This is a genomic window from Pseudomonas graminis (assembly GCF_004364335.1).
GTDB classification, from domain to species: domain Bacteria; phylum Pseudomonadota; class Gammaproteobacteria; order Pseudomonadales; family Pseudomonadaceae; genus Aquipseudomonas; species Aquipseudomonas graminis_D.
On record NZ_SOCR01000002.1, the window covers coordinates 346,029 to 403,347 of the forward strand.

At 62.7% G+C, this 57,319-nt stretch carries 51 protein-coding genes (1 of these 51 running past the window's edge); 20 read left to right on the plus strand and 31 right to left on the minus strand.

The features are described from left to right. The 4 genes in view from adhP to EC919_RS04025 are tightly spaced (at most 59 nt apart) and all read right to left on the minus strand, a layout consistent with a single transcriptional unit that may run on beyond the window. Positions 1-571: the 5' portion of an alcohol dehydrogenase AdhP gene (gene adhP, locus EC919_RS04010; protein WP_133771435.1), read on the minus strand. 461 nt of this gene lie to the left of the window's left edge; the window shows 571 of its 1,032 coding nt (coding positions 1-571); it begins with the start codon at positions 569-571; the stop codon falls past the left edge of the window. Positions 572-625: 54 nt separating this feature from the next. Next, positions 626-2,809, minus strand: coding sequence for an ornithine decarboxylase (locus tag EC919_RS04015; RefSeq protein WP_133771437.1), 2,184 nt, complete (start codon positions 2,807-2,809; stop codon positions 626-628). Between the two features lie 37 nt (positions 2,810-2,846). After that, positions 2,847-5,351, minus strand: coding sequence for a phosphoketolase family protein (locus EC919_RS04020; protein ID WP_133771439.1), 2,505 nt, complete (start codon positions 5,349-5,351; stop codon positions 2,847-2,849). Positions 5,352-5,410: 59 nt separating this feature from the next. Further along, complete coding sequence (locus EC919_RS04025; protein WP_133771441.1) at positions 5,411-6,613, minus strand: acetate/propionate family kinase; 1,203 nt, start codon at positions 6,611-6,613, stop codon at positions 5,411-5,413. Positions 6,614-6,822: 209 nt separating this feature from the next. On the opposite strand from EC919_RS04025, the gene EC919_RS27075 reads away from it, so the two are divergent. After that, positions 6,823-6,984: a hypothetical protein gene (locus EC919_RS27075; protein ID WP_166650483.1), complete on the plus strand. Its 162-nt coding sequence runs from the start codon at positions 6,823-6,825 to the stop codon at positions 6,982-6,984. 13 nt (positions 6,985-6,997) lie between these two features. Next, complete coding sequence (locus tag EC919_RS04030) at positions 6,998-7,429, plus strand: potassium channel family protein (protein WP_133771443.1); 432 nt, start codon at positions 6,998-7,000, stop codon at positions 7,427-7,429. A gap of 179 nt (positions 7,430-7,608) precedes the next feature. Here EC919_RS04030 and EC919_RS04035 read toward each other — a convergent pair whose 3' ends face one another. The 3 genes from EC919_RS04035 to EC919_RS04045 all read right to left on the minus strand — a co-directional run bounded on the left by EC919_RS04035 (position 7,609) and on the right by EC919_RS04045 (position 10,325). Further along, positions 7,609-8,394, minus strand: a complete 786-nt coding sequence (locus EC919_RS04035) for a sulfite exporter TauE/SafE family protein (protein WP_133771445.1) — start codon at positions 8,392-8,394, stop codon at positions 7,609-7,611. Between the two features lie 146 nt (positions 8,395-8,540). Further along, positions 8,541-9,044, minus strand: a complete 504-nt coding sequence (locus EC919_RS04040; protein ID WP_133771446.1) for a cupin domain-containing protein — start codon at positions 9,042-9,044, stop codon at positions 8,541-8,543. A gap of 195 nt (positions 9,045-9,239) precedes the next feature. Then, positions 9,240-10,325, minus strand: coding sequence for a glycoside hydrolase family 3 N-terminal domain-containing protein (locus EC919_RS04045; protein WP_133771448.1), 1,086 nt, complete (start codon positions 10,323-10,325; stop codon positions 9,240-9,242). 299 nt (positions 10,326-10,624) lie between these two features. Here EC919_RS04045 and EC919_RS04050 point away from each other — a divergent pair, with 299 nt between their 5' ends. From EC919_RS04050 to EC919_RS04065, 4 genes are all read left to right on the plus strand, one after another. Next, complete coding sequence (locus EC919_RS04050; protein WP_133771450.1) at positions 10,625-10,972, plus strand: hypothetical protein; 348 nt, start codon at positions 10,625-10,627, stop codon at positions 10,970-10,972. Positions 10,973-11,191: 219 nt separating this feature from the next. Beyond that, positions 11,192-11,755: a type 1 glutamine amidotransferase domain-containing protein gene (locus tag EC919_RS04055; protein WP_133771452.1), complete on the plus strand. Its 564-nt coding sequence runs from the start codon at positions 11,192-11,194 to the stop codon at positions 11,753-11,755. A gap of 199 nt (positions 11,756-11,954) precedes the next feature. Next, a complete protein-coding gene (locus tag EC919_RS04060; protein ID WP_133771454.1) occupies positions 11,955-12,620 on the plus strand; it encodes a glycosyltransferase in 666 nt (221 codons plus the stop codon). A 150-nt stretch (positions 12,621-12,770) separates the two neighbouring features. Further along, entirely contained in the window at positions 12,771-14,045 is a 1,275-nt protein-coding gene (locus EC919_RS04065; RefSeq protein ID WP_208294946.1) for an Nramp family divalent metal transporter, read from the plus strand. Between the two features lie 431 nt (positions 14,046-14,476). Here the strand turns inward: EC919_RS04065 and EC919_RS04070 are convergent, their stop codons facing one another. Together EC919_RS04070 and EC919_RS04075 are read right to left on the minus strand one after the other, a co-directional pair. After that, complete coding sequence (locus EC919_RS04070) at positions 14,477-14,977, minus strand: copper chaperone PCu(A)C (RefSeq protein ID WP_133771458.1); 501 nt, start codon at positions 14,975-14,977, stop codon at positions 14,477-14,479. Next, entirely contained in the window at positions 14,977-15,585 is a 609-nt protein-coding gene (locus EC919_RS04075) for an SCO family protein (protein ID WP_133771459.1), read from the minus strand. The genes EC919_RS04070 and EC919_RS04075 overlap by 1 nt, the downstream gene beginning before the upstream one ends. Before the next feature lie 441 nt (positions 15,586-16,026). Between EC919_RS04075 and EC919_RS04080 the strand changes: the two genes are divergently transcribed. Genes EC919_RS04080 through EC919_RS04090 form a run of 3 tightly spaced genes read left to right on the plus strand, consistent with a single transcriptional unit; the run spans position 16,027 to position 18,412 of the window. Further along, positions 16,027-17,058, plus strand: a complete 1,032-nt coding sequence (locus tag EC919_RS04080) for an acyl-CoA dehydrogenase family protein (RefSeq protein ID WP_133771461.1) — start codon at positions 16,027-16,029, stop codon at positions 17,056-17,058. Beyond that, positions 17,055-17,816, plus strand: coding sequence for a PIG-L deacetylase family protein (locus EC919_RS04085; protein ID WP_133771463.1), 762 nt, complete (start codon positions 17,055-17,057; stop codon positions 17,814-17,816). Before EC919_RS04080 ends, EC919_RS04085 begins: the two co-directional genes overlap by 4 nt. After that, on the plus strand, positions 17,813-18,412 hold the full coding sequence (locus tag EC919_RS04090; protein WP_133771465.1) for a class I SAM-dependent methyltransferase: 600 nt from the start codon (positions 17,813-17,815) through the stop codon (positions 18,410-18,412). The genes EC919_RS04085 and EC919_RS04090 overlap by 4 nt, the downstream gene beginning before the upstream one ends. 8 nt (positions 18,413-18,420) lie before the next feature. Here the strand turns inward: EC919_RS04090 and EC919_RS04095 are convergent, their stop codons facing one another. Together EC919_RS04095 and EC919_RS04100 are read right to left on the minus strand one after the other, a co-directional pair. Then, a complete protein-coding gene (locus EC919_RS04095) occupies positions 18,421-19,152 on the minus strand; it encodes a GNAT family N-acetyltransferase (protein WP_133771467.1) in 732 nt (243 codons plus the stop codon). 82 nt (positions 19,153-19,234) lie between these two features. Continuing rightward, entirely contained in the window at positions 19,235-19,582 is a 348-nt protein-coding gene (locus EC919_RS04100) for a hypothetical protein (protein ID WP_133771469.1), read from the minus strand. Between the two features lie 549 nt (positions 19,583-20,131). Here EC919_RS04100 and EC919_RS04105 point away from each other — a divergent pair. Next, on the plus strand, positions 20,132-22,540 hold the full coding sequence (locus EC919_RS04105) for a glucose/quinate/shikimate family membrane-bound PQQ-dependent dehydrogenase (protein WP_133771471.1): 2,409 nt from the start codon (positions 20,132-20,134) through the stop codon (positions 22,538-22,540). 140 nt (positions 22,541-22,680) lie between these two features. Further along, positions 22,681-23,424 carry an SDR family NAD(P)-dependent oxidoreductase gene (locus tag EC919_RS04110; RefSeq protein WP_347876977.1) on the plus strand — a complete coding sequence of 248 codons (744 nt, stop codon included), beginning with the start codon at positions 22,681-22,683 and terminating at the stop codon, positions 23,422-23,424. A gap of 169 nt (positions 23,425-23,593) precedes the next feature. Here EC919_RS04110 and EC919_RS04115 read toward each other — a convergent pair whose 3' ends face one another. Further along, positions 23,594-23,842: a hypothetical protein gene (locus EC919_RS04115; RefSeq protein WP_133771475.1), complete on the minus strand. Its 249-nt coding sequence runs from the start codon at positions 23,840-23,842 to the stop codon at positions 23,594-23,596. A gap of 103 nt (positions 23,843-23,945) precedes the next feature. Next, the gene (locus EC919_RS04120; protein ID WP_133771477.1) at positions 23,946-24,767 is read right to left on the minus strand and encodes a hypothetical protein; all 822 of its coding nucleotides are present in this window, start codon (positions 24,765-24,767) and stop codon (positions 23,946-23,948) included. Between the two features lie 394 nt (positions 24,768-25,161). On the opposite strand from EC919_RS04120, the gene EC919_RS04125 reads away from it, so the two are divergent. After that, positions 25,162-25,707 carry a sterol desaturase family protein gene (locus EC919_RS04125; RefSeq protein ID WP_133771479.1) on the plus strand — a complete coding sequence of 182 codons (546 nt, stop codon included), beginning with the start codon at positions 25,162-25,164 and terminating at the stop codon, positions 25,705-25,707. Here EC919_RS04125 and crtB read toward each other — a convergent pair. From crtB to fni, 5 genes are read right to left on the minus strand one after another with little or no spacing between them, the layout of a single operon-like run. Further along, the gene (crtB, locus tag EC919_RS04130) at positions 25,589-26,578 is read right to left on the minus strand and encodes a 15-cis-phytoene synthase CrtB (protein ID WP_133771481.1); all 990 of its coding nucleotides are present in this window, start codon (positions 26,576-26,578) and stop codon (positions 25,589-25,591) included. The genes EC919_RS04125 and crtB overlap by 119 nt on opposite strands. Beyond that, positions 26,575-28,065 carry a phytoene desaturase gene (locus EC919_RS04135; RefSeq protein ID WP_133771483.1) on the minus strand — a complete coding sequence of 497 codons (1,491 nt, stop codon included), beginning with the start codon at positions 28,063-28,065 and terminating at the stop codon, positions 26,575-26,577. The genes crtB and EC919_RS04135 overlap by 4 nt, the downstream gene beginning before the upstream one ends. 1 nt (position 28,066) lies before the next feature. After that, on the minus strand, positions 28,067-29,257 hold the full coding sequence (gene crtY / locus EC919_RS04140) for a lycopene beta-cyclase CrtY (protein ID WP_133771485.1): 1,191 nt from the start codon (positions 29,255-29,257) through the stop codon (positions 28,067-28,069). Next, positions 29,254-30,528: a glycosyltransferase gene (locus tag EC919_RS04145; RefSeq protein WP_133771487.1), complete on the minus strand. Its 1,275-nt coding sequence runs from the start codon at positions 30,526-30,528 to the stop codon at positions 29,254-29,256. Before EC919_RS04145 ends, crtY begins: the two co-directional genes overlap by 4 nt. After that, positions 30,525-31,580, minus strand: coding sequence for a type 2 isopentenyl-diphosphate Delta-isomerase (gene fni / locus EC919_RS04150; protein WP_133771489.1), 1,056 nt, complete (start codon positions 31,578-31,580; stop codon positions 30,525-30,527). The genes EC919_RS04145 and fni overlap by 4 nt, the downstream gene beginning before the upstream one ends. Before the next feature lie 199 nt (positions 31,581-31,779). Here fni and EC919_RS04155 point away from each other — a divergent pair, with 199 nt between their 5' ends. Beyond that, positions 31,780-32,709 (plus strand): polyprenyl synthetase family protein, encoded by a 930-nt coding sequence (locus EC919_RS04155; protein ID WP_133771491.1) that lies wholly within the window; start codon positions 31,780-31,782, stop codon positions 32,707-32,709. On the opposite strand, the gene EC919_RS04160 is transcribed toward EC919_RS04155, so the two are convergent. Further along, entirely contained in the window at positions 32,699-33,175 is a 477-nt protein-coding gene (locus EC919_RS04160) for a hypothetical protein (protein ID WP_133771493.1), read from the minus strand. The genes EC919_RS04155 and EC919_RS04160 overlap by 11 nt on opposite strands. 238 nt (positions 33,176-33,413) lie before the next feature. Here EC919_RS04160 and EC919_RS04165 point away from each other — a divergent pair, with 238 nt between their 5' ends. Together EC919_RS04165 and EC919_RS04170 are read left to right on the plus strand one after the other, a co-directional pair. Next, positions 33,414-34,229: an alpha/beta fold hydrolase gene (locus EC919_RS04165; protein ID WP_133771495.1), complete on the plus strand. Its 816-nt coding sequence runs from the start codon at positions 33,414-33,416 to the stop codon at positions 34,227-34,229. Then, positions 34,219-35,415: a PAS domain-containing sensor histidine kinase gene (locus EC919_RS04170; protein WP_133771497.1), complete on the plus strand. Its 1,197-nt coding sequence runs from the start codon at positions 34,219-34,221 to the stop codon at positions 35,413-35,415. Before EC919_RS04165 ends, EC919_RS04170 begins: the two co-directional genes overlap by 11 nt. A 224-nt stretch (positions 35,416-35,639) precedes the next feature. Here EC919_RS04170 and EC919_RS04175 read toward each other — a convergent pair whose 3' ends face one another. The 3 genes from EC919_RS04175 to EC919_RS04185 form a co-directional block, all read right to left on the minus strand. Further along, positions 35,640-36,068: a RidA family protein gene (locus tag EC919_RS04175; RefSeq protein ID WP_133771499.1), complete on the minus strand. Its 429-nt coding sequence runs from the start codon at positions 36,066-36,068 to the stop codon at positions 35,640-35,642. 78 nt (positions 36,069-36,146) lie between these two features. Continuing rightward, a complete protein-coding gene (locus EC919_RS04180; RefSeq protein WP_133771501.1) occupies positions 36,147-37,331 on the minus strand; it encodes a DUF2252 domain-containing protein in 1,185 nt (394 codons plus the stop codon). 117 nt (positions 37,332-37,448) lie between these two features. Then, a complete protein-coding gene (locus EC919_RS04185) occupies positions 37,449-40,334 on the minus strand; it encodes a sensor domain-containing phosphodiesterase (protein ID WP_133771503.1) in 2,886 nt (961 codons plus the stop codon). A gap of 322 nt (positions 40,335-40,656) precedes the next feature. Between EC919_RS04185 and EC919_RS04190 the strand changes: the two genes are divergently transcribed. From EC919_RS04190 to EC919_RS04205, 4 genes are all read left to right on the plus strand, one after another. Next, positions 40,657-41,721, plus strand: a complete 1,065-nt coding sequence (locus EC919_RS04190; protein WP_133771504.1) for an NAD(P)-dependent alcohol dehydrogenase — start codon at positions 40,657-40,659, stop codon at positions 41,719-41,721. Positions 41,722-42,110: 389 nt separating this feature from the next. Next, on the plus strand, positions 42,111-42,782 hold the full coding sequence (locus tag EC919_RS04195; protein ID WP_133771506.1) for a (2Fe-2S)-binding protein: 672 nt from the start codon (positions 42,111-42,113) through the stop codon (positions 42,780-42,782). Then, positions 42,782-43,765 carry an FAD binding domain-containing protein gene (locus EC919_RS04200; protein WP_133771508.1) on the plus strand — a complete coding sequence of 328 codons (984 nt, stop codon included), beginning with the start codon at positions 42,782-42,784 and terminating at the stop codon, positions 43,763-43,765. The genes EC919_RS04195 and EC919_RS04200 overlap by 1 nt, the downstream gene beginning before the upstream one ends. Positions 43,766-43,779: 14 nt before the next feature. Then, complete coding sequence (locus EC919_RS04205; RefSeq protein ID WP_133771510.1) at positions 43,780-46,011, plus strand: xanthine dehydrogenase family protein molybdopterin-binding subunit; 2,232 nt, start codon at positions 43,780-43,782, stop codon at positions 46,009-46,011. Between the two features lie 317 nt (positions 46,012-46,328). Here the strand turns inward: EC919_RS04205 and xylB are convergent, their stop codons facing one another. The 7 genes from xylB to EC919_RS04240 form a co-directional block, all read right to left on the minus strand. Next, on the minus strand, positions 46,329-47,813 hold the full coding sequence (xylB, locus tag EC919_RS04210) for a xylulokinase (RefSeq protein WP_133771513.1): 1,485 nt from the start codon (positions 47,811-47,813) through the stop codon (positions 46,329-46,331). A gap of 101 nt (positions 47,814-47,914) precedes the next feature. Continuing rightward, positions 47,915-48,913, minus strand: a complete 999-nt coding sequence (locus EC919_RS04215) for a LacI family DNA-binding transcriptional regulator (RefSeq protein WP_133771515.1) — start codon at positions 48,911-48,913, stop codon at positions 47,915-47,917. A gap of 26 nt (positions 48,914-48,939) precedes the next feature. Beyond that, a complete protein-coding gene (locus EC919_RS04220) occupies positions 48,940-49,881 on the minus strand; it encodes an ABC transporter substrate-binding protein (protein WP_133771517.1) in 942 nt (313 codons plus the stop codon). Positions 49,882-49,945: 64 nt separating this feature from the next. Then, entirely contained in the window at positions 49,946-50,938 is a 993-nt protein-coding gene (locus EC919_RS04225) for an ABC transporter permease subunit (RefSeq protein WP_108121758.1), read from the minus strand. A 159-nt stretch (positions 50,939-51,097) separates the two neighbouring features. Then, a complete protein-coding gene (locus EC919_RS04230) occupies positions 51,098-52,648 on the minus strand; it encodes a sugar ABC transporter ATP-binding protein (RefSeq protein WP_243842201.1) in 1,551 nt (516 codons plus the stop codon). Positions 52,649-53,007: 359 nt separating this feature from the next. Then, positions 53,008-53,328, minus strand: a complete 321-nt coding sequence (locus EC919_RS04235; protein ID WP_133771519.1) for a helix-turn-helix domain-containing protein — start codon at positions 53,326-53,328, stop codon at positions 53,008-53,010. After that, positions 53,312-53,677, minus strand: a complete 366-nt coding sequence (locus EC919_RS04240; RefSeq protein ID WP_133771521.1) for a type II toxin-antitoxin system RelE/ParE family toxin — start codon at positions 53,675-53,677, stop codon at positions 53,312-53,314. Before EC919_RS04240 ends, EC919_RS04235 begins: the two co-directional genes overlap by 17 nt. A gap of 239 nt (positions 53,678-53,916) precedes the next feature. Here EC919_RS04240 and EC919_RS04245 point away from each other — a divergent pair, with 239 nt between their 5' ends. Beyond that, a complete protein-coding gene (locus EC919_RS04245; RefSeq protein ID WP_065986037.1) occupies positions 53,917-54,786 on the plus strand; it encodes an isocitrate lyase/PEP mutase family protein in 870 nt (289 codons plus the stop codon). 43 nt (positions 54,787-54,829) lie between these two features. Here the strand turns inward: EC919_RS04245 and EC919_RS04250 are convergent, their stop codons facing one another. Beyond that, positions 54,830-56,020 carry an MFS transporter gene (locus EC919_RS04250; RefSeq protein ID WP_133771523.1) on the minus strand — a complete coding sequence of 397 codons (1,191 nt, stop codon included), beginning with the start codon at positions 56,018-56,020 and terminating at the stop codon, positions 54,830-54,832. Between the two features lie 145 nt (positions 56,021-56,165). After that, the gene (locus EC919_RS04255; protein ID WP_133771525.1) at positions 56,166-57,194 is read right to left on the minus strand and encodes an alpha/beta hydrolase; all 1,029 of its coding nucleotides are present in this window, start codon (positions 57,192-57,194) and stop codon (positions 56,166-56,168) included. Positions 57,195-57,319: the final 125 nt, after the last annotated feature.

Genomic DNA, 57,319 nt, shown 5'->3' on the forward strand with positions numbered 1-57,319 from the left:
TGGCCCTGGCGTACTGCACCGCCAAGTGCCCTAGCCCGCCAATTCCCCAAATCACGATCCACTGACCCGGCCTGACATCGGCCTCCTTGATGCCCTTATAGGTGGTCACCCCGGCGCAGATGATCGGCGCCGCTTCATGGGGGGCAAGCCCGGCGGGAATGTGCGCGACGTATTCCGGGTCGGCGAGGATGTATTCGGCGAAACCGCCATTGCGGGTGTAACCACCGAACTCGGCGCTGGCGCACACCGTTTCCCACGCGCTCAGGCAATACTCGCAGTGGCCGCAGGCTGAAAACAGCCACGGCACGCCCACCCGATCCCCCTCGACCACACTGGTCACGCCGGCACCCAATGCGACGACGATGCCAATGCCTTCATGGCCCGGAATAAACGGCAGCGTCGGCTTGACCGGCCAGTCTCCCCTCGCCGCGTGCAAATCGGTATGACAGACCCCGCACGCTTCGGTCTTGATGAGTATCTGGCCGGGGCCGGGCGTGGGAATGTCCCACTCGCGAACCGCCAGCGGGCTGCCGAATGCTTCGACCACTGCCGCTTTCATTTTGCCTTTCATGGCGTTTTCCTTTAGTTGGACAGGTTAAGTTCGGGTGACGGGGACTCGCAGCGCTCACTGCTGGAGCACATGACCATAAGCGCGGATACGACCGTCGTCTTCGGTACGCAGGTACACACCTTGAAGCTCCGGGTTGAACCCGGGGAACTGGTTGATCGCGTCCTGCAACGCGAGAAAATACGCCAGCACCGCGCCGTCCCAGATTTCGCCGGGCACCACACACAAGACCCCCGGTGGATACGGCAACGCGCCTTCGGCTGCCACACGCCCGCGAGCCTCCTCCAGCGCAATCAGCTCGACCTTGCCCCGTACGAACTCCAGATTGGCTTCGCGGGGGTCCATCGCCACGACGGGCATGCTCGCCTTGCGGAACATGGCCTTCTGCAGCTGCTTCACGTCGTGCCGGGCGTAGAGGGAATGCATTTCCTGGCACAGCTGGCGGATGCTGTAGTCGCGGTAGCGCACCTGATGGGCGTTGTAGACGGCCGGCAGCACGTCGGCCAGTGGCGCATCGTCTTTGATGAAACGTTCAAAGCGACCGATTTGCGCGACCAGATGCTCCATCTTGGCCTTGCCCTCGGCTGGGGTGAGCAGGAACAGGATGGTGTTGAGGTCGTTCTTTTCAGGGACGATCTCAAACTGGCGCAGAAACGTCGCCAGCACCCCGGCATGGATGCCGAAGTCGGTGTATTGGCCGCTCATGGCATCAATCCCGGGGGTGGTGAACAACAGTTTGCAGGGGTCGATGAAGTACTGGTTTTCCGTGTAACCCTCGAACGCGTGCCAGCGTTCGTCCGGGTGAAAACGGAAGAACCGAAGGTCGCGGGCGATCTCATCGGTGGGATAGTCCTGCCAATAGCGACCGTCGACGGTCGGCGGCACGAAAGGTTTGATCAGCGTGCAGTTGTCCATCATCAGTTTGCGCGCCTCGATGCCGGCCCGCACGCATTCGTCCCACAGCCGATGGCCGCTGCATCCGCTGTGCATGCGCGCGTTGACATCCAGGCAGGCAAACAGCGGATAGAAGGGGCTGGTCGAGGCCTGGGCCATGAACGAATTATTCAGGCGCAGGTGGTTGCAGTAGCGCGCCTGCCCCTTGATGTGGCGGTCTTTCTTGTGGATCTGCGAGGCCTGGGAAAAACCGGCCTGCTGCTTGTGGATGGACTGCGTGACGAAGATTCCCGGATCGTCGGGGCCCAGCTCCAGCAACAAGGGCGAGCAGTCTTTCATCATCGGGATGAATTGCTCGTACCCCAGCCACGCCGAATCGAACAGGATGTAATCGCACAAGTGACCAATGCGATCGACGATCTGCCGCGCATTGCACACCGTGCCGTCGTAGGTGCCCAGCTGAATGATCGCCAGGCGGAACGGCCTCGCCTGATCGGCCTTGGCCGGCGCAACCAGGCTCAGTTGCTCGCGCAAGTAGCGCTCTTCAAAACAGTGCGAATCAATGCCGCCGATCAAGCCGTAGGGGTTGCGCGCCGTTTCGAGGTACAGCGGCGTCGCGCCGGCCTGAAACAACGCGCCCTGATGGATGGATTTGTGATTGTTGCGATCGAACAGCACCACATCGCCGGGCGTGAGCAACGCCTGGGTCACTACCTTGTTGGAGGTCGAGGTGCCGTTGAGGACGAAGTAGGTCTTGTCGGCGTTGTAGACTTTTGCCGCGCGCTTCTGTGCTTCCAGGGGCGCGCCCTCGTGAATCAGCAGGTCACCCATCTCGATATCGGCGTTGCAGCGATCCGCGCGAAACAGCGTCTCCCCGAAGAAATCGAAAAACTGCCGGCCTGACGGGTGTTTGCGAAAGAATTGCCCGCCCTGATGACCGGGACAGGCGAAGGTCGAGTTGCCCCGCTCGACATAGTGTTTGAGCGCGCCGAAAAACGGCGGCAACAAGGCCTCCTCGTACTGCGTGGCCGCTCGCTCCAGTTTGTGACCGTAGAACTCGGCGTTGTCGGCCCCCAAGTCAAAGACGCCGCTGATCTGCAGGAGCACCTTCTCCACATCGAGAATAGCCTCGCGGGTCAGCTCGTCGTCTTTGTCCACGGCAAAAAACACCGGTATATCGAAGCCGGACCGGCAGACATCGTCGACCCGTCCCTCACGCCAATCCTGGGCGGTGAGAACCACAGCGGCAATGTCGGTGAGGTCGGTCGCGCCGAAATCCACCACCTCGCGGGACGTGTTGAAGCAACGGCGGGCGTCGGGGCTGGCGACGACTTTGAGTCTGTTCATGTATGCGGCCTTCCGTTGCAGTTAAAAGGTTGATTGATCACGCGTCCGTGAAGGTCTGCCCGCGGACATGCCCTTTGGCCAACGGCGGCGGCGTTTCGGACTCGCTGAAATCCGCTGTCCAGCGCCAGTTTCTAATTTCCGGCATGTCCTCGAAGTGTTCACGAATCCATGTGTGGTGTTTGCGCAACTGGCTCTCGAAGAAGTGCACGGCGTCCAGGCTGTGAGCGCGCAAATGCGGAAGGTGGCTCAAGGCGTCGATCGCCAGGTGATAACGGCTCATGCGATTGAGCACCACCATGTCAAAAGGCGTGGTGGTGGTGCCTCGGTCGCTGAAGCCGCGCACGTGAAAACGTGCCTCGTTGGCGCGCCCGTGAACCATCGAGTGAATGACCCAGGTCGAGCCGTGAAAGGCGAACATCACCGGTGCGTCGCGGGTGAACAGCGCTTCGAACGACACGTGATCCATGCCATGGGGCCGATCTTCGGGGGCACTCAGAATGCCGAGATCAACCACGTTCACCAGCCTCACCCGGATGCCGGGCACGTACTTTTGCAGCAACCAGGCGGCGGCCACTGCTTCGGTGGTGGGCACATCCCCGGCACAGCCGAGGACCACGTCCGGCGCGTCGTCATCATCGCTGCCGGCAAACGACCAGATCGATGCGCCCCGCGAGCAGTGCCGAAGGGCCGCATCGAAGTCCAGCCATTGAAACTCCGGCTGCTTGCCACAGGTCACGACGTTTACGTAGTTGCGACTGCGCAGGCAGTGGTCAAAGACATTGACCAGGCAGTTGGAATCGGGCGGGTAGTACACGCGAACCACATCCGAACGACGCTGCAGCACGTTGTCGACAAACCCGGTGGACTGATGGCTGAAGCCATTGTGGTCGTTGCGCCAGGCGTGACTGCTGATCAGGATGTTCAGCGAGGCCAGAGGCCGGCGCCACGGGAGCTCACGGCTTTGCTGCAGCCACTTGGCGTGTTGCGTGACCATGGAATCGACCACCTGGGCGAACGCTTCGTAGGTTGACCACATGCCGTGGCGCCCGGTGAGCAGGTACCCTTCGAGCCAGCCCTCACAGAGGTGCTCGCTCAGCACTTCCATGACACGGCCGTCGGCGGCGAGGTGGTCATCGATGTCCAGACACGGCCCGGCGGCGGTCCGGTTGCTGGCGTCAAACACGGCATTGAGTCGGTTGGAGTTGGTCTCGTCGGGCCCGAACACGCGAAAGTTGCGCGGGTTGTTGCGCATGACGTCGCGCAGGTACTCGCCCAGCTTGCGCGGCGCTTCTGCAATGACCTGGCCCGGCCCGGGCACCTCAAGGCCATAGTCGGCAAAGTTCGGCAGGTCCAGCGCCACCAGCCTACGGCCGCCGTTGACGTAGGGGGTCGCGCCCATGCGCAGCGCAGGCGGAGGCGTCAGCGCTTGCAGTTCCGTCGCCAGACGCCCATGGTCATCGAACAGCGTCTGGGGTTCATAGCTGCGCATCCAGTCTTCCAGTTGCTGGAGGTGCTCGGGGTTGCCGGTGACGTTGGCGAGGGGAACCTGATGGGCGCGGAACGTGCCCTCGACCGGCAGACCGTCGACCACCTTGGGGCCGGTCCAGCCTTTGGGGCTGCGCAAAATAATCATCGGCCATCGCGCGCGTACGGCTCCGCCGCCCTCTCTGGCGGCGGCCTGGATCTCGCAGATGATGTCGTCACAGCGGTTGAGTGCGGCGGCGAAGCGCTGGTGCATGCCCGGCAGATCATCGCCGGCGACGATGATCGGCTGGTAACCGCGGCCTCGATAGAGTTCGAGCAGATCATCATCGGCGAGCCGTGCTTCGACCGTCGGCCCGGAGATCTTGTACCCGTTGAGATGGAGAATCGGCAGCACCGCGCCGTCCCGTCGCGGATCGAGGAAGTGCACGCTTTTCCAGCTGCCTTCCAGGGGACAGGTTTCGGCTTCACCGTCGCCGATCACACAGGCCACCAGCAGCGAGGGGTTGTCGAACACTGCGCCGAAGGCGTGCATCAGCGAATAGCCCAGTTCGCCACCTTCGTGGAGGGAGTTGGGCGTATGCGGGCCGCAGTGGCTGGGAATGCCGCCGGGTGTGGAGAAACTGCGAAACAAACGCAGCATGCCGGCTTCATCTGCGGTGATGTCGGGGTGCACTTCGCTGTAAGTGCCTTCGAGCCAGGCACAGGCGTTCAGGGTCGGACCGCCATGGCCGGGACCGGAGATAAACAGTGTCTCCGTGCGACGCTCGCTGATCAGCCGGTTCAGGTGCACGTAGATAAAGTTTTGCCCCACCGAGGTCCCCCAGTGTCCCAGCAGCCTGGGCTTGATGTGCTCGGCCAGCAGCGGTTCACGCAGCAGTGGGTTGGCCTTGAGATAGATCTGGCCGACGCACAGGTAATTCGCGGCGTTCCAGTAGTGGTGCAAGCGCGAGAGCAACTCGGGGCCCAAGGGGCCTGGCGAGGTGTCGGGCTCCATCCAGGACGCGCGGCTGACGTGGGTTTCATCAGCGCTGGAGAGTGACGGGTTGAAGCTGTACATAGCGACTCCACGGGGTGCGATACGCAAGGTGTGCGGCGCACGAATGCGCCCCGGTCGATTCATGCGCTGTCGTGCAGCAGCGCGAGGGCGTGGCGGGCGATGACGGCGTTTTCGTCAGTCGCGATGGTCCATGCTGAAACCTTGCTGCCGGGCAGCGACAGGCAGGTGCCTTGTGACGTGTCGGGTGCGGACGAGTGCTGCAGGCCGAGCCATGCGCAGCCGTCGAGAATCGCGTTGCGAACAGGCGCCGAGTTTTCTCCGATGCCGCCGGTGAAGACCAATGCGTCGAGCCCGCCCAGGACCGCCGCCATGGCGCCAATCTCTCGCACGACGCTGCGCACGAATAGCGCGATGGCTTGTGCTGCCGCTGGCGCGGTGCTGTCAGCCAGTTCGCGCATGTCGCTGGCGATGCCGCCGGAAACGCCCAATAAACCGCACCGGTGATACAGCAGGTCTTCAAGGGCTTCGGCGCTCATGCCGCGCTCGCGCATCAGGTACAGCAACACGCCAGGGTCCAGCCGACCGGGACGCGTACCCATCAACAAACCGTCCAGGGTGCTGAAGCCCATCGTCGTCGCCCGACTGACCCGGTTATGCATCGCGCACAGACTGGCGCCATTGCCCAGGTGCGCCACTATCGTGCGCCCGTTCGCGGCACGCGGGTCGTATTGCGGAAGGACACCGGCAATGTATTCGTACGACAGCCCATGAAATCCGTAGCGGCGCAGTCCCTGTTCGGTCATGGCTCTGGGCAATCCGAAGGAAATCTCCAGCGGATCGAGGCTGTGGTGAAAGGCGGTGTCGAAGCAGGCAAATTGCGCCAGGCCACCGTGCTCTCGAGCCAGATAGTCGATCGGCGCCAGGCACAGCGGCTGATGCAGGGGCGCCATGGGAACAAGCGCCTGCAGCTCGCGCATCAGGGTCGAATTCACGCGGGCGCCCGTCAGCGTGCGATCGCCGCCGTGGACCACCCGGTGCGCCGCCGCGCAGAGCCGTCCCTGGGCGTGATGGTCTATCCACTCCATCAGGTTCAGCAAGGTGCCGGTATCCGCTGTTCCCTCGGTGCGTGGCCACGCTGCGCTTTGCTGCGCGCCGTCAGCAGCGCGGAAGATCAACCGCTCGGTGTCCGCGTGTGCCTCAAGACTGCCGTGGCCCAGGCACGAATTTCCCGCACCGCTATCGGCGGCGTCATAGAGGGAAAACTTAATGCTTGAAGAACCCGCGTTCAGTACTAGCAAAAGCGGGCGCGAGTGATCAGTCATGGAGCAGCCTCATGAGCCTCCCATGATCGCGATGGGTTTGGCGGTGGCTGAGGTAAATCAACCGACGGCCAGTGTGCTCGCCCGAAGTGGCCCGGTATTGATCTGGATCAAGAACGCCGGAGTCAGCCCTTCCCGCTCATCCCGTTCCGCAATGCTTGCTGTCACTGGCCTGCGGACGCGCCTATGCTGGATCGCTCAAGGAGATGCACATGACTGCCTATCTGGCTGCCGTTCCCGGTTTATACCTCAACGCAGCGCGCGCTTTCTTCGATGCTGGTGAGCGGTGCCTGTCCCTTGGCATGGGGGTGCATGACACCGAACGCGTGTCCACTTTCGTTCCGCCGCGCGAACAAGGCTTCACGACGCTTTGATCGGGAGAGCGCCATGTTTGCCGTCACCCTCATCAACATCGTGATCATCACCACGGCGGTGATCGTGCATTACGAATGCCTGATTCGCCTCAACCAGCTGATGCCCAGACTGGGGCTGCGGCATCGGTTCAGGGTCGTCATCGGCGTGCTCGGTGCACTGGTCGCCCATGCCGTTGAGGTCTGGATCTTCGCCCTGGGCTATTACCTGATGAACCGGTCCGACACATTGGGACGTCTGACGGGCAATTTCGACGGCAGCTTCATGGACTCGGTCTATTTCTCGTTCACGACCTACACCACCATCGGCTTTGGCGACATCACGCCCGACGGCCCCCTGAAATACCTGACGGGCCTGGAGGCATTGACAGGGCTGGTGCTCATTACCTGGACGGCATCGTTCCTGTTCATCGAGATGCAGCGTTATTGGGGGGCGGAGAAGGAGTGAGCGGGATGTCAGTTCCCGCTTCGTTGGCAGGGAGATTTTTCGCGGGCAAGCGCGCTCCTACACGATTTTATACGCCGGAAATTCCGGACAGTGCCGAGCCCCCTTGTAGGAGCGCGCTTGCCCGCGAACGCGATGGATCAGTCAGCGCGCTTTCACCAGACTCAACGCGCACACGCCCCTCAAAACGCCAGCTTGTAACCGATCGCCAGCAGCATCAGCGCCAGACACGGGCGCAGGATGGCGTCGGGTACGCGACCGGTCAGATGGCTGCCTATGTAGATGCCCGGCAGTGATCCCATCAGCAGGTAGCCCAGCATCGACCAGTTCATGTTGCCCATGCTGGCGTGGCCGATGCCGGCGATGAGGGTCAGGGGGACGGCGTGGGCGATCTCGGTGCCGACCAGCCGACGGGTTTCGAGGAAGGGGTACAGCAGGAACAGCGCCACGGTGCCGAGTGCGCCGGCGCCGATGGACGTGAGCGCGACCATGGTGCCCAGGATAACGCCGGTCAACACCGTCAGCCCGTTCAGGCTTCGGCTGCTGAGGCGGTAGCGATCCCCCGCGTGGCGCTGGGCAAAAGCCAGCAGGCGTTTCTTGAAGAAGATCGCCAGCGCCGTCAGCAGCAGCACCACGCCCAGCGCCTGCTTGATCACCGCGTTCATCGCGTCCGGCGCGGTGTGCAGGCTGCTCAGAAACCACAGCGTCAGCCCGGCGGCCGGCACGCTGCCCAGGGTCAGCCAGCCGGTGATGCCCCAGTCGATGTTGTCGTTCTTTTTGTGAACCAGCACGCCGCCGCTCTTGGTGATGGCGGCATACAGCAGATCGGTGCCCACCGCTGTGGCGGGGTTGATCCCGAACCACAACAGGATCGGGGTCATCAGTGATCCACCGCCCACCCCCGTCATGCCAACGATGAAACCGACCACCAGCCCTGCGACGACGAAACCCACATTGCCAAAATCCATTGCTCTGCCTGACTGCACATTTGAAAGCCGGCGGGCAGAATAGCGATTTTTGCTCTAAGGACTGCTGATTTTCTTATATCGCGCCTAGATCGAGACGTTCTATGGTTATAACCAAACAGGTCATGGGCACGTGCATGAGCCGTGAATCAAGGCTCGCCGTCCCAGTAATCCAGCGTCGCATCAGGCCGTTGCACGGCCGCAAACGCCCTTGCCCCATTAATGGTGACCATCGCCTGATACTTGCCAGAGTCCGGGTATTCGCACACCTCAGGGGTTTCCCGGGTGCTGATGGATAAATACTTGAGCGGCGCGTCCGAGGTGTTGATGATCTGATGTGGGTACTCCGGACCGGGCGGAATGAAGATCACATCGCCGCTGCGGATCGGGAGCCTTTCACCCGCAACGCGCAAGATGCCCTGCCCGTCCAGGATGACGAACATTTCCTCCTGAGCGTAATGGAAGTGATAGGGGCAGGAACGCTTGCCCGGCGCGACGATATCCACCGATGCGCCCAGCTTTTGCGCGACGGTGTCGGTGCCCAGGCGCGCGGCGTGGCTTTCGTACAGCGGGTCACGCCGCTCGTGCTGCAGCGGTACGTCATTGAAGTTGCGAATCAGGCGCGCGGCCAGTTCGCCGGGGTCATTGCTCATGCTCACTCCATTAACAAAACGGCGGTATCGATCAGGGGTCGTAAAACATCCGCATCAGAGCGTTTGATGCAAAACGCACGCGTCAACGGGTTGCAACGATGAACAGGCGCGAATGGCCGAGAGTAGAACGCGCGGGCCGGGAGTACAAATGGGTGAGCTGCAAGCTGCAAGTGGTCGGCAGCGAGCAGCCCACGATCAGATCATGACGCGTCGGGTGAGGTGGCCGCCTGAGACCGGGTAGGACACGTAGAGGCCTGAATCCACCTGGGCTCTAGACGTTCCGGCGTGGACGCGAACGGTGTGGGCCGCTGCCAGCAGGCGTTGCGCGTCGAGTCGTCCGTCTGTCACTGCCTCGAGAATCGCCTGGGCGATGTCGTCCAGGCCCGCTTCGGCTGACACCAGCAGCAGGTGCGCGCCGGCGTTCAGGGCGGCGACGGCGGTGTCGGCGATGCTGTTGCCGCGCAGGATGGAGACGGCATCGAGGTCGTCGGACACGATCAGCCCTTCAAAACCCAACGTATCTCGCAGCAGGCCGATCACCGCCGCCGAGGTGCTGGCCGACCGCTGCGGGTCCAGCGCCGGGAACACCGCCGGACCCGGCATGATCGCGCCGACGCCTGCCGCAATGACCTGGCGGAACACGTCCAGCCCGCCGCGGAGCGCAACAGCGTCATCAGGCACGGTAGCCTGCTCCACCGCCGGGTCCTGCTCAAGTTGGGGATGACCGGGAAAGTGCTTGGCCGTGGCGATGATGCCAGCGCGTTGCACACCGCGGATGAATGCGCAGGCAATGCGCGCCACTTCGACGGGATCGGACCCGAGGTTGCGCTGGTGCAACCAGGGATTCGCACCGGTGACCACGTCCACAATCGGCGCCAGGAACAGGTTGACACCCATGACCCGGGCCGAGCTGGCCATTTCATAACAGCGCGACTCAATGTCCTCGGTGCTCATGTGGGTCAATTCGGCCGACGCCGGCATACCGGGCACCAGACCGTGCAGGCGCTGGATGCCGCCCAGCTCCTGATCCACGGCGATCAGCACCGGCACCGCCGCACACACTGCCGCCTCCCTGGCGATTGCGGAAAATTGCGCATCGGTTTCTTCGCGGCGGCGCTCGAAACTCATGCGCCGCGCCAGGTATTCGTCCCGGGTCTCGCCCAGCAGCACCGACACGCCGCCGGCTTGCAGATGCCGTCGCACCGGTTCATCCAGCGCCAGGCCGGCAATTGCCGGCATCAAAACAGACCGTGCAGCCCGTTGCAGTTCATCGTGTGGCATGTGCTCTCCGTCGATCAGGCAATGACGAGCGAGGGTGACTCATGAATGTGCTCGGTTATGCTCACTCTATTCATAGATCGAGCAACAAGCAATCAAACGAGCAATAACGGGCGACCAAATGAGCGAAGTCGTACTTCAGGATGAATCGTCCACCGGCTCCGTATCGGCTGCGCCAGCGAGGCATCAACAGGCAGTGAAAAATTTCAAAGCGTGCGCTTTTCATTTGCACAGTTGCTGGTCAACATAGGCGGCCATCGACCCGGTCGAATTGTTTTCGTTTCCTTATTCAGGATGAATTGATGCGCCGTTTATTTCCGTACTCGTTACTGGGCTGCGCCATGGCCGTGGTGCTGGCCGGTTGCAGCTCTACGCCGAACAACCCGTCGTTCAATTTCGATACGGCCAAGACGCCGTCCGACTACGCCAAGTGCATCTACCCCAAGTGGCAGCAGATCAAGCCCGGCACGACCATGACCGAGAGCAAGGGTCACTACAAACTGCTGATCTCCGGCAAGATCGCCTCCGATGAAATTCTCGAGGTCTACAAGGGCAACCCCAACACCCGGGTTTTCCTGTATCAGCGCGCCCCGCTGTCGTCGGCCTTTGGCCGCAACGCCCTGGAAAAAGCGGCCCGCGAGTGCCTGTGACCACCGCGTGAATCCTGGTGCGCCGTTTCGTCGCACGGCATTGCTTGTCGCACCCGAAATCCGGGTGCACTGCCCCACCCATGAGCTAACGCCTCGGTACCCGGCCACGCAATCGGGCTGAACTTTTGCTTTTCCGGCTTCCTCTGAAAGTGACACCGCATGCCGATGGCAGGCGCAGTTTCAACTTCAGCACTTTTTATTTCAGAGGAAAGCAAAAGCATGAGCAGTCAACTGAACGGCAAGAAGGTTTTGATCATCACGTCCAATACCGGCATCGAGCGCGACGAGTTGCTCAAGCCACTGGAAGCGTTGAAGGGCCAGGGTGCTGCGGTCACCCACGCCTCTATCGAAGGCGGCACTGCGCAACTGTTCCTGAACGACACCGACAAAGACGCCGTTGTCACGTCTGACACCAAGCTGGCCGGCCTGTCTGCCAATGATTTCGATGCACTGGTCATTCCCGGCGGCACGGTCAACGCCGACACCCTGCGCCAGGACAGCGATGCCCAGAAGCTGGTCAAAGCGTTCGCCGACGCCGGTAAAACCGTCGCGTCGATCTGCCATGGCCCCTGGCTGCTGATCGATGCCGGCGTGATCGAAGGCAAAACCCTGACTTCCTACCCAAGCGTACGCACTGACCTGGTCAATGCCGGCGCGGCCAATTGGGTCGATGCCGAGGTCAAGGAATGCCCGGCCAATGGCTGGACCCTGATCACCTCCCGCACGCCGGACGATCTGCCGGCGTTCAACGAGGCCATCGTCAAGGCGCTGCTGGCGGGCTGAACCTTCATCAGCACACGGTAACGCAAGAGCCCATCGACGCCGCTGACCAGCGGCGTCGCTGCGTTTGGGCATCCCCCGACGCCTGACACGCGAGGCGCGTGGTCTTCGCAAACGAAAATACTTGAAACCAAATTTCCCTCCCTTCGGTCGACATCGAAGGACGCCGCGATCAGCGCAGGTGCCGAGACGAGACACTTCGATGATTGGAATCATTGTCCCCGCGCACAACGAAGAAGACTTCCTGGACGACTGCATCAAGTCGCTGATCGCCGCTTCTGTCCACGAAGACCTCCACGGCGAGCCCGTTGAAATCCTGATCATGCTGGATGACTGCTCCGATGCCTCGGCCCGGGTAGCGGCCGCCCACGGGATTACTACCCACGTTTGTGCATACCGCAATGTCGGCATGACCCGCGCAGAAGGCGCGCGACTGATGCTTGAACGCGGCGCCCGCTGGCTGGCGTTCACCGACGCCGACAGCGTTGTGCCCTATGCCTGGCTGGCGCATCAGGTCAGCCTGAACGTGGACGCGGTCTGTGGCATCGTCGAAGTGGATGACTGGTCCGGGCATTCCGAGCAGGTGCGCCAGCGCTACGACTCGCTGTACCGGCCGGTCGATGACCATCGGCACATCCACGGCGCCAACCTGGGCGTCAGCGCGAATGCCTATCAGCGGGCCGGCGGTTTCAAGGCCCTGGCCGCCCATGAAGACGTGCACCTGGTCGCCGACCTGCAACGCACCGGCGCGTCCATCGCGTGGATTTCCGCGAACAGCGTCACCACCAGCGCACGAAAAGACTATCGGTGCAAAGAAGGCTTTGGGGATTATCTAAACTCACTGGCAGCGACGTCGCTGTCCAGCTGACGTTGGTCAGGCGCACTCGCTGAAACCGCACGGTCGGGCCGGAGTGCCCTGCCCTTGCCACTTTTGATCGCTCAACTTCCAACGCCGGACTCTTCAATGCCGCCCATCGATCACCCTGCCAGCCCCGGCGACGACACACTCGGCGGGGGCATGCCCAGCGCCAGTGTCGCCATGCCCAAGACCGGCAATTGGTTCAAGCGGCTGCTCGCGTTTACCGGCCCCGGCTATATGGTCGCTGTGGGCTACATGGACCCGGGCAACTGGGCGACGGACATTGCCGGTGGTTCGAAATTTGGCTACCTGCTGCTGTCGGTCATTCTGCTGTCGAACCTGATGGCTATCGTCCTGCAGGCACTGTCGGCGCGGCTGGGCATCGTCACCGGATGGGACCTGGCACGGGCCTGCCGCGAGCGCTGCAGCCGACCGGTCTGTATTGCGCTGTGGATTGCCTGCGAGATCGCGATCATCGCCTGCGACCTGGCCGAGGTAATCGGCACTGCGATTGCGCTGAACCTGTTGTTCGGCATTCCGTTGATCTGGGGCGCAGTGATCTCGGCCGTCGACGTTTTTCTGATTTTTCTGCTCATGGGCCGCGGGTTCCGCGCCCTTGAGGCGTTTGTCATCGCGCTGCTGCTGGTCATCTTCGGCTGCTTCGCGATCCAGATGGTGCTGGCCCAGCCTGATCTGGCGGAGCTGTTTGCCGGCTTCATCCCCAAGGCCGAGGTGGTGACCAATCCCGAGGCGCTTTACCTGGCGATCGGCATCATTGGCGCCACGGTGATGCCGCACAATCTGTACCTGCACTCGTCCATCGTGCAGACCCGCGCCTATCCGCGCACGGACGAAGGTCGACGCATCGGTCTGCGCTGGGCGGTGACCGACAGCACCATCGCGCTGACCCTCGCGCTGTTCGTCAATGCGGCGATCCTCATTACAGCAGCGACGGTGTTCCACAAGGCCGGCAAGACCGACGTGGTGGAAATCGAGCAGGCTTATCACTTGCTTTCGCCGATGCTGGGCGTGGGCATGGCATCGATGCTGTTCGGCGTGGCGCTGCTGGCGTCGGGGATCAATTCCACGGTCACGGCGACGCTGGCCGGGCAGATCGTCATGGAGGGTTTTCTGCGTCTGCGCCTGCCGGGCTGGATCCGCCGCCTGCTGACGCGGGGGCTCGCGATCATTCCAGCGATTGTGGTGACCAGTATTTATGGCGCCCAGGGGACTGCGAAGTTGCTGGTGCTGAGTCAGGTCATCCTGTCGATGCAACTGCCCTTCGCCATCGTGCCCCTGGTGCGCTTCGTATCTGACCGCAAGCTGATGGGCGATTTCGTGACCGGTCCCATTCTGACAACCCTGGCCTGGGGGATCGCATTGTTGATCATCGTGCTGAATGTGGTGTTGCTGCTGGGGGCGTTTGGGGATTGAAGTCCCCAGACGTCTTCGACCTCCCTGAGAAACTCCACCCGTAAATATCGGCCTGCTGGTAAACCCAGTCCGTAGGAGCCGGCTTGCTGGCGAACGCGGTTGGACACCCGACATCTTCATACCTGACCTGCCGCGTTCGCCAGCAAGCCGGCTCCTACCGGTTTTTGTATCTCATGCAGATATTCGATCAGGCCAGCGCCAGGATTTGTGGGACTGGCTTTAGCCGGGAAGACGTCGGTTTGAACACCATAAATTCTGCGGGGTGGCGCCTGCCGCTTTCCCGGCTGAAGCCGCTCCTACAGTGGATACGCAGCGCCTTTGTAGGACTGGCTTTAGCCGGGAAGACGTCGGTATGAACACCATCAATTCTGCAGTGTGGCGCCTGCCGCTTTCCCGGCTGAAGCCGGTCCTACTGGGAGACGCGATTCCACTTAATGGGTCATCCCATGATCATGGCTCATGTCCATCGGCGCCATCGCGGCGCGGGCCGGGGCGGTGACATTCACCACTTCGGTCTCCCCCTTGGCAGTCTTGACAGTCAGGGTCAGTGGCACCTGGTCGCCCTCTTTAATCTGGCCGTTCAGGCCCATGAGCATGACGTGGTAGCCATCAGGGTCCAGCGCGACGGTCTTGCCCGCTGGCAGCGCCACGGCGTCGACCGGGCCCATGCGCATGACGTCGTTGGTCATGCTCATCTCGTGGATCTGCACATCTTTGGCCACCGGCGAGGTGACGCTGAGCAGCGTACTGTCGGTGTCGGCAGTGATGCGCATGAAGGCCCCCGATGAAGGCTGCCCGGCCACCGTCGCACGCACCCACGGATCTTCGACCCGCGTCTGGGCAACCGCACTCAGGCTAACGCCGGCCAACAGGGAGACAACCAACGTGCGCGAAACGAACGAGCGCGAGACAGCAGCAAACAAAGCATTCATCAGCAGACTTCCATGACAGTGAGCAAATCTTCCGCGCATTGCTTGGCGGAAAGCGAAGGCGATAGTCCCAGGCGCAGATTGCCCCGGGAGTCGAATACGAAACTGGTGGCGGTGTGGGACATCGTGTAAGTGTTGCCCGCCGGGACCTTTTCGTAGAACACGCCGAATTCTTTGGCGACGTGAGCGGTTTCTTCCAGCGTGCCGCGCAGGGCGACGAAGGTCGGATCGAACTGTTTGACGTAGGCGTCGAGGATCTGCGGCGTGTCGCGCTCGGGGTCGACGGTGATGAAGATCACCTGCAGCGTCTTGCCGTCCTCGCCCATCATCTTTCTGATCTGCGCGGCGCGGGCCAGCGCCGTCGGGCACACCGCCGGGCATTGGGTGAAACCGAAAAACACCATCGGCATCAGCCCGCGATAACTCGACAGGGTTTTGACCTCACCGTCGGTGTCGGTCAGCTTGAAAGTACGGCCCATGATCTTGTTGCTCAGATCTTTGCCGTACTTGAAATCCAGCGCAGTGGTCGAACCGTCACAGCCGGCCAGCAGGCCCAGCCCCAACAGGCCCATGCCGGTGATCACCTGACGGCGGGTCAGAAACTCATTCATCTGGCGAACTCTCGAAAGCAGCGGCTGGCGCCAACGCCAACCCTTTTTTCGTCCACCTCCCGGCACCGCAGGCGTTATTGGCAGCCGCACTGCTGGCCGCGAGGGACGAAGCGAAAAAAACAGGTGCCCGACAGTGTCGCGCAAAACCGGGCGGAATGCGTTACAAGCGGATTTGACCGACACCATTGGACGGCGCTGCACGCCTTGACGCCCATGGTTTGAGACACGCCCGCTGCGACAAAACCGCGCACCTGGCTGCACAGCGCGGATCACCACCCTCGCAGGTTCTTCCTTCCGGAGGCAACCGAACCGGCGGGCAGAAGAAATGTTTGAACCCCGACCCGCTGGCGCTGCCGAATTCCATCAGCAGGCCGCGCAAGCGGGCCAGGCAAAAAGCCCGCGCACCTCGCGTCGGCGTCAACGGTTCGGAGACAGTCAGCCATGCGGGACGATGCACAAGGACTTGAATCACTGCTGGCGGATTTCGCCCACCGTGACAATCCCCGCGTGCCGGACGCTCCCCTGCGTCAGGCCATGCAGCGCTGCCTCGACAGCGGACTCGATCAACTGCCGTTGCCCGGCAGCGGTCGCACCCTTGAGCGCTGGCGACAATTGGCAACGGTGGCGGGCCTCGATCTGGCGCTGCTCAAACTCTACGAAGGCCATACCGACGCCCTTGCCATTCTGAAAGAGCTTGGCGCCGTACCTTTCGAAACACCCGGCATCTGGGGTGTGTGGGCCGCTGAACCGCCCGATGCCAAGGTCGGCGTCAGCCAACGCCACGGCGACAAGGTTCGCCTCAACGGTCGCAAGGCCTGGTGCTCCGGCGCGCAACAACTGGATTACGCCCTGCTCACCGCCTGGGCCAGCGATGCGGCGCCACAACTGGTGGCCGTCGACTTGAAACAGCCGGGCGTGCGCTTCAGCAGCGAGACCTGGCAGGCCGTGGGCATGGCCGGCACCGCCAGCGGCGATGTGCACTTCGACGGCGCGGTCGGCATGTGCGTGGGCAACAGCGGCGAGTACCTCACCCGACCCGGATTCTGGCAAGGCGGCGCCGGCATCGCTGCCGCCTGGTATGGCGCGGCAGTGGCGCTGGGGAAAAGCTTGCGCGCGCACCGGCATCACGGGCGGCCAGAACCCCACGCCGACGCTCATTTGGGCAGCGTGGATGCAGCGCTGTGCGGCGCGGCGGCGGCCTTGCGCGAATGCGCCTCATGGATCGACGCGCACCCGCAGGCCGACGCGAGCCTGCAAGTGCAGCGCCTGCGTGCGCAGGTCGAGATGGCCGTGGAGCAGGTGTGCCGGCATGTCGGCCGGGCGTTGGGCGCAACGCCGTTCTGCCGCGATCCGCATTTCGCCCGGCTGACCGCCGACCTGCAGGTGTTTATCCGACAAAGCCACGCTGAACGCGACCTGGCCTATCTGGGCCAGCGAGTCGCCACGGGCGAAACCGAGGATTGGTCACTATGAACGAAGCACAGCCATTCGGCGTCAGCGGGACACCGTTGAGCGCCTGGCAGAACAGCGTGGCATTGCGCGGTGTGCGCCCGATCACCCTGGAAGAACTGGTTCCACCCGGTTCACGCCTGATCGTGCTCGCGCCACATCCCGACGACGAAGTACTGACCTGCGGCGGCCTGCTCGCGGCGATGGCCCAGCGGCAGAACGATGTGCAACTGGTTGCCGTGACCGACGGCGAAGGCAGTCATCCACAATCACCGCTGTGGCCCGTGCAACGCCTGCGCACCGAACGTCGTCGGGAAAGCCAGCAGGCCGTCGCCCACCTGGGCCTGGACGTGTCGAGGTTGTCCTGGCAACGGCTCGGCATGGGCGACGGCCAGGTTGCCGAGCATGCCGACTCATTGATCGCGCTGCTCACCGAAGACCTGCGTCCCTCGGACGTATTGCTGACCACCTGGCGCCACGACGGCCATTGCGACCATGAAGCCGTCGGCCATTGCGCGGCCCAGGCGGTCGCCAACACCGGCGCGACACTGGTTGAAATCCCGGTCTGGGCCTGGCATTGGGCTGAACCCAATGACCCACGCATCCCCTGGGAGCAGGCACGCAAATTCTGGCTCAGCGACGAACAGCTGCGGCGCAAGCGCGAAGCCATCGGTGCCCACTTGAGTCAGCTGGAAAACGATCCGAGCACCGGCGCGCCGGCGGTGTTGAACCCGCAGACGCTGGAGCGTCTGCTGCAACCCTTCGAACTGGTGTTTCTGTGAGCATGACAGGTGAATATTTCGACGAGCTGTTCGCCAGCAGCGACGACCCATGGGCCTTCCGTACGCGCTGGTACGAGCATCGCAAACGTCACCTGACCCTCGCCGCCCTGCCCCGCCAGCAATACGCGCGAATCTTCGAGCCGGGCTGCGCCAATGGCGAACTGAGCCTGCGCCTGGCCGAACGGTGCGACGCGCTGTTGTGCATGGACCTCAGCCCCCGGGCCGTGACCCTGGCCCGTGACCGCCTGAGTGCGCACGCCCATGCTCAGGTGCTGGAGGGTTGTCTGCCCCAAGACTGGCCGGCGGGGCAATTCGATCTGGTGGTGATCAGCGAATGGGCCTATTACCTGACGCCGGATGCCTTTGGCGAGATCATCGAGCGCATTCGCGAAAGCCTGACCCCGGACGGCGCGGTGCTGGCCTGCCACTGGCTGCACCCCATCGAAGGCTGCCCGATGGAGGGCCGCGAAGTGCATCAGGTCCTCGCGCGGCACCTGGCCATGGAACGCACGCTGCATCACGCCGAGCGGGATTTCCTTTTGGAAATGTGGAGCAAGGACCCGCGCGGCATCGACCTCAACGAGGCCGTTCTCTGATCGCTGGATTAAACGAGCTGCGGACCGATAAAGGCCTGCGCCCCTGACTCGCCCAGCAATCCGTTCACGAACAGGCGCGCCTGCCGGGTCAACTGGTCGATGTGCCGATCGCGCTGTTTCTCCGCATTGGTCATCGCGCGTTTGCCGTGCTGTTTCAACAGATAGCTGTGGATCTGCCGCACTTCCAGCGAGTTGTAGATCGGCGCGATGTCCAGCACCGCCAGCAAGCCGTCGGTTTGCTGCTCGCGGGTGTTCATCAGCACCTGCGGTCCCCGCGCAGCCAACACGCGAAAGCCGAGCGCCTCGAACACCGGTACCTTCGCGACGAAGCAGGCCAGTTCGGCGTGGGGGTAGCGTTCGGTCATCTTCGTCAGCATGGCCCGCGCCACGCCCTGACGACGGCGCGCCGTCTGTACCGCCATGTACGCCACGGCGCACGCCTGCGGGTCCTGTTGAACCGGCAGATAGAGCAAAAAGCCGATAACCACGGAGGGATCCTCGGCGTCCAGCGCCACGATCAATTCCACCGCAATCCCCCGCGAGCCGTCCATCGCCTGCACGTACTGATGCACTTCATGGCCAACGCCGTATTGATACAGCGGGTACAACGGATTGCTCGGGGCGATGGCGACCATGCTGAGGTCGGTGACGTAGTCGATCACCATCTGCATGATCTGGCTCTTGATCGATTCCGGTGGCGTGGCGTCGAGGCGCATGACAGTAAACGTGGGGCTGGGCATTGTGATCCTGAATCCGGGGTCGGGCGGTGGTTTCGAGCCGTCCATGATACCCGCGCACTGACTCAATTATCGAACCCTGCCGCTAATGCGCAGCCCAGTGGGACAGTTTGCGCTGGACGTCAGCCGCACCTCCCAGGCATTCGCTGGAGGAGTCACCCGGCGCGCTGCGCTCCAGCGTGGTGACCGGCCTGCCGGGAGGTGAATAGATGGTGATGCGCTGTGCTCCCGCCGGCTGAAATTCGATGCGGGTGCCGTCCTCCAGATACAACGCCTCGTCGGCGTATTTTCCGTCCATCGCGTGGTAATAAGGCGGAGCGCTCAAGCAGGTGCGCAGGTCGCCGTCCTCGAAGATTTCCACGTAGAACGTGCCGCCGGCATGGGGGCCGGTCCAGAGGCCGGTGAGGTGCTCCGGCGGAGACGACGCGCTCACTGAGGTGTAATCCACTAACGACAGCCCGGATGTCCTGATCTGGCTGCCGGTGCCAGCGCAGCCAGAGGCGGACAAGACAGACGCCGCCCATAACAGCGTCAGTGTGGCTCGCGTCCTGCTAAACCGTTTATGCATAGTGGACTTGGACTTCCCGCGCGTTATTGACTCGCAGGCTTGAATGGATTGCAGGGAATCCACCCATTCATACGCCTGCAGTCAGTCTGATCAAGCTGTAAATGACTCTAGTACGCGCGAACAGCCCTCGCAACTTTGCGCAATGGAATGCAGCCGCTGCGGGCATTGCCGTGCCCTCTTCAAACGCACTTTAAGTGCCCTTTCACCTGCCTTGATCAAAGCCTGAACTCGCGCGAAGCCACGCCGTTCGCCATCTGAATGCTTTTCCCAGGGGATCAGATCGCAAACACGGCCTATGCTTGGAAAGAGCGGGTGGTCAGTGATGCCGAAAAGTTTCATCTAAACCGCTGGTCCGGGAGTTGAACCCCATATACGGCGCACAGTCCATGCACTACATCCCAAGGGGGAACATCGATGAATGACTTATCAAAAGCTTCAGGGCTGAGGCGTTTTACTTCCATCATTGCAGGCATCTTTGCCCTGTTTCTGGTGGTAGGCGGTATCTGGCTGCTCACATTGGGCGGCTCTTTTTATTATCTGTTCCTGGGCGTCGCGCTGCTGGTGTTCGCCGTTCTGCTGTGGCGACGTTCCGCTGCCTCGCTCTGGCTGTACGGGGCGTTGATGCTGATCACCGTGGTCTGGGGCCTGTGGGAAGCCGGCACAGACTTCTGGGCACTGGTGCCGCGTTTCGACATCCTCGGGGTGTTGGGTCTGTGGCTGCTGATCCCGGGCGTCACCCGTGACATTCCGGAGCGCCTGAAGCCGGGCAAAACCTTTTTATCCGCGACATTGGCGCTGGCGATCGTGGTGATGGTGTATGCCATCTTCAACGATCCGCAGGAAATCAACGGCAGCATGGCGACGGCGCAACCGGCGCAGCACCAGCCTGTCGAAGGCATCGCCAACGGCGACTGGCCTGCTTATGGCCGGACCCAGTCGGGCACGCGCTATTCGCCGCTGACCCAAATCAACGAAGGCAACGTCAAAGACCTTCAGGTGGCCTGGACCTTCAACAGCGGGGAGTCGAAAACCGCCAACGACTCCGGTGAAACCACCAACGAACTGACGCCGATCAAGGTCGGCGACAACATGTACATCTGCACCACCCACCAGATCCTGGTGGCGCTGGACCCGGCCACCGGCAAAGAGAAGTGGAGATTCGATCCCAAGCTCAAATCCGATCCGTCCTTCCAGCACTTGACCTGCCGTGGCGTCGCGTACTTCGATCAGGCTGACACCACCCAGTTTGCGAAAAGCCTCGAAGGCACCCAACCGGTCGCCACCAGTTGCCCGCGCAAGGTGTTCCTGCCGGTCAATGACGGTCGCCTGTTCGCCATCAACGCTGACACCGGCGCACCGTGCGCCGACTTCGCCAAAAACGGCGAACTGGACCTGCTGCACCTGCAGCCCTACCCGTATCCGGGCGGCCTCGAACCCACCTCCCCGCCTGTCGTGACCGGCACCACCGTGATCATCGGCGGTTCGGTGACCGACAACCTGTCGGTGCATGAGCCCTCCGGCGCGATCCGTGGCTACGACGTCAACACCGGCGCGCTGAAGTGGATCTTCGACACCGGAGCTGAAGACCCGAACGCGATTCCGGGCGACGGCAAGACCCTGGTCAACAACTCGCCAAACGCCTGGGCACCGCTGGCTTACGACGCGAAAACCGATGTGGTCTACGTGCCGACCGGCAACCCGACGCCCGACATCTGGGGCGGCAACCGCACCCCGGTGATGGAGCGTTATGCGAGCTCGATCGTCGCGATGAATGGTTCAACCGGCAAGCTGGTGTGGAGCTTCCAGACCACCCACCACGACTTGTGGGACATGGACGTACCGGCTCAGCCAACCCTGGCTGATGTCAAAACCGGCAGCGGCGATGCCGTTCCTGCGGTGTACGTACCGACCAAGGCCGGCAACCTGTTCGTGCTGGACCGTCGCGATGGCAAGCCGATCGTGCCGGTCCATGAGATGCCGGTGCCTGCCGGTCAAGCCGCGCCGGGCGATCGGGTCAGCCCGACCCAGCCGCGCTCGGACCTCAATCTGACCTCCGTTCAAACCCTGTCCGACAAGGAAATGTGGGGCGCGACGATGTTTGACCAACTGGTCTGCCGCGTCATCTTCAAGCAGCTGTCCTACAACGGCCAGTACACGCCGCCGTCCGAGCAAGGGACCCTGGTGTTCCCGGGCAACCTGGGTGTGTTCGAATGGGGTGGCATCTCGGTCAACGCCGACCGTCAGGTCGCGCTGATGAACCCGATGGCGCTGCCGTTCGTGTCCAAGCTGATCCCACGCGGCCCCAACAACCCGCTGTGGCCTAAAGAAGGACTCACCGGCACAGGCACCGGAACCGAAATGGGCATTCAGCCACAGTACGGTGTGCCTTACGGCGTGGAAATCAACGCCTTCCTGTCGCCACTGGGCCTGCCATGCAAAGAGCCGGCGTGGGGTTACGTGGCCGGCGTTGACATGAAGACCCACGACGTGGTCTGGCGCAAACGCATCGGCACCATCCGCGACAGCCTGAAAGGCATTCAACTGCCGCCGCTGAAAATCGGTGTGCCGATGCTCGGCGGGCCGATCTCCACGGCCGGCAACCTGATGTTCATCGCCGGTACGCAGGACAACTACCTGCGCGCCTACAACGTCACCAACGGCGACCTGCTCTGGGAAGCGCGCTTGCCAGCAGGCGGTCAGGCGACGCCAATGACCTATGAAAGCAATGGCAAGCAGTACATTGTGATCATGGCCGGCGGGCACGGCTCCTTCGGTACCAAAATGGGCGACTCGCTGATCGCCTACGCCCTGCCGTCGAAGTAATCGACGGCTGAGCGGCAAAGAAAAAGCCCGAGTGATCGGGCTTTTTTTTGCTCGTTTTTTGCCGCGCTGGCACGACGACTGTGTGAGTGGTAATTCTTTGGCAACCCATTCGAGATCTCAATATGAAACCCAATCCGCCCATCGATAACGCACCACGCGTCGCGTTGGTGACAGGATCCACTTCCGGTATCGGCGCAGCCATTGCACGAACACTGAGCCGGGCGAGTTATGCGGTGGTCCTCCATTCGCGAAACTCCGCGGATACGGGTCGCGCTATGGCTGACGAAATGCAACAGGCTGTCTACGTGCAAGCTGATCTTGCTATTGAAGCTGACAGGGTCAGACTGGTTGACGAGGCGATCGCCGCGTGGGGTCAGCTCGACGTATTGGTCAATAACGCCGGCATCAGCAGAGTTATTCCCCACAGCGATCTTGCCTCGGCCACTTCGGCGGTCTGGCACGAACTCAACGAAATCAATGTGGTGGCGCCCTTCCATCTCGTCGCATTGGCCGAATCGGCATTACGCGATGCCGCCCGTTACCGTCGAGCAGGTAGCGTCGTCAACATCAGTTCCCATGCGGGTGTCCGGCCCAAGGGCGCCTCCATTCCCTACGCGGTGAGCAAAGCCGCACTCAATCACATGACCCGCCTGCTGGCGGTGTCACTCGGGCCAGACATTCGCGTAAATGCTGTGGCGCCTGGCTTGGTCGACACGCCTCTGACCGCAGAGTGGACAGATGCCCAGGCGTTGTGGCGAGATCGCGCGCCCATGCGCAGGGCAGCCAGCCCGGAGGACATTGCAAACGCTGTTCTGATGCTGGTCGAGTCGGACTACTTGACCGGTGAGATATTGCTGTCAGACGGCGGATTGAATCTGACCTAGGATCAGCGCTCTGCGCAGGGGCGGCGCGAGAAGCGGCTGCGGGGGCTACCCTATTGAAAAAGCCAAGGCACGATACTCACTGACATTGAAGTGGACACCACGACTTGGCTTCATCAGGACGGGAAGATGGCGTGGCCCGCCGGTGAAAGTAACGGCGGACACCGACGGCTCACTCAGGCTTGATCACACCGGTCATCGCCGTGAAACGACTCTGCGGGTTCTTGAGTTTGTCGAGCACTTCGTCCGGGGTGGACTCGCGGAACACCACCATGTGCCCCACCTCCTCGCCACCTTCGGTGACCCGCTCGATGTCGTTGATCATCCAGGTTTTCAACTCTTCCACGCTGATGCCCAGTTGCTCGGCGACCTGACCGTGGAAGCGCTCTGCGTCGTATTGATTGAATTCGTCGTTGTTCATGGCCTTGGCCTCCTTTAGCGGGTGTAAGTCTGAGGCCGCAGGAGACCGGCACAGTTCACTCGGTTATGACCCGCGGTGCTCGGCGCCATGATCAACACTGACCCTAACGCGCCCGTGGCCCGGCCATCCAGGGGCTGTATTCGAACGCTACCGCGCCTCTGGACACGCCGGTTTCATCCACTGAGAAACCGGGCATCTGGGCGATGTCGAGCTGTTTGCACTGCTCGGTGAGTCGGCTTTGCAAGACGTTGTCGTAGGTGAAGGCCTCCGGGCGTTCGCGGTGGCGCTCGAGGTTGACGACGCATGCTTCAACCTTGCCCTGCTTGTTCGCCAGGTACTCGAAAGTGACCACGCCAATGCTGCCGGGCGGTGATTTCATCAGTGTCCGCTCGGCGAAATACCGGCCCTGCGCATAGTCCTGATAACGGGACTGCATCCATACGCGCTGGGCCTCGTGCATTGGCAGGTAGATCAGAGGCGCGACGACTTCCACGTTGCCGTCCTTGTTTAACCGATCTGCGGGTACGACCGGGAACACCGCGCTCCAGCACACCTGTTTTGAAAGGTCGGCAAGCGGTGCATTGCCCGTCGCAAGGCCCGTGGCCTGGGTTTCGCAGCTGACTATTTCATTGTTGCGATTGATCTTGATGCGCAGGCGGACTTCACCCGTCAGGCCTTCGCTGTTGGCCTCAAGCGCTCTGTTTCCGAGAATGGACTGGAAACGTGTCACGAAGGCTTTGAATTGCTGCCTCTTGAGCGCTTCCGGGCTCGTGACGGCCGGGGCGGAGGCGGCGGCATGAGACCCCACCTCGCGGGACTGACAGGCCATCAGGGCACAGGCCATGCCGGCGATAGCGGTCAAGCGCAGCCAGGGGGAGATGGGGCGAAGCAACGACAAGCGGGACAAAGGCAGAGCAGGCGACATGATCATCCTTGAACGACAGATAATAAAGCGCGCGAAGATACCGTTGCTCAGCGCACGACGTCTACGGGGCACACCGCGAACTGGATGACACACACTATGCGACACCTCAGTAATCACGTCGGGTATAAACCGTAGGAGCCGGCTTGCTGGCGAATGCGGAGTGTCAGTCAATATATTCACGGCTGACCCACCGCGTTCGCCAGCAAGCCGGCTCCTACAGAGTGGGATGGAGTGTCTTCATGGGTGAGATGGGCTTCAGCCGGGAAGGCGGCAGTGTTCACACCTCAAACCAGCAACTGACAAACCGACCTCCGCCTTCAGCCAACGGCGTGCGACAATCACGCACCGAACACCGTCGGCCCTATGACGGTCTGATGTCGAGACTTTTGCGCGGATGAACCCGATGATCAATGCCCTCGTATTTTTCGCAACCGTGATCGGCATGGAGGGCTTTGCCGTGTTTGCGCACAAGTACATCATGCACGGTTGGGGCTGGGGCTGGCACAAGTCGCACCATGAGCCGAGAACCGGCTGGTTCGAGAAGAACGATCTGTACGCCGTGGTGTTCGCCGGGTTCGCCATCGTGCTGATCGCGCTGGGCACTGCAGGCGCCCATCCGCTGGAGTGGATCGGAGCGGGCATGACCGCCTACGGCTTTCTGTATTTCGTTGCCCATGACGGCCTGGTGCACAAGCGCTGGCCCTTCAAGTACGTACCGCGCAATGGCTACCTCAAACGCCTGTATCAGGCGCACTTGATGCACCATGCCGTGTCGGGCAAGGAGCGATGCGTGTCGTTCGGCTTTCTCTATGCACCGAGCGTCACTCGGTTACGCGCTCAGCTTCGACGCTTGCATGACGGCCCGTTGCACAAATCCGACCCGGACGTTGCCACAGGTTCGCAGGCCGCGCGGGCCACTGCCGACCACGAGTCACGCTAGCCTTCCACGCGCCCACCACCACCAGTCGCAGCTTGTCCAGCTTGCTGGTCGAAACCCGCGCATCCCACGCCCGCGCGCCGCGCTGCCTGACCTTCACGCCGATCTCGCGGTAGACGCACCCCGCCGTCGCCACCGCCCAGGCCGAGCGCCACGGCAGCGCGGTGAGGCCGGCGTCAGCACTCTCGTAATAAGGCTCGGCCATGTCCACCAGCCGCTTCGCCAGCACCGCCACTGCCGGACGATGCTCCGGCGCTGCAAGGCGATCATGGGGGATCTCCAACTCAGCCAGCCAGTCGCTCGGCAGGTAACAACGGCCCACCGAGGCGTCTTCAACGATGTCCCGGGCGATGTTGGTCAGTTGAAAGGCCAGACCCAGATCGCAGGCGCGGTCGAGGGTCGCCTCGTCACTCACGCCCATGATCTGCGCCATCATCAAGCCGACCACGCCGGCCACGTGATAGCAGTACTCCAGCGTGTCGTCGATGCGCCGGTATTCGCGCTGGCTGACGTCCATCGCGAAGCCGTCCAGATGCTGCAGGGCATACCGCTGCTCGATGCCATGGCGCAGGACAACCTCCCTGAACGCCTCGAACGCCGGACTGTGGGTCGGCGTGCCGGCGTACACGGCGTGGGTCTGGGCGATCAGCCGTTGCAGGCGCTCAGTGACTTCCTGCTGACTGACCACCGTCGCCGAATGCCCCGCTTCCTGACCGTCAATGACGTCGTCGCAATGCCGGCACCATGCATACAGCATCACCGCGCTGCGGCGCGTCACCGGGTCGAACAGACGTGACGCAGCCGCGAAGCTTTTCGAGCCGACTTCGATGCTCTGGGTGGCGTGGTCGAGCAACCCCTGATCGGCGACGCTCATGCGTGCAAGTCCTCCAGCATCAGTCCGGCGGTGGCTTTGGCCGAACCGATGACACCCGGCACACCGGCGCCCGGGTGTGTGCCGGCGCCGACCAGGTACAGATTGCTCAGGCTCGCGTCGCGGTTATGGGGGCGGAACCACGCGCTCTGGCGCAGGATCGGCTCAAGGGAAAACGCCGAACCGAGGTGCGCGTTGAGTTCGCCCTTGAAGTCCTGGGGCGTGAAAATGCGGCTGGTGACCAGGTCCTCGCGCAGGCCCGGCATGTAGTACTTCTCCAGGTACGCGAAGATGCGATCGCGGTAGCGCGGCCCCTCCACTTCCCAGTCGATGTCGGCATTGCCTAAGTGCGGTACCGGCGACAGCACGTAATGGCTCGAACAACCCGGCGGCGCCAGGCTCGGGTCAGTGATGCAGGGTGCATGCAGGTACAGCGAGAAATCCTCGGCCAGCGCCGCGCCCTTGAAAATTTCCTGAATCAGCGCCTTGTAGCGCGGCCCGAAGCACACGGTGTGGTGCTGCAACTGAGGCTGCGGACGCTTGAGCCCGAAGTGGATGACGAACAGCGAGTTGCTGAAGCGCTTGCCCTTCAACCGCGCCCCTTCCTTGATCCCGCGCGGATGGCCGCCAAGCAGTTCGGCGTAGGTGTGCATGACGTCAGCATTGGAGGCCACGCAATCGGCGTTGATCTGCCGGCCATCCTTGAGGCGCACACCTGTCACTCGCTGGGCACTGGTTTCAACGCTGGCAACGTCCGCGTTCAGCTCGACGCGCCCGCCAATGTCTTCAAACAGCTTGACCATGCCCTGCACCAGCGCACCTGTCCCGCCCTTGGGAAACCACACGCCCCACTGGCGTTCAAGGGCGTGGATCAGCGTGTAAATGGAGGACGTCGCAAACGGATTCCCGCCCACCAGCAGCGAGTGAAAGGAAAACGCCTGGCGCAGTTTGTCGTCTTCGATGAACTGCGACACCATCGAATACACGCTGCGCCATGCCTGCAACTTCGCCAGCTGCGGCCCGGCCTGAACCATGTCGCGGAAGGACAGAAACGGCACGGCACCGAGCTTCAGATAGCCCTCCTGAAACACTGCTTTGGAGTACGCCAGAAAGCGCTGATAACCGGCAACGTCCTTGGGGTTCATCGCCGCGATCTGGGTGTCGAGGGACTGCTGATCGTTGGCGTAATCGAACTTCGTCCCGTCTTCCCAGCACAGGCGATAGAACGGCGACACCGGCAGCAACTCGACGTAATCCTTGATGGATTTGCCGGCGGCGGTGAACAGCTCTTCGATGGCGGTCGGGTCGGTAATCACCGTCGGCCCCGCGTCGAAGGTAAAACCCTGATCTTCGTAGACGTAGGCGCGGCCGCCGGGCTTGTCGCGTTTTTCCAGCAACGTCGTCTGCACGCCTGCCGCCTGAAGCCGGATGGCCAGGGCCAGGCCGCCGAAACCGGCGCCAATCACAATTGCGCTTTTTGCTTGAGTCATTTCAATTCTCGTTGTGCTTAGGCAGGTGATGCCTGGCCTGATAGTGCTTGGGCAGGTAACGAACAGCGGCCTTGACCGCCTCGTTGATCGGCACGGGCGGCTTGCCGGTGAGCACGCGCAGCTTGTCGGCCAGGGTGCTGCGCCCTGCATAAAAACGGCTGATCAGGCCTTCGGACAGGCCATAAAACCGCTGCATCACCTGCCAGCGATTGGACGGACGTCCGGCCAGAAACAGCATGCGGTTGAGCAGCCGGTAGAAGCGTTGGGATTGCCATGCCTCCTGAGCAATGGCGCGGATGCCTGCGTGCAGCGACTCGGCGTCCAGCGTGGGCTGAACGGCAATCCACTCCGCCAGCCGCACGGCATGGGGCAGCGAATAGCCCGTGGTGCAATGAAACAGCCCGGCCCGCAAACCGGAACGTGGCTGCCCCTCTGCTTCGCGCCAGAACGCGGCGAAATCCCCGGCCAGGGTGATTGGCAACACGCCCTGCTCTTCGCGCAGGCATTCGACGATTTCCCAGCCATGGGCTTTGGCGTAGTCGGCGATGTGCTGACGAAGTTGGTCAGCGGAAAAGGAATGCTGCTCGACGTAATGGGTGTCCTCGACCAGCAGGGTATCCGCTGAAAAGGGCAGCACGTAGACGAAACGGTATCCCTCACTCTGCGCGACGCGGGCGTCCATGATGATCGGCGCGGTCAGGCCGTGGGGCGCCTGCAAGCGCAGCAACTGACCCAGAAAGGCCTGCTGCCCCAACACCATCTGCGCCGTGGCCTGCACGCCGCGGCCGTCGATCACCGCGCGGGCCTCAAGCCGCTCGCCGCTGTCCAGCACCACGGCGTTCGGCGTGAGTTCGGTGATGCGTCGGCCGGTTATCAGCGCATCGCCCAAGGCGGGCTCAATGACCTCGGCAAAGCGTTCGGAGGTGATGCTGGCGTAGCCACTGTTCAGCCGTCGCGAGCGTTGCGGGAAGTGCACGTCATAGGTGGCCCAGCGCTGCACCACCAAGGGCTGCAGCCAGTGATGCTGGTCCGTCGTGAGGTCGCCTTCGTGGTAGGACCAGGTGTGATTGCCGCCCAGGTCCGTCTGCTCTTCGATGCACAGCACCTGCAGCTCTGGCCGCCGCTGTTTGAGGCGCCAGGCAATCAGCCCGTTGGCCAGCCCGCCGCCGGCGAGAATCAGGTCATACGTCATGGCACCAACCCCGCCAGCACTGGCTCGCCGGTGCGCACCACGGCTTCGACGATGTCGGCCGCGCGGCACGTGCCGCCAGCGTTCGCCAGCTCGGTCGCCAGGCGCTCAAAAGGCTCGGTGGACAGCCCGCGCAGTTGCGTCAGTCGCTCGCGAATCTGCCCTGCCCCGGCGCCACGGCGCAGTTGCAGGCCAATGCCGGCATGGGTGACGCGCGAAGCAACGCCCGGCTGATCGAAAGCGATGGGCATGACCAGCATCGGCGTGCGCGCCACGATGGCGTCCATCACGGTGTTCAGGCCGCCATGGGTCACCACCGCATCGGCGTGTTGCAGCGCCCATTGTTGCGGCGCGAAATCAGTCACCCAGGTCGCACCGGCCTTGATCAGCCGCTGCTCTTGCCGGGCATCGAGGCCGCCGCAATGGGCGACCAGCAACTGCGCTTCACTCTGCCGGCTGGCCGTGGCGATGCGCTTGAACATGTCAAAACGATTGCCCTGCAGCGTGCCGAGGCTGGCGAAGATGAACGGCCGGGCAGGATCAACCGGCCACTCGCCCTGTTGTTGGTTTTGAGGCGCCCGCAAAGGTCCCACCGCGTGAAAATTCGCCGGTGGATGCTGACGGGGGAAATCAAAGCCCGGGATAGTCTGGCTGATCTGTGCATAGGGCGAGAGGCATTCATGCAACCCGTCGCGGGGCTCGATGGCCAGACGTCTCGAAGCATCCCGCAGCACCTTGCTCAACGGCCCCATCAGCCAGTCGTACACCTTGCGGCTGCCTTCGAACATATGCTGGCTGCGTTCATCGGTGGCGTAGGCAAACGGCATCACCGGCAGCGGCAGATGCGGCTCGCGATTGATCGGCAAGGCGCAGGCCACCGAGACATACGGCAAGCCCAGCCCTTCAGCGACCATTCCGCCCGCCGCTTCCATCTGGTCGCACAGCAGGGCCTCGATCTGCCGCACCGCCAGCGCAGATGGCAGCTCGGCACACAGCATACGCGTGGTGTCGCACAGGTCGCGGATCACCCGGCGCAGGCGCAATGGATTATTCGAACAGGCGGCACGGCGCAGGGCTGCTTCAAGACTCCCCGGCGGATGACTGAGGACGCCAAGGGCGTGAAAGCCGATGCGTGGATCGGTCAGCCAGCGACGGGCATCGGCCTGCTGGAAAAAGGTCACCTGATGGCCCCGGTCGATCAGCGTCCCGGCCAGGGCCTGAAACGCCTGAAAGTGGCTGTAGAACGCCGGCGCCACGACGGCAAAATGGGTCATGACAGCAACGACCGCAGGGTGTCGGGCGCCAGCAGGCGGGCACTGCGCAACGCACGCAGATCAGCCGAACCGGTGCAGAAACAGGCGATGCGCAGCTGGCGGATGACGATGTCGAAGTGTTCGATCACCGCAGCCGTCGACAGGGTCGCGTTGCGCAGCACACCGGCAGCCTGACCCACAACATCCGCGCCCAGACGAATGGCCTTGGCCACGTCGATGCCATTGTGAATGCCGCCGGAAGCAATCAGCGGCGTGTCCGGCAACGCCTGGCGCACCATGGCCAGGCTGATGGCGGTCGGGATGCCCCACTGCGCAAACGCCATGGCGACTTCGCGATCGGCCGGGTTCTCCGCGCGCTCGGCCTCGACGGCGGCCCAACTGGTGCCGCCAAGCCCGGCGATGTCCAGCACCTGCACCCCGGCCTCTACCAGCGCCCGCGCCACCTCGGCAGACAGACCCGCGCCCACTTCCTTGACCACCACTGGCACGCCGACATCGAGCACCACGCGATGGATGGCGTCGAGAATGCCGTGCCAGCGCCGGTCGCCGCCCGCTTGAACGGCTTCCTGCAAGGGGTTCAGATGAATGATCAACGCGTTGGCCTGCAGCATGTCCACCGCGCGGCGGGCCATGTCCAGGCCGTCAGGCTCGATCAACTGCGCGGCGCCGATATTGCCCAGCAGCGCGATGTCCGGCGCCAGACGCCGCAGTTCGCGGGTCAGGCCTTGGTCACCACCGCGTTGCAAGGCCACCCGCTGGGAGCCAACACCCATGGCGATGCCCAGCTCCTGGGCGGCTTCGGCCAGATGACGGTTGATCGCGGTGGCCCGGTCGGCGCCGCCGGTCATGGAACTGATGAGCAGCGGCGCGCGCAATGCAATGCCCAGCAGCGAGCTGCTCACGTCAACGTCGTCCAGATTCAGCTCCGGCAGCGCACAGTGTTCGAAGCGGATGTCGTCCAGTCCGGAGAAGGAGGAACGCACGCTGGCGCGCCTGTCCAGCACGATATCAAGGTGATCGTCTTTTCGACGACCCATATCGCTGTGAGTCATACTCGCTCCATGCAGCTGAATTATTGAACGGGCTAAAGGGTCTTCTGCATACGCAATCTTGTACAAAACCGATTTTGCTGTACAACTTTGCCGTATCTTGAGGCATTTAGAAACAGCAGTTGTTCCGTGACGACCGGCCCCGTACCCCCTCACCGGTCCGCGACGAACAGTATTACCGCTAAAGCATAGGGAAAGACCGATGGCAGGTAACGTCGACACAACACTCAAATCGGGCTTTGCCGGGCGACTGGGAGACGTCCGGACGGCCATCGAAACGCGGCTTTCCGAGCTGCTGCCCGAATCCGGCAACGAGCGCGATCTGGTGGCGCTGGCCATGCGTGAATCGACTCTGGCACCCGGCAAGCGCATGCGTCCGGTGCTGTTGGTGCTCGCCGCCGAAGGGCTGGTGGAAGACGGCCGTGAAAACAGCCGCACGATCAGGCGTCAGGCCGTGGACCTGGGCTGCGCCGTCGAGATGATCCACGCCGCGTCGCTGGTGCTGGACGACATGCCATGCATGGACAACGCGTCGCTGCGGCGCGGTCTGCCCACGGTCCACCTGAAGTTCGGTGAAGACGTGGCGATTCTGACCGCCATCGCCCTGCTCAGCCGCGCCTTCGGCGTCGTTGCGGGGATCAACGATCTGGCCGCCACCACCCGCACCGAACTGGTCGAAGTGCTGGCCAATACCGTGGGCATGCAAGGTCTGGTGCGCGGGCAGTTTCAGGATTTACGCGACGGCCAGCGCAGCCGTGACGCGGACGAGATCGCCCTGACCAATAACCTGAAAACCGGCGTGCTGTTCGGCGCGATCATGGACATGGCCTGGCTGATCAGCGGCGCGCGGGAGGATCAGCGGCCGCTGCTGCAGAACTTCGCCATGGAACTGGGCCAGGCCTTCCAGATGTATGACGATCTGCGCGACCGCTGCGCCGACAGCGACAAGGATCAAGGCAAGGACGACGGCAAATCCACCTTCGTTTCGCTGTACGGCGAGGACAAGGTCAAGCGGCAACTGGCGTTGCACCTGTCCAGCGCCGAGCAGGCGTTGCGGGAGGTTTATGGCGACGCCTCGACCATCGCCGGCTACCTGCGGCAGATCTTCGAGAAGGCCATGCTCACCGGCTAGCCGACTGCGAACCCAGTTTGGCGATGGCCTGCTTGAGTTGTTCGCCGTCGGAGAAGCGCTCCTGGCGCACGACCGCGCCGTTTTTCAGCGTCAGCCACTGCACCGTGTCGCGGTCGCCGTCGTAGGCCGAGGCGACCCGGGCGTCGCGGTCCAGCAGGATGCGGTACTTGGCCGAGCGCATCGCCGGGACTGCCACCATCTTCACCAGCGACGGCATCTTCTCGATGTCTGCCACGTAAACCACGTGGCGCTGCTCCAGGTAACCCTCGGGACCCTCTTCAAGTGCGGCGTTGACCATCTTCGCCGCCGACATGCTGCGGGCGATCAACAGCACCTGGGCCTGGTCATCTAACGTGTAGGCCTTGTCGAACTGATCGAGCAGCGTCCATTTGGCGATCGGCTGGGGCGCGTCCTGAGCGAAGGCATTGAGACTGAGAAACAGAGCGAGGGCCGCAAATTGCCGCATGGTGTAAATCCCTTTAGCAGGAATGATTGAACAAGGATAAGCGTTGAGGACAAGGACTGGCCTGCCCGCGCAAATCACCCTTTCTGGCGCCAATAATGGCTTAACAAATGGAGCGTGCGCCAATTTACCAGCAAGCGGTCAGGCCGGTTCGCCTGTTATGGGTTTTGCACGTGATTTATCCCGGATAACCCTATAGGCTCGGCACCACTCGCGCCCACCGCCATTTTCCGGACACTTAATGAACCTTCAGCAGCGCAACAACGTGCACGTCATGGGTGACGGCCGGGCGACCCTGATTTTTTCCCACGGATTTGGTTGCGACCAGGCCATGTGGCGCCTGATCAGCCCCCATTACGCCGACCGCTTCAACGTCGTACTTTACGATCTGGTAGGCGCTGGCAATTCGGCCATCGAGGCCTACGATTCCGAGAAATACGCCACGCTGAACGGCTATGCCCACGACCTCACCGAACTCGTCCGCGAGTTCGGCACGGGCCCGGTGATCATCGTCGGCCATTCGGTCAGCGCAATGATTGGCGTATTGGCGGACCGACAGACGCCAGGGCTGATCGCCGCCCACGTGATGATCGGCCCCTCCCCTTGCTACGTGGACTCCGGCGATTACGTCGGCGGCTTCTCCGAAGAGGACGTGCATTCGCTGCTCGATACCCTCGACAGCAACTACCTTGGCTGGTCGAGCACCATGGCCCCGGTGATCATGGGCGCACCGGGGCAACCGGCACTGGGCGAAGAGCTGACCAACAGTTTCTGCCGCACTGACCCGGAGATCGCCAAGCAGTTTGCCCGCGTCACGTTTCTCTCGGATAACCGCAAGGACGTCGCCGGCCTGACCACGCCGACGCTGATCCTGCAATCGACCGATGACCTCATCGCGCCGGTTGCCGTCGGTGAATACCTGCACACCGCGTTGCCCAACAGTACCTTGAAGCTGGTGGATAACGTCGGCCACTGCCCACACTTGAGTGCGCCCGCCGCCTGTTCCGATGCGATCGATGAGTTCCTCGGGCGGTGGGTCAGCCTCAATGCCGAGTGATTTCGCGGCAGCACCGGACGTCGTCGAACTGTTCGAAGGCGCGCCGTGCGGCCTGGTGGTCACCGACGAAGACGGGCGGATCCTGCGCGCCAACCGCACGTTCTGCGACTGGCTGGGCTACACCGGCGACGAGCTGAGCGGCGTGCCTTTCCAGAACCTGCTCACGGTCGGCGGGCGCATCTTCCACCAGACCCACTGGGCGCCGTTGATGCGCTTGCAGGGCTCGGTGGCGGAGGTCAAGTTGAGCATCGTTCATCGCGACCGTCGGCAGATCATCATGCTGCTCAATGGCGTGCGCCGGGAGCGTGAGGGCAAGGTCTACAACGAGCTGGCGTTTTTCGGCACGGCTGACCGGGACAAATACGAGCGCGAGCTGCTCAAGGCGCGCAAAGCGGCGGAAGAGCTGTTGCAGGAAAAAACCGCCGCCGAGGCTGCGTTGCGCCAGGCTCAGTCGGAACTCAACGAGGCTTACGAAACCGCCCAGCGGCGGGCGACGTTCGCCGAACAGATGGTGGCGATCGTCAGCCACGACCTGAAGAACCCCCTCACCGCGATCAAGATGGCCACCGACCTGCTCGCTCGCGGTGAACACACGGCCCAGGAAACCCGGTTGTTCAAGCACGTAGGCGATTCGGTGCAGCGCGCCACCCGGATGATCGCCGACCTGCTCGACCTGACGGTGATACGAGTCGGGCGCGGCATCAGCGTCCACCCCACGGAAGTGGATCTGCACACCTTCATTGGTCATTGCGTTGCGGAACTGCGCGTTGCTTTCCCGCGAGCGGAACTGGCGCACTGCTCGGATAGCACGGGGCTCGTGGCGCTGGATAACGATCGTCTGTTTCAGGTGATCGGCAACCTCACGGCGAACAGCGTGGCGTATGGGGACGTTGCCCGACCGGTAACGATTACTTCCGCGCTGGAGGCCGGGACGGTGGTGATTGCCGTGCATAACTTCGGTCCGGTCATTCCCGAAACGCATCGCACCCGTCTGTTCGAGCCGTTGACCCGCGGCGCGGCCGTCCATGCGGACCTGCGAAGCGTGGGCTTGGGGTTGTTCATCGTCCGCGAAATCGCCCGGGCCCATGGTGGTGACGTGTCCGTGGTGTCTGACGCGTTGGAAGGCACGACCTTCACGGTGAGACTTCCGCGGTGTGCCGGTGAAGCGGTGGCGTCCGGGGAGTGAGCATTCATCTGTAGGACTGGCTTCAGCCGGGAAGGCGTCGGTAGTCACCGCAGAATTGGTGGCGTTCGCACCGGCCTCTTCCCGGCTAAAGCCGGTCCCACTAATCGACCGCGTGCTCATAGTAGGACCGGCTTTAGCCGGGAAGACGTCGGCGGTCACACTGCAAAATTGATGGTGCCCACACAGGCCTCTTCCCGGCTGAAGCCGGTCCTACTAAAAACCAATCAGTCTCTGGGCATCAGCGCTGCCACCGCTTCGATCTCGATCAACATGCCGTCCAACGCCAGGCGCGGGACCGGGATCAGTGTGCACGCCGGCTTCATGTGGCCCAACCATGCGAGATCCGCCTGCTCGACCCACACGCGCAACCGTTCTTCCGAGTGATCAACCATCAGCAGCGTCAGCTTGAAGATATGGCGGAGGTCGGCCCCGCGAGATTGCAGGACGGTGCGGACATTGGCGATCGCTTGCGCTGCCTGTTCGGCAAAGACAGGGGACAGTTGCCCTTGAGCATCCTCCCCACCCTGCCCGGCGACAAACAGCCACTCGGCGCCCGGGGCAACGACGGCGAGGTGGGAATAGGCGTTGGGGGCGGGATCGTACAAGCCTTGTGGGTTGTACAACGTAAACGGAGCAGCGGGGGCGTGCGTCATGGCAGTGATCCTGAACGTGAGGGCGCCCAGTCTCGAACCTCCACCTAAGTGGAGGTCAAGCAGGCGCAGACGTTTGAATCAATTTTCCAGCGCATACCGCCGGCAATGTTCCAGATAGCCTTGCTCGTGGCTGCCCACCAGATGCACGACGTTGCTCCACAACCACGACGGCGCGTCCAGCGTGTGCGAGCGGTTGAGCTGCAGTTCGCGCATCCACGACGAGCGCGTGGACAGGTCCATCTGCCGGGCGTGGGCCAGACCAACGACGCGAGCCAGGTAACCGGCGGCTTTCATGGCTTCGCGTTCGCTCAGTTGATCGAGTTCGAGCTTCATGTCCTGGGGCAGCAGTTCGCGTATGAAGAAGCCGTGATCCAGCATCCGCGTAGCGATCATCCGGTTGCCCAGACCTGGCGACAGGTGCCGGGCACCTTCCACCACGCGCTTGCCGTTGTCCCGGGGCATGCCCGCCCGCGGGGTACGCGGCGCGGCGGCAGCGACGGCTTCCTTGACATCGAGCAGGCAATATTCCTGATCCTCATCGTCGCCCACGCTCAACAGGACCGCATAGCGAAGCAGGCCCAGCGAGCTGCAACCCTTCACCCAATACGCGCAATCGAGCATCTCGACGCGGTCATCCTTGGATCGACCCTTCAGCGACGTCACCAGGGCATGAATCTCCGGCGTCGCGCACAGGTCTTTCAGGGCATGACGCTCATCGCGGGATAACGACCAGAAATGCTTGCCGAGCGGAATGGTCGGCCGCGTGTCTTCGATGCGCTCCTGGGCAAGGTGCTTCCAGGTCCTCTGAACGGCGCTGCGCATCCCGGCCTTCACCTGCGCCGGGCGGGCGGGCTCCTCATCGGCGCCGTCTTCGAACGCCAGCTCATAACCCTGCATCATCTCTTCGAGCATTCTGGCGGTGGCGACGCCGGGCAGATCAGAGCCCCGGGCAGCGGTGGCCAGCGACAGCGCCAGACGCACCAGGTCGTGGGCCGGGTTGCCGATCACCGTCTGATCCAGGTCGCGGATGTGAATATCGATGCGCCCTTTGGAATCCCCGGTAGGACCGAGGTTACCGGCGTGACAGTCCCCGCAGATCCACACCGGCGGGCCGCTGGGCAGACGCCGGCCGGACTGGCTGTGCAGCCATTCGTAAAACTGCACCGTGCTGCCGCGCACATAAGCGTGGGCGGAACGGGCCATTTTCAGATTGCGCAATTCGTTGAGTGGCTTGAGGCGTGCGGACGGTCGAGGGGTCTTCATGAATAATTCTTTGCAGGGAGATGTAGCGTTGACTCGCCCCAAAGAGAAATGTTGCGGAATGTTTCGCGATATCGCGACAGCTGACCTGCATCATCTCCGTTGCCGGGCTGCGCCGCGTTACAGCAACGCGCTCAAATCCAGCTTGTCCTGGGGCACCGGCATCGAGAAGTAGTAACCCTGAGCCTGACCCGCGCCCATTTCCCGCAGCAGTTCCAGGGTCGCGGCGTCTTCAACGCCCTCTGCCACTACGCTCAGCCCAAGGGATTCGGCCATGCGCACAATGGCGCGGACGATGGCCCGGCTGCGGGAGCTGGTGGTCAGTTCAAGGGTGAAGGACTTGTCGATTTTCAGCCCGCTGAAGTGGTACTGGTGCACGTAACTGAGGGACGAGAACCCGGCGCCGAAATCATCGAGGACCACCGACACGCCGTTGTCAGCCAGGTGCTTCATGGCCTGACGCGCCAGCTCCGGCTCGGCCACCAGCGCGCCCTCGGTGAGTTCCAGGCAGATGCGCGACGGCGCTACGCCATGCTGGCTGAGCAAACCGAGGACTTCGCTGGAAAATTCCGGGCGGGTGATGCTGTAGCTGGAGCAGTTGACGTGCACCGTCGGCCAGTGCGCGTGGTCGGGATGGGCGAGAATCACCACCACCTGCTGCAGCATGTAGAGGTCCAGCCGGCCGATCAGGCGCAGGCCTTCCAGTGCCGGCAGAAACTGCCCCGGCGCGACGATCCGGCCATCGGCCTGACGCCAGCGAATAAGGGCTTCGAGGGCCAGAATCCGGCCGCTGGCCACATCGATGATCGGCTGGAAATACGGCACCAGTTCGTCGGTGCGCTTGAGGGCATTGCGCAGCGCGGTCTCTTGCTCCATCTGGTCGGACACCTCGCGGCGCACTTCCTGGTTGAACACCGCGTAGCTGTCACGACCGGCATTCTTGACCCGGTACATCGCGGTGTCGGCGTCGCGAAGCAAATCCGCCGGCTCGCTGTGAAACTGCAGATCGGCGCCGACCACGCCGATGCTGCACGACGAAAACACCGCGTGGCCGTCAATGTAGAACGGCACGTCGAAGGCCAGCAGTATGCGCTCGGCGATCGCCACGGTGACGTCCGGCGGCGCGGCGTAAGCCAGCACCGCGAATTCATCGCCGCCCAGCCGCGCGAGCAAATCGCTGTCGCGCATGCAGTGGCGCAAGCGGTCGGCGGCCTGGATCAACAGCAGATCGCCCGAGTGATGGCCGAGGCTGTCGTTGACCATCTTGAAGCGGTCGAGGTCGATGAACATCACCGCCAGCTCCTCGCCCTTGTCGCAGAAATCCTGCCACGCGCCTTTGAGCCGCTGCTGCAGATAGCTGCGGTTGGGCAGCCCGGTCAGCGAGTCGTGGGCGTTTTCGTGCTGCAGCTTGGCGTTGGCGTAGTCCAGCTCCCGTGTACGGTCCTGAACCCGCGCTTCCAGGCGCAGATTGGCAGTGTGGATGGCCTCGGCCGCGCTGCGTCGGGACAGGGCCGTGTCGATGTGGCGTGACACGAAGGTGAGCAGTTCCTGATCGCGCAACGAATAGCTGACATGGGAGGTGTAGCTCTGCACCGCCAGCACACCGCGCACCACGTCGCCGTCGAACAACGGAATGCCCAGCCACGAACTCGACCGGTTGACCTCGTTCTGCAGGGTGATCTCGCCGATGCTTTCCAGCCAGCGCGCCTCGGCGCCGTCGATCAGACACGGCCGGCGCTGGCGGATGACGTATTCGGTAAAGCCGCGCTCGCCACGGCGCGGATCGGGTCGGCGGGTCAGGCGTTCGTCCACGTAGTACGGGAAGGTGACTTCACCGGTGGCGTCGTCGAACAGCGCGATATAGAAGTTAAGGGCAAACAGCAGTTCGCCGACGATGCCGTGCAGGCTCTTGAACAAGTCGGTCATGTCACCGGGCTGGCTGGACAACTCGGTGATCTGGAACAGCGCGCTCTGCAAATGCTCGGCGCGTTCGCGGTCGGCCACTTCGTTGCGCAGGGCATCGTTGAGGCGGGACAGCTCAAGCGTGCGGCGGGCGACGGTTTCTTCGAGCTGCGCGCGGTGCAGAATCCGGTCCAGGGCCATCGCCACGTGGCGGGCCACCACCAAAAACAGTTCCTGATCCTCGACGCTGTAGACCCGGGCGACGTCGTAGACCTGCATCGCCAGCATGCCGAACACGTCGTCGGAGGCGTTTTTCAGCGGCGCGCCCATCCAGAATTCGGGGCGATGACCGACGCAGTGGAAGCGGTCCAGCGCCCGCGCCCGCTCGATGGCGGCGGCGTCGACGAACAGGGCCTGCTCGGTGGTCAGCACATAGCCGGTCATGGACAGCCGCTGGCGGTCGAGAAACTCGTAGGTTTCCGCTTCCAGGGCGTCGACGTCAGTGATGTCGATGTAATACGGGTAAGTGATTTTGCCGCTGTGGCTTTCGTACAGCGCCAGGTAGAAGTTTTCCGCGTCGATCAGGGTCGAGAGCTGCTTGTGCACGCCCTGTAAAAACGCCGAACGGTCACGGGTGGAGCTGGCCAGGTAGGTGATTTCATAGAGGACGCGCTGGGTCGCCTGTGCCCGGGCCAGCGCATCGGTCTGCAGGCGCAGGCCGAGACGTCCGGCCAGCTCGGCGAAAAACGGATCGTCGGACTGGGCGTCCGGCATCAACAGCCAGCCCAGGGCGGACTCGCCATGCCCGGTCACCCAACGCTGCAAATGGTGCTTGCGGCAGTAGCCGTCGAATTCTTCACGGGGTATCAACGTCGGCCAGTCCGTGGCGGAACTGCCCCGCCCCAGCAGATGCATTTGCTGGCCGGCACGGTAAGCGGCCCAGCTCAACTCCGGTGCAGACTGGCGGGCGGCGCGCAGCAAGGCGTCCAGCGAATTCTCCCCGGTCAAACCACCCACGGCCGACAGGCCGTTATCGCCGGGTGCAGAGATCCGCTCGTCGGCAATCGGCGGGTACCCGGACAGGGTCGAAAGTGGGGAATTCATAGGCGCTCCATTGCCAGCGTCGGACTGAGCTATCTTCATGGGGTGTGACAGAAGGTTGCAAGCGGCATATTCGTATTTGCGGTCTATTCGCGACGAAAAAACCGTATTCCACGACATTAATGGCAATTACCCGCCGTACGGCCCTATAGCGGCCTGAAAACTGAAAGATTTAACCCGGCACTCTGTTTACACAGTGCGCTCACACGGCTTGTCAGCAAGCCTGACAGTGACGGTTTCATGTTTCCGCATTGACCTTTGAGCGCGCTCGCCTGTCACTGATTGCTGTTACCTGTCTTTTTGCCCCACTGGAGATGATCACCCAATGATCAAGACTTACAGCTACGCCGCGCAAAAACCCACTGACAAACTCGCCCCGCTGCAGATCGAGCGCCGCGAGCCGGGCGCCGATGACGTGCAGATCGACATCCTGTTCTGCGGTGTCTGCCACTCGGACCTGCACACCGCGCGCAACGAATGGAACAACACCCTGTATCCGTCGGTGCCGGGCCACGAGATCGTCGGCAAAGTCACCGCAGTCGGCGCCAATGTCACCCACTTCAAGGTCGGCGACCTCGCCGGTGTCGGCTGCATGGTCGACAGTTGCCAGCACTGCGCGTCATGCGCGGAAGGCGAAGAGCAATACTGCGAGAACGGCTTCACCGGTACGTACAACGGTCCGGTGTTTGGCGGCGAGAACACCTTTGGTGGCTACTCCGACAAGATCGTGGTGAAAGAAAAGTTCGTCCTGAAGATTTCCCACAGCGACAACCTCGCCGCCGTCGCGCCGTTGCTCTGCGCCGGCATCACCACCTACTCGCCGCTGCATCACTGGAAAGTCGGTCCGGGCAAGAAGGTCGGCGTCGTCGGGCTGGGCGGTCTCGGTCACATGGCGGTGAAGATCGCCCACGCCATGGGCGCCCACGTGGTGCTGTTCACCACCTCGCCTAACAAGCGTGAAGACGGCCTGCGCCTCGGCGCCGATGAAGTCATCGTCTCGAAAAACGCCGATGAGATGGCCACCCAGACCAATCAGCTCGACTTCATCCTCAACACCGTGGCGGCGCCGCACAACCTTGATCCGTTCCTGAACCTGCTCAAGCGCGACGGCACCATGACCCTGGTGGGCGCGCCGGATCAGCCGCACCCGTCGCCAGGCGTGTTCAACCTGATCTTCAAACGCCGCAGTATCGCCGGCTCGCTCATCGGCGGCATTCAGGAAACCCAGGACATGCTGGATTTCTGCGCCAAACACGGCATCGTCTCCGACATCGAGATGATCCACATGAAGGACATCAACGAAGCCTACGAGCGCATGATCAAGGGTGACGTGAAGTACCGCTTCGTCATCGACATGGCGACTCTGAAAGAAGAAGCGTCGGCCGCCTGATGCTTGAAGTTCCGGGCCGGTTTCGCCAGCCCGGTTCAGCCGTAACATTCTGTGTGTTTTCCGCCTGAGAAATAACGGCAACCATCCCCCGGTGCCTCGGTCACAACCCTTGAGCCATGGCCTGCACCGCCTGCTTTTGCTGATCCCGACAAGGCGCCAGCCCTCGCCGCTGACACAAGCGCCACGGATTAGAGAAAACGACTCACAAGTGCATGCGCCGATTCAACTGAATGCAGTGTCTGCACATTGGTTATCGTTCAAGACTGCCGTCACTTTCAATGCTGCCGATGGTCCAGCCATACCGGATGCCGCTCCACCTGTCGTCCCTGCCCGCGCGTCCGCCCACCGTCGGCCGCCAGGTTGACCCAACGCTGACGAGGAACCCGTTCATGACCGATCAGCCTGATCGCCCCAACAAGCAAGAAGTGTCTTGTGACCTCAAGGCCTTCACTGTCCCCTCCCGCCGTAACTTTCTGAAATCCATCGGCGTGTCCAGCCTCGCTGCCGCAACGGCGCCGATCTGGACCCAGGCCCTGGAAGCCCAGGCGGCTGTCGCCGATGACCTGGACCCGCCTGCGGCCGACGAACGCCGCATGACCCTGAAGGTCAACGGCCAGGCCCACACCTTGAACCTGCCGGCAAACGCCGCGCTGCTCGACGTGCTGCGCGATCGCCTGCAACTCACCGGTACCAAGAAAGGCTGCGATCACGGCCAGTGCGGCGCCTGCACCGTTCACGTCAACGGCGTGGCGATCAATTCGTGCCTGTCCCTGGCGGCGATGCACGAAGGCGACGACATCACCACCATCGAAGGCCTGGCGCAGAACGGCACATTGCACCCGGTGCAGGAGGCGTTCTGGGAACACGATGCCTACCAGTGCGGCTATTGCACTTCGGGGCAGATCATGAGCGCGGCGGCGTTGTTGAAAGACAAAAACATCGGCACCGACGATCACAGCGTGCGCGAAGCCATGAGCGGCAACATTTGCCGTTGCGGCGCGTACAAGAACATCCTCGCGGCGATCCAGTCGGCGCGCATCAAAGTCCAGGAGGTGAGCTGATGAGAGCCTTTGATTACGTGCGCGCCAACAGCGTCGAACAGGCGGTGGCGACCCACGCGAAAAGCCCGACCACGTTCTTCCTCGCCGGCGGCACCACGTTGCTGGACCTGGTCAAGCTGGACATCATGCCGGCCGATCAGGTGATCGACGTCAATCACCTCTCGCTCAAGCAGATTGAGGTGCAGAAGGACGGCAGCGTGCGCATTGGTGCGCTGGTCAGCAATACCGAACTGGCCCATCACCCGCACATCGTCGAGCACTACGCGGTGCTGTCCCAGGCGCTGCTGTCCGGCGCCACCACTCAACTGCGCAACAAGGCCACGACGGCCGGCAACGTGATGCAGCGGGTGCGCTGCAACTATTTCCGCGACGGCTATTCGCCCTGCAACAAACGCGAACCGGGCTCGGGTTGCGCGGCCATCGACGGCCACAATCGCAGCGTCCACGCGGTGCTCGGCACCAGCGACCAGTGCATCGCGAGCCACCCTTCGGACATGTGCGTGGCGATGGTCGCCATTGGTGGGACGGTCGAAGTGCAAGGCCCGAAGGGCAAGCGCAGCGTTGATTTCGCTGACTTTCACCTGCTGCCCGGCGCGACGCCGTGGAAAGAACACGCGCTGCTGGACGATGAGTTGATCACCCACGTGGTGCTCGCTGCACCCATGGCCGGCAACAAGTCCGCTTACCTGAAGCTGCGTGATCGCGCCTCGTACCAGTTCGCCCTGGCGTCCAGCGCCGTGATCGTCGTCATGGACGGCAATACCGTGCGCGAAGCGCGGGTGGCCCTGGGCGGCGTCGGCACCAAACCCTGGCGGTCGGTCGAAGCCGAACAGGCGTTAAAGGGCCAGACCCTGACGCCGCAGATACTCGAAAACGTCGCTGCCATCGCCCTCAAGGGCGCCAAAGCCTATCGCCACAACGCCTACAAGATCGCCCTGGGGCAGCAGGCCATCGTGCGCAACCTCGGCACCTTGAACGCCTGACCGGAGGATTCACCATGACGGATGCAATGATTGGCTCGGCACCCCGCCGCATTGATGGCCAGCGTAAGGTCACCGGTAGCGCGATGTACGCGTCCGACCACCACCTGAAAAATATGGCCTACGGCTACGGCGTGTTCAGCACCGTGGCCAGCGGCAAGATCACCGGCCTGGAACTGGACGCCGCGCGCAAATCGCCGGGCGTGCTGGAGATTCTGCACCACGGCAACTTCCCGTCGCTTTATCACAACTCGACGCTGCCGATGTCCTTCGCGCAGATCCTCAAGGCGGCCAAGTCCGACGAAAGCCGCCTGCCGTTCGAAGACGACACCGTGCATTACGCCGGGCAGTTCGTCGCCCTGGTGGTGGCCGACACCTTCGAGCACGCCCGAGCTGCGGCCTATAAGATCAAAGTCAGCTACAGCAAGACCGACGCCGTGGCCAATCTGGAACAAGGGCTGAAAGGCGGCGCGTTGCAGGACGGCAGCCCGAACCACACCCGGGGTGACGCCGCCGCTGCGTTCGACGGCGCCGCCCACAGCATCGACACCACCTACTCGACACCCGTCGAAACCCACAACCCGATGGAAATGCACGCTACCGTCGCCAGTTGGGAAGACGGGCGCCTGATCGTGTACGAAGCCACCCAGGGCGTGGTCGCTCACCGCAATTCCCTGGCGAAAATCTTCGGTTTGATTCCGGAGAAGGTCGAAGTGCGCGCGCCGTTCATTGGCTCGGGTTTCGGCAGCAAGCTGTGGATCTGGCCCCATTCGGTCGCCGCCTGCGGCGCTGCCAGGGTGCTCAATCGGCCGGTGCAGTTGGTGGTGCCGCGCCAGCAGATGTTCACCACCACCGGCCACCGCCCGGAAACCCGTCAGCGCATGCGCCTGGCGACCGACGACAAAGGCAAGCTGGTGTCGGTGCGCCACGAGTCGATCAACACCACATCCTTCACCGACCCGTACAAGGAAAACTGCGGCACCTCGACCAAGAGCCTCTACAGCTGCGCCAATGTGCTGGTCACCCACAAGATCATCGAAGTCAATCGCGGCACGCCGACCTCCATGCGCGCGCCGGGTGCGGCGCCGGGGCTGTTCGCCCTGGAATCGGCCATGGACGAGATGGCGGATAAGCTCGGCATGGACCCGCTGGAATTCCGCAAGCTGAACGTCTCCGAGCGCGACGAGAGCCAGAACCTGCCGTGGTCGAGCAATCATCTGCAGGAGTGCATCGACAAGGCCGCCGAGCGCTTCGGCTGGAGCAAACGCAACCCGACGCCGGGTTCGATGAAGGACGGCACCGAGATCATCGGCTATGGCATGGCCGCCTGTAACTGGGACGCCTATCGCACCCCCGCCGAAGCGCAAGTCGCGCTGCGCGCCGACGGCACGGCCTGGGCCATTTGCGGGGTGCAGGACATCGGCACCGGCACCTACACCATCGTTGCTCAAGTGGTCAGCAGCATCACCGGCATCCCGCTGGACAAGATCGAAGTGGAGCTGGGCAATTCATCGTTCCCGCCGGCGCCGGTGTCGGGCGGGTCATGGGCCACCGCGAGCGTGCTGCCGGCCATTGCCGAGGCGACCCGTCAGGCCGTTGAACAGCTGAAGGCGTTCGCAACCGCGCCCAAGGGCGTGTTTGCCGGGGCCAAGGCTGATCAGGTGAGCTTCGAGCAGGGCCAGTTGAAGAGCGGCGACAAGACCTTTGCCATCGCCGATGTGCTCAAGGCGCAGAAGCAGGCCAGCGCCTTCGGTGAAGCGAAGACCGGCATGAACGACACCAGCAAGCACTCGTTCCGCTCCTTCGGCGTGCATTTTGTCGAAGTGCGCTGGGACCCGGGCATCTCGCGGCTGCGCGTGTCTCGGGTGGTCAGCGCGATTGACGTGGGCAAGGTGATCAACCAGAAAACCGCGCTCAACCAGGTCGAAGGCGCCATCGTCATGGGCGTCGGCATGGCGCTGTTTGAAGCGACGGACTTCGACGAGCGCAACGCCATGCCGGTGAACAACAACTACGCCGAATACGTGGTGCCGGTGCACGCCGACCAGCCGGAGATCGACGTGATCCTGCTGGACTACCCCGACTTCGAGCTCAACGAGTTCGGCGCTCGGGGCATTGGTGAGATAGGGATTACCGGACTGGCTGCAGCGGTGGCCAACGCCGTGTCCCACGCCACGGGCAAACGCATTCGGGATCTGCCGATTACGCTGGACAAACTGATGGATTTGCCGCCGACGATGAGGGTTTAAGCCGGAAATTCCAGCGGGCTGACCGCCCTCTTCCCGGCTAAAGCCGGTCCTACTCGCCGCGTGCAGTCAGTAGGACCGGCTTCAGCCGGGAAGCCTTTGATTTTGATCGGCGGCGTCCAAATTGAGCGACAAGCGCAGAACCCGTAGGAGCCGGCTTGCTGGCGAACCCGTTTCGTCAGGCGACACCTTCTGTTCTGACCCACCGCATTCGCCAGCAAGCCGGCTCCCACAGTCAATCTCGAAAGCGACCGAAATCAGCGGCGGACGCAGACACCTGTGATCGTACCTACGCTCTACATGGCATACCGCACTGGACGTCAGGCACGTAATCCTTGCGCCGCGCCCAGCAGCCCTTTGAATTTCCCGTAGCGTGCCATCAACACGCCCTGCACCGCCGGCATCGGCTGATACCGCGCCTTCACCGCCATCCCCCGCTTCATCAATTCAGCCCCCTCCCCGATCGACAAAAACCCCAGCTTGGCCGCACCCATGCACGCGCTGAGTTCGCTGCCGTGCAAGGTGTACACCTCGCGATCCAGAATGTTGGCCAGCAACTGCGCCCAGTATTCGCTTCGAGCCCCGCCGCCTACCAGCGCGCAGGCGTTGACCGTGGCGCCGGCGGACAGCGTGGCGTTCATCGCGTCCAGCAACCCGAACCCAACGCCTTCCAGCACCGCGTAACCCAACATGGCCGGCGTGCTGTCGTGGCCCAGGTTCATGAATCCGCCGCGCAGCAGCGGGTCGTTGTGGGGCGTGCGCTCGCCCGCGAGGTACGGAAGAAACAGCGGACTGGACACCGCCACCGGCTGATCGACCGGCAACGCAGCGTGAACCTGATCGAGCAACGCCTGCTCATCAGGCTGACCCAACAAGCGGGTGACCCAGCGCAGGCAACTCGCCCCCGCCAGCATCGCGCCCATGGTGTACCAGCGCTGCGGCAACGCGTGGCAAAAGCTGTGCACGGCGCCGGCCGGGTTGCCTGCCGGATGATCGGTGATCGCGACGATCGCCGCGCTGGTGCCGAGGGTGACAAACGCATCACCGGCGTTGATCGCGCCGATGCCCACCGCGGACACCGGGTTGTCACCGCCACCTGCGGCCACGGGCAGGCCCAACGGCAAACCCAGTGCATCCGCCGCCTCGGCACTCAGGCCGGCAGACAGTTGATCGGCCTCCAGCAACCGGGGCATCTGCTCAATCGTCAGCCCGGTGGCGTGGAGCATCGGCGCGTACCATTCGCGCTTTGCCACATCCAGCCACAAGGTTCCGGCAGCGTCGGACATGTCACTCACCTGCGCGCCGGTCAGCAGCAGGCGCAAGTAATCCTTCGGCGACAGCACGCTGGCAATGCGCGCGAAGACCTGCGGCTCGTGCTGCTGCATCCACACAAGCTTCGGCGCGGTGAGCCCGGCCATGGCCAGGCTGCCGGTGACGTCAGCGTAATCCGGGTAATCCTGGTTCAGTCGCGACGCCTGAAGCACGGCGCGCGAGTCGTCCCAGAGAATCGCCGGATACAGCACCTGTTCCGCCGCATCCAGTAAAACTGCGCCGTGCATTTGCCCAGACAAGCCGATGCAGGCCACCCGCGCCCACGCCTGGGGATTGGTTGCCCGCAACTGAGCCAGCGCCGATACACAGGCCTGCCACCAGTCAGCCGGGTTCTGCTCCGACCAGCCCGACAGCCGGCGGCTGACCTCCACGCGCGCACCGGCCTGGGCCAGCACTTCGCCTTCGGCGCCAAGCAGAATGGCCTTGAGCTCGGACGTGCCGAGGTCGATGCCCAGAGAAACAAGCTGATTCATGAAAATCCGGTTCCTGAAAGATCGGTGCTTGAGAGTTTGTTGCCTGAAATTCTGATGCCTGAAAATCCGGTGGCTGAAACCCGGTGGCTGACAGCGCCCCCTCAAGGACACCCACACGAATTACGAATGCGTAACGTCGGCGCCAGTCGCTCCGACAGTCGTTTGCCCTCGGGATGATCGATGCGCTGCAGCAGCAACTGCACCGCCCGCGCGCCCAGTGCCTGCACCGGCTGAGCAATCACGCTCAAGCGGGGCAGGAAAAAATCCGCCCAGTCGAAATCGTCGAAACCCACCAGGGCCATCTGCTCGGGCACGGCGATAGTGGCGTCGCGCAACGCGTGCATGGCGCCGATGGTCATCAGGTTATTCGCCGCCAGAATCGCCGTGGGTGGCGGGCTCAGGCGCAACAGCGCGGACGTGGCGACCCGGGCGGATTCGCTGTTCGACTCGCCGTCGATCAGCAACTGCGGATCCCACGGCACATCAGCCTCAGCAAGCGCCTGCCGGTAGCCCTCGATCCGCTCCTCTGTCGTGCTCAGCCCACGGCGCCCGGCGATCATGCCGATGCGCCGGTGGCCGTGGCCGATCAAATGAGTGACCAGCTCGCAGGTGGACAGACGATTCTCGACGCCGACCTGATCGAAGCCCTCGACCGCCATCCTGTCCACCAGCACGCTGGGAATGGCATTGCTGCGCAAGTACGCCAACGCTGCCTGCTGCGGGTCACTGGACGGCGCGAGCAGAATGCCGTCGACGCGGCGATGGTGCAGCGCCTGCACCACCCGCAGTTCCTGAGCGGGATCGTCGTGGGTGTCGACGAACAACATCATGATCCCGTGGCGCGCGCATTCGGTTTCGATGGCGTGCACGGTCTCGCTGAAATAGTGATTGGACAGCGCCGAGATCGCCACGCCGATGGTATTGGTGCGTGAACGGGCCAGCGAGCGCGCCAGGGTGTTGGGGATGTAGCCCAAGTCCTGAACCGCCCGCTGCACCGCTTCCACCGTCCTGTCGCTGACCTTCCGTGTGCCGTTGAGCACGTGGGAAACGGTCGAGGTCGATACCCGCGCCCGCTTCGCCACGTCTTCCATTTTGATCACGGCGACGACTCCTTCAGGCCTGCGTCTCAGTGCTTGCTGGACCAGCCGCTGTAGGAACCGATGTTGTCGCGGGTGATCAGTTTCGGCGTGAGTTGAGTGACCGCTTCAGCGGGTTTCTTGTCGTTGAGCAGATCGTTGCCGATGACCACCGCCTGCTGCGCCATGGCCCAAGGGTCCTGGCTGGCCGAGGCCTGAATCGAGGTGTCGGACTTGAGGGCCTGCTCGATGTCCGGTGCGCCGTCCACCGAAGTGATGACGATGCCGCTGCGTTTCAGTTGCTTGGCCGCCAGGTCACTGCCGATCGCCTGAGGATCGTTGATCGCGAACAGGCCGTCGATTTTCGGGAAGCGCGTCAGGTAACCCTGCATCGCGTTCAGGCCACCTTCGCGGGAGCCTTTGGCGTCCTGATCGTCGGAGAGAATCTTGATGTCCGGCGCGGCGGCGAAGGCCGACTTACAGCCTGCAACACGGTCGGTCACAGCGGTGACTTGCGGGCCATTCTGGATGATCACGTTGCCCTTGCCCGACAGCTTGTCGACGATGAACTGGCAGGCCAGCTTGCCCGCTTCAACGTTATCGGTCTGCACGGTGGCGTCGACACCGGCGGCGCTGACGTCAACGGCCACGACCTTGATGCCGGCGGCCTGGGCTTTCTTGATCGCCGAAGCGATGGCCTTCGGGTCCACGGCATTGATCAGGATCAGGTCGACGCCCGACGCAATGAAGTTGTCGATCTGCGAGAACTGCTTACTCAGGTCGTAATCGGCGGAGACGGAGGTCACTTTGACATTGGGGTTGAGCTCCAGGGCCTTGGCCTTGGCGCCGTCGGCCAGGGTGACGAAATACGGGTTGCCCAGCGAACCCAGAGTGATGCCGACGGATTTCAGCTCGCGGGCTTCTACGCCCTGGGACAGCAACGCGGCCAGGCACAGGGACATGACAGCGGGGAATTTGCGTTTGACGTTCATGGGTTCTCTCTTGTGATTATTGTCGGAGTCTTCGTTGAAACGCGTGCAGCCATTTAGCAGGTGATCAGGTCCGCGCACCGGATTGGCGATAGCGGTCCAGGGCCACCGCACCGATGATGACGATGCCCTTGATAATGTATTGCCAGATGTCGGAGACGCCCAGCAGCACCAGGCCGTTGGTCAACACCGCGATGATCAGCGCGCCGATCAGGGTCCCGCCGATGGTGCCGACGCCGCCAGTGAAACTGGTGCCGCCGAGGATCACCGCCGCAATGGCGTCCAGCTCGTAGGACTGGCCCAGTTGCAGGCCGTTGGCGGCAAACAGGCGCGAGGCGCTCATCACTGCACCGAGCCCGGCCAGCGCGCCGGAGACCGCGTAGACGAACAGCAACACCTTCCACACCTTGATCCCGGACAGGCGCGCCGCTTCCGGATTGCCGCCCACCGAGTAGATCTGCACGCCCATGACCGTGCGGCGCAGGATGAACCACGACACTGCGATGACCGCCACGGCGATGATCACCAGCCACGGCACGCCGAGCACTGAATCGTTGCCGATGAAGGCGAAAGGCAGGTCAGGGTTGAACACGGTTTTGTCGTCGGCCAGTAAACGCGCCAGGCCACGCATGGCGGTGAGCGCGCCGAGGGTGACGATGAACGGCGGCAGGCGCATGAAGGCAATCAGGCCACCGTTGACCAGCCCCAGCAACAGGCCGAAGCCCACGCCGGCGGCAATGCCGAGCATGCCGAACTGCGGTGACATCGAGGCTTGCAGGGCAACCACCGCCGAAGCCGCGAGAATCGCCCCCACGGACAGGTCGATGCCGGCGGTCAGAATCACGAAGGTCATGCCCGCCGCCAACACCACGTTGACCGAGGCTTGCTGGGTGATGATCGACAGGTTCTGCCAGCTCATGAAGGTGTCGGTCATCAGTGAGAAGCCGATCAACAACAGAATCAGCACCGGCAGCATGCCAACGGTACGCATCAGTTCGCGCACCCGTTCACGCTTGCTGATGGCGGCGACGGTAGGCGAGTTTTCCAGGGGCAGACTCATGGCCTGGGTTCCTTTTTATTGTTATCGGAAGATTGCGATTCCTGTAGGAGCGCGCTTGCCCGCGAAGGGGATCTGTCAGTGCCAAATGCGCTGACTGATACAACGCGTTCGCGGGCAAGCGCGCTTCTGCACGTTAAGTGTCGCGCCTGAGCGGTGGGTCTAGACATGGGTCACCTGCGCACTCCCCGTCGCCAGATCGATGATCCGTTCCTGGGAAATCTCGTGCCCGGAGTGACCACCCACTTCGGCCACCAACTCACCTTCGCGCATGATCAGCACGCGGTCGCAGGTGCCGATGATTTCCGGCAGCTCGCTGGAGATCACCACAATGCCGACACCGGCCTTGGCCAGTTCGTTGATGATTCGGTAGATCTCGGACTTCGAGCCGATGTCCACGCCGCGCGTTGGCTCGTCGAGGATCAACACGTGGGGCTTGACCTCCAGCAGGCGCGCCAGCAGCACCTTCTGCTGGTTGCCGCCGGACAACGCGCCGACATTGACCTTGCCCGACGCCACGCGGATCGACAGCGACCGGATCGCCTCGATTGCCCGCTGTGCGCCACGGCCGCGATCCAGCACACCGCCGGTGTGGGCGTCGGGGACGCAGGCACAGACGTTGATGTTGTCGCGCACGCTCATGTCCAGAAACAGGCCCTGGGCCTTGCGATCTTCGGTCAGGTAGACCACCCCCGCACGAATCGCATCGGTGGGGCTGCGAAGATCGGTGATCGGCTTGCCGGCCACTTCAAGGCTGCCGGAAATGCGCGAGTCGGCAGCGAAAATCAAACGCGCCAGTTCCGTGCGCCCTGCCCCGACCAGCCCGGCGATGCCAAGGACTTCGCCGGCGTGCAGGTCAAAACTGCACGGCTTGACGCGCTTGCCGTCGGCCATGTCGCGCACGCGCATGACCACCGCGCCGGGGTCGTAGGCGGCGTGTTCTTTCTTGTAGAAACCGGACAGGTCGCGGCCGACCATCATCTTCACCAGCGCCTCGGCCGACAGCGCGTCGCGCTCCAGCATGCCGACGTACTCGCCGTCGCGCAGCACCGACACCCGGTCGGACAGCTCGTAGATTTCGGCCATGCGGTGGCTGATGTAGATGATCGCCAGGCCCTGGTCACGCAGCTGTTTGATCAGCGCAAACAGGCGATCGGTTTCCCGGGACGACAGCGGCGTGGTCGGCTCGTCCATCACCAGGATTTTCGCGCTGGCGTGCAACGCCCGGGCGATCTCCACCAGTTGGCGCTCGGCAATGGACAGCACACTGACCTTGGTGGAGGGTTTGAAATCGGCGCCCAGTCGCGCCAGTACGTCAACGCAACCGGCTTCCATCGCCTTGCGGTCGATGCTCCAGCCACGGCGCAATTCGCGGCCCAGGTAAATGTTCTCGGCGACGCTCAGGTTCGGGCACAGGCTCAGTTCCTGATAGATCACCGCAATGCCGCGCGCTTTGGCAGACAGCGGGTCGAATGCGCTCAGGGCCTGGCCGTCGATGCGGATCTCGCCACCGGCATCGGCCTGATAGGCGCCGGACAGAATCTTCATCAGGGTCGACTTGCCCGCGCCGTTCTCGCCCATCAGGGCATGAACTTCACCGGCGTAGACCTTGAGAGCGACATTTTTCAGCACGCGCAGGCCGTTAAATGTCTTGGAAATGGCGGTCATTTCCAGCACGGGCTGGGGAGAAACGGAGAGGACGGCGGCACTCATGGCCGGGCGGCCAATGAATCAGAGGGGGCATGCGCGGACAGCACACGCGGCAATCGAGCAGACGAGCTGATCATGTGAATCTCCGAGGTTTCTTGTTTTTATGCCTGGGCCACCTCTTCGCGGGTGGCACTCGGGAATTGCTTTGTAATATTTCGGAACAGCTGAATCCTAGAACAGCTGAATCGATTCACGCAAGCGCTTGCTTCGGTATTTACAGATTCAGGTCTGTGGCGGCAGGTCAGGCGCCTTCCCGGCTGAAGCCGGTCCTACTGCGCGCGGTGTTCGCGCAGTCAGTGGGACCGGCTTCAGCCGGGAAGAGGCCGGTGAGGTCACCCTCGGTTTGGTGATCATCACCCAGCTCAGGCCAGAACCTCGAGTCCATGCTTCTGAACGATGCTCAGCAGCTTCAACCCCATGCCCCCGGGTCGTTTTGACCCGGCTTCCCACTGTTTGATCGTGGAGGTGCTGGTGTTCAGATAGCGGGCAAATACCGGCTGGCTGACATGACTTCCCTCACGAATGGCTTTGATCTGTGCCGGGTCTATCGCAGCCGGGACCTCGGCGATGCAGTGCCGATCAAACTCGCGCATCGTTGCTTTATCGATAGCGCCGATAGCTAACAAGGCCTTGGCAGATTCATGCACAGAGGCCAACGCTTCGCTTTCAATTCTTTTTTTCATGACAGATCTCCGTGAAATCCTGTCGATCCAGGAGCATTTGAATTTGCTGCCGGGTCAGTTTTTCGTAAGCCTTGGCAAGCTTTCTGAAAGCGAGGAGCTCTTGCCTGTTGATGTTGCTCTGGGTCTGTTTCGAGAAGAGGAACTGATAAACCCAGTAGAACTTGCCTTTCGCCAAAATGATCGAGCGGTGGCGATTGTCGTTGAGTCGCTTCTTCCAGACGCCACCACCCAGATCATCGGCTTGCCCCTTGAAAACCTCCCTAATCGCGCCGCAAAGCTCGCTGTCTTCAATCGCTGCTTTGCCGGCTGCGGCGCAAAACCCCTTCGTTTTAAACACCCTATCCTGCATTTGGCTACCTACCCGTGGAATGAAATCTACCACTCAGTGGTATACGTCTCAAAGCTGAGTTTGTCGCTTCACGATCGGCTACGCGCAGTAGGGGTCATTTCTGAAAACGCTGTGGGAAGGAAATTTTGCTCGGCCACCCATGTCAATCAATGCACGTCGCTCGTCGAGGTGAGACGTTTCAGCTTGAATTTGCGGTAGCATTGCTGGCATTTAGATGACGGCCAGAATCAGGAAGCCTTATGTCCAGAATTTCCCACTCCGCTTTGCGTCGCAAATTCCGTGAGCAGCTGGCTTCGCAGCACTGCGTCGAGACAGCTTCAGTGTTCGATCCCATGTCGGCGCGCATTGCGGCCGATCTGGGTTTTGAGGTCGGTATTCTGGGCGGGTCGGTGGCGTCGTTGCAGGTGCTGGCAGCCCCTGATTTCGCGTTGATTACCCTGAGCGAGTTCGTCGAGCAGGCGACCCGGATCGGTCGTGTCGCGCAGCTGCCTTTCATTGCCGATGCCGACCATGGCTACGGCAACGCCTTGAACGTCATGCGCACCGTCGAAGAACTGGAGCGCGCCGGTGTGGCGGCGCTGACCATCGAAGACACCTTGCTGCCGGCGCAATTCGGGCGCAAATCCACGGACCTGGTGTCCATCGAAGAAGGCATCGGCAAGGTCAAGGCCGCCCTTGAAGCCCGCGTCGATCCGGAACTGACGATCGTCGCCCGGACCAACGCCGGCGTGCTGCCGGTCCAGGACATCATCGAACGCACCCTGGCCTACGAAAAGGCCGGCGCCGACGGCATCTGCATCGTCGGCATCAAGGACTTCGAGCACCTGGAGCAGATTTCGGAAAAGCTCACCGTGCCGCTGATGCTGGTGACCTACGGCAATCCGGAACTCAATGACCGCCAGCGCCTGGCCGATCTGGGCGTGCGGGTGGTGGTCGCCGGCCACGCGGCGTACTTCGCCGCGATCAAGGCCACCTACGACAGCCTCCGCGCCCAGCGTCAGGTGACCCACAGCACCTCGAACCACAGCGCCACCGAGCTGACCCACACCTACACCTTCCCGGAAAACTACGTGGCCTGGGCCAAGGATTTCATGGACGTGAAGGAGTAAAGCCGCGGCGTGACGCAGCAGTGCGTCACGCCTCGTACACGCTTCATGCAGTCACCGCTGCGGTCCGCGACACCTTCCACGCCAACAGCGCGGCGGCGAGCAAAAACACCCCGCTCGCGATAAACGTCGCGCTGTAGCCTATCCCGTCATACAGCAAGCCACCCGCCGTGGCGCCCAGCGTGATCGCCAGCTGGATCACCGCCACCATCAGCCCTCCTCCCGTCTCGGCGTCTTTGGGCAGCGTGCGGGTCAGCCAGGTAAACCATCCCACCGGCGCACAGGTCGAGATCAGGCCCCAGGCGCCAAGCATCACGGCAGTGATGCCAAACGACTGACCGCAGGCCAGCAGCGCGACGGTAATGCCGGCCATCAGCAAAGGAATGGCGATGAGTACCCGGTACAGACTTTTTGCCAACACGGCGCCAATCATCAGCGTCCCGGCCAGCCCTGCAACGCCGATGATCAGCAGCAGGATCGACAGCTTCGGCACATCGACCCTGGTCACCGATTCCAGAAACGGCCGCAGGTAGGTGAATAGCGCAAACTGACCCATGAACAGGAAGGCAACCGCCGCCATCCCGTAGACCACCTTCGCGCGGCCCAGCAGTTGAAACACCGCCATCGCCGATCCGGACGAGCGCTCACTGGGCATGCGCGGCAGCGTGAAGGCCTGCCAGCACAGCGCCAATGCGGCCAGCGGGACCACGCAGAAGAACGCGCCGCGCCAGCCAATCAGACCGCCCAGAAAACTGCCCAGAGGCGCCGCAACGGCGGTGGCCAGCGCCGTGCCGCTCTGCACCATGGCGATGGCCTTGGGCACCATCGACTCGGGGGCAATGCGCATCATCACCGCCGTGCTCATCGACCACGAACCGCCGATCGCGATACCCAGCACCGCCCGACCGAACATCAGCACCGGATAATTCGGCGCGAAGGCAACCATTGCCCCCGAAACGATCAGAAAGGCAGTCAGGGTCAACAGCACCGGCTTGCGATCAAGCCCACGGGTCAGCGCAGACAGAAACAGGCTGGTGATCACCGCAAAAAATCCCGAGATTGAAATCGCCTGACCTGCCTGCCCTTCGGTCAGGCTCAAGTCTGCAGCAATGGGCGTCAGCAGACTGACCGGTAAAAATTCGGAGGCGACCAGTGCGAACGCGCACAGCGACATCGCCAGCACGGCGCCCCACACACGGTGGGTTGTTTCGGCCATCGGTACAGCGGGGGTGCCCATGAACATGCTCCAGCTCATTCAGCCCCGCCATGCAGCGGGGCCAGTTATCAACAGATGGCGCGCAAAACCGAGCGCGCAACAAAAAGGACGGTTCCGGCAGGATCCGGCACGGCACCGGACCGAGCCGTCTTGATCGGCCTGGGGCTCACTTCAGATGGGTCTGAAAGAACGATGTCAGCCTGTCGAAAGGAATCAGATCCACCCGGTCATACAGGTCCACGTGCCCGGCACCCGGAATGATCACCAGCTCTTTGGGCTGACCGGCCAGGCGATAAGCCTCCTCGCTGAACTCACGGGAATGGGCGTTCTCGCCGGCGATGAACAGCATCGGCCGCGGTGAAATCGTCTCGATGTCAGCGAACGGGTAGAAGTTCATGAACTTGACGTTGCTGGTCAGCGTTGGATGCGTGGTCAGCTCAGGCGACTGGCCCTTCGGGGTGAACTCGCCACGCGGGGTCCGGTAGAAATCGTAAAACTCACGCTCGATCGGGTTGGACTGGTCGGTGAGTGTGTCCACGGTGCCACTGGTGTACCGGGTTTTGCCGCCGGCAAACTCGACATCACGTTGTGCAGCGGCGGCCGCGATGGCTTCTTTGCGTTGCTCGACACTGACCGAATGCTGCAGGCCGTTGCGATTGACGCCGCCCATGTCATACATGCTCACCGTCGCGACGGCCTTCATGCGTGGGTCGATCTTCGCAGCGCTGATGGCAAAACTGCCGCTGCCACAGATACCCAGCACGCCGATGCGCTCGCGATCGACGAAACCCTGGCTGCCGAGGTAATCGACGGCGGCGCTGAAGTCTTCGGCGTAGATCTCAGGGGACACCAGATTGCGCGGCCGGCCTTCGCTTTCCCCCCAGAAGGACAGGTCGATCGCCAGGGTGACGAAGCCCTGCTCGGCCAGTTTCTGCGCGTACAGGTTCGAGCTTTGTTCCTTCACAGCGCCCATGGGGTGGCCGACGATGATCGCGGGGTACTTGCGGCCGCTGATCATGTCTTTGGGCACGAACAGGTTGCCGACCGTTTTCATCTGGTACTGGTTGTTGAACGTCACCTTCTGCCGGGTGACCTGTGCACTGGTGTAGAAATTGTCAGCTCCGCTGGACATATCGGCTCCCATTGTCGCGAATGAGCTGACCAGCAAGGCCAGCCCCATCATCAGCTGTTTCATGAATGTCTCCGGCGCCAGGGCATGGCGCAAATGAAGTGTGCGATGCACATACTCATGGCGTAGCCGGGGCAACCAGTAGAGCGATCCAGTGGTTTTCTTGCCTGATCCGATCAATCCCGGGGCGC

Bases quoted from the DNA above. Each gene is read 5' to 3' on its own strand.
- EC919_RS04175 (WP_133771499.1), bottom strand. From the start codon at position 36,068: ATGACGCACGCCCCCGCTGCTCCGTTTACGTTGTACAACCCACAAGGC.
- EC919_RS04070 (WP_133771458.1), bottom strand. From the start codon at position 14,977: ATGAATGCTTTGTTTGCTGCTGTCTCGCGCTCGTTCGTTTCGCGCACG.
- EC919_RS04135 (WP_133771483.1), bottom strand. From the start codon at position 28,065: ATGACTCAAGCAAAAAGCGCAATTGTGATTGGCGCCGGTTTCGGCGGC.
- EC919_RS04035 (WP_133771445.1), bottom strand. From the start codon at position 8,394: ATGGATTTTGGCAATGTGGGTTTCGTCGTCGCAGGGCTGGTGGTCGGT.
- EC919_RS04235 (WP_133771519.1), bottom strand. From the start codon at position 53,328: ATGAAAAAAAGAATTGAAAGCGAAGCGTTGGCCTCTGTGCATGAATCT.
- EC919_RS04200 (WP_133771508.1), top strand. From the start codon at position 42,782: ATGAGAGCCTTTGATTACGTGCGCGCCAACAGCGTCGAACAGGCGGTG.
- EC919_RS04240 (WP_133771521.1), bottom strand. From the start codon at position 53,677: ATGCAGGATAGGGTGTTTAAAACGAAGGGGTTTTGCGCCGCAGCCGGC.
- EC919_RS04170 (WP_133771497.1), top strand. From the start codon at position 34,219: ATGCCGAGTGATTTCGCGGCAGCACCGGACGTCGTCGAACTGTTCGAA.
- EC919_RS04180 (WP_133771501.1), bottom strand. From the start codon at position 37,331: ATGAAGACCCCTCGACCGTCCGCACGCCTCAAGCCACTCAACGAATTG.
- xylB (WP_133771513.1), bottom strand. From the start codon at position 47,813: ATGAATCAGCTTGTTTCTCTGGGCATCGACCTCGGCACGTCCGAGCTC.
- fni (WP_133771489.1), bottom strand. From the start codon at position 31,580: ATGACTCACAGCGATATGGGTCGTCGAAAAGACGATCACCTTGATATC.
- crtY (WP_133771485.1), bottom strand. From the start codon at position 29,257: ATGACGTATGACCTGATTCTCGCCGGCGGCGGGCTGGCCAACGGGCTG.
- EC919_RS04025 (WP_133771441.1), bottom strand. From the start codon at position 6,613: ATGACTGATCACTCGCGCCCGCTTTTGCTAGTACTGAACGCGGGTTCT.
- EC919_RS04230 (WP_243842201.1), bottom strand. From the start codon at position 52,648: ATGAGTGCCGCCGTCCTCTCCGTTTCTCCCCAGCCCGTGCTGGAAATG.
- EC919_RS04155 (WP_133771491.1), top strand. From the start codon at position 31,780: ATGGCAGGTAACGTCGACACAACACTCAAATCGGGCTTTGCCGGGCGA.
- EC919_RS04125 (WP_133771479.1), top strand. From the start codon at position 25,162: ATGAACCCGATGATCAATGCCCTCGTATTTTTCGCAACCGTGATCGGC.
- EC919_RS04220 (WP_133771517.1), bottom strand. From the start codon at position 49,881: ATGAACGTCAAACGCAAATTCCCCGCTGTCATGTCCCTGTGCCTGGCC.
- EC919_RS04165 (WP_133771495.1), top strand. From the start codon at position 33,414: ATGAACCTTCAGCAGCGCAACAACGTGCACGTCATGGGTGACGGCCGG.
- EC919_RS04205 (WP_133771510.1), top strand. From the start codon at position 43,780: ATGACGGATGCAATGATTGGCTCGGCACCCCGCCGCATTGATGGCCAG.
- EC919_RS04045 (WP_133771448.1), bottom strand. From the start codon at position 10,325: ATGCCACACGATGAACTGCAACGGGCTGCACGGTCTGTTTTGATGCCG.
- EC919_RS04060 (WP_133771454.1), top strand. From the start codon at position 11,955: ATGATTGGAATCATTGTCCCCGCGCACAACGAAGAAGACTTCCTGGAC.
- EC919_RS04115 (WP_133771475.1), bottom strand. From the start codon at position 23,842: ATGAACAACGACGAATTCAATCAATACGACGCAGAGCGCTTCCACGGT.
- EC919_RS04160 (WP_133771493.1), bottom strand. From the start codon at position 33,175: ATGCGGCAATTTGCGGCCCTCGCTCTGTTTCTCAGTCTCAATGCCTTC.
- crtB (WP_133771481.1), bottom strand. From the start codon at position 26,578: ATGAGCGTCGCCGATCAGGGGTTGCTCGACCACGCCACCCAGAGCATC.
- EC919_RS04020 (WP_133771439.1), bottom strand. From the start codon at position 5,351: ATGTACAGCTTCAACCCGTCACTCTCCAGCGCTGATGAAACCCACGTC.
- EC919_RS04105 (WP_133771471.1), top strand. From the start codon at position 20,132: ATGAATGACTTATCAAAAGCTTCAGGGCTGAGGCGTTTTACTTCCATC.
- EC919_RS04065 (WP_208294946.1), top strand. From the start codon at position 12,771: ATGCCCAGCGCCAGTGTCGCCATGCCCAAGACCGGCAATTGGTTCAAG.
- EC919_RS04050 (WP_133771450.1), top strand. From the start codon at position 10,625: ATGCGCCGTTTATTTCCGTACTCGTTACTGGGCTGCGCCATGGCCGTG.
- EC919_RS04195 (WP_133771506.1), top strand. From the start codon at position 42,111: ATGACCGATCAGCCTGATCGCCCCAACAAGCAAGAAGTGTCTTGTGAC.
- EC919_RS04225 (WP_108121758.1), bottom strand. From the start codon at position 50,938: ATGAGTCTGCCCCTGGAAAACTCGCCTACCGTCGCCGCCATCAGCAAG.
- EC919_RS04185 (WP_133771503.1), bottom strand. From the start codon at position 40,334: ATGAATTCCCCACTTTCGACCCTGTCCGGGTACCCGCCGATTGCCGAC.
- EC919_RS27075 (WP_166650483.1), top strand. From the start codon at position 6,823: ATGACTGCCTATCTGGCTGCCGTTCCCGGTTTATACCTCAACGCAGCG.
- EC919_RS04040 (WP_133771446.1), bottom strand. From the start codon at position 9,044: ATGAGCAATGACCCCGGCGAACTGGCCGCGCGCCTGATTCGCAACTTC.
- EC919_RS04245 (WP_065986037.1), top strand. From the start codon at position 53,917: ATGTCCAGAATTTCCCACTCCGCTTTGCGTCGCAAATTCCGTGAGCAG.
- EC919_RS04190 (WP_133771504.1), top strand. From the start codon at position 40,657: ATGATCAAGACTTACAGCTACGCCGCGCAAAAACCCACTGACAAACTC.
- EC919_RS04075 (WP_133771459.1), bottom strand. From the start codon at position 15,585: ATGAATGAGTTTCTGACCCGCCGTCAGGTGATCACCGGCATGGGCCTG.
- EC919_RS04080 (WP_133771461.1), top strand. From the start codon at position 16,027: ATGCGGGACGATGCACAAGGACTTGAATCACTGCTGGCGGATTTCGCC.
- EC919_RS04255 (WP_133771525.1), bottom strand. From the start codon at position 57,194: ATGAAACAGCTGATGATGGGGCTGGCCTTGCTGGTCAGCTCATTCGCG.
- EC919_RS04250 (WP_133771523.1), bottom strand. From the start codon at position 56,020: ATGGGCACCCCCGCTGTACCGATGGCCGAAACAACCCACCGTGTGTGG.
- EC919_RS04055 (WP_133771452.1), top strand. From the start codon at position 11,192: ATGAGCAGTCAACTGAACGGCAAGAAGGTTTTGATCATCACGTCCAAT.
- EC919_RS04015 (WP_133771437.1), bottom strand. From the start codon at position 2,809: ATGAACAGACTCAAAGTCGTCGCCAGCCCCGACGCCCGCCGTTGCTTC.
- EC919_RS04030 (WP_133771443.1), top strand. From the start codon at position 6,998: ATGTTTGCCGTCACCCTCATCAACATCGTGATCATCACCACGGCGGTG.
- EC919_RS04085 (WP_133771463.1), top strand. From the start codon at position 17,055: ATGAACGAAGCACAGCCATTCGGCGTCAGCGGGACACCGTTGAGCGCC.
- EC919_RS04095 (WP_133771467.1), bottom strand. From the start codon at position 19,152: ATGCCCAGCCCCACGTTTACTGTCATGCGCCTCGACGCCACGCCACCG.
- EC919_RS04120 (WP_133771477.1), bottom strand. From the start codon at position 24,767: ATGTCGCCTGCTCTGCCTTTGTCCCGCTTGTCGTTGCTTCGCCCCATC.
- EC919_RS04145 (WP_133771487.1), bottom strand. From the start codon at position 30,528: ATGACCCATTTTGCCGTCGTGGCGCCGGCGTTCTACAGCCACTTTCAG.